Below are 53,066 nucleotides of genomic sequence, written 5' to 3'. Positions count from 1 at the left end.
CCCGCGAACGGGCCCTCGGCTGCGTCGTGCTCGGTCTCGGTGTGGGCGAAGCCCTCGTCCTCGGAGACCTTGGTCAGTCCGTCCGGCGTGCTGGCGGCGTAGAAGCTGACGACCCCGGCGAGGATGAGCGCCACGACGAGGACCGAGATCGCCACGACGCGGGTCGAGACCCGGTGGCGCGCGGCGCTCATGCCGAGGCCCCGGCCGTGCGGACCTCGAGGGTGCGGGCCGCGAGGACGCGCCGAGCACCGTAGACGAGGTCGGGCCGGGCAGCGACCACGCTGCCCACTGCCAAGAAGGTGATGATCCCTTCCCCGACGCCGATCAGGAGGTGCACGCCCACCATCGCCGCGGCGAGCTTGCCGAGCGAGAGGTCGGCTGTGCCACCGATCGCATAGAGGCCCACGAACACCAGTGCCGCGACCGGCACGCTGAGGAATGCTCCGATCCCCGCCGCCACCGGCACCATCGACACTCGTTTCGGCAACAGCGCCTGGACACCGCGGAAGGCCAGCCACCCCACCCCCACGGTGACCACCGACATCAAGATGATGTTCGTGCCGAGCGCACTGACGCCACCGTCGGCGAACAGGAGGCACTGGACGACGAGGACCACTGCCGTCGCGAGAACCCCCGTCCACGGTCCGACCAGCACGGCGGCGAGCGCACCACCCATCAGATGACCGCTCGTCCCGCCGGCCACCGGGAAGTTCAACATCTGGGTCGCGAAGATGAATGCGGCGACCAGGCCCGCAAGCGGTGCGGTGCGGTCGTCGAGCTCGCCACGTGCCTTGCGCAAGGACACCGCGACGGCTCCTGCCGCTATCACCCCGGTGGCGATCGACGTGGGCGCGTCGAGGAAACCGTCGGGCACGTGCATCGGCACACTCCTTGGCTCTGTCGCCTGGACGACTGAGTAGGCTCCGTCATTAGGCCATTGCGCAGCCTATCTTTCTGCAAGTCGTTTGCGATAGCCAACACAACGTGAACTTTCGCCCGCCAGCTCAGGAGCCACCACGATGAGCACCCCCAGCCGCCTGTCCCCCGGAGATGTTGCTCCCGACTTCGCCCTCGCGGACGACGCCGGCGAGTCGGTCTCCCTGAAGGACCTACGAGGCCGCAAGGTCATCGTCTACTTCTATCCGGCCGCGATGACCCCGGGCTGCACCAAGCAGGCGTGCGACTTCACCGATTCCTTGGCGTCGCTGCAGGCGGAGGGCTACGAGGTCCTCGGCATCTCTCCTGACAAGCCGGAGAAGCTGGCCCGCTTCCGCGAGAAGGAGGGGCTCGGCATCCGACTGCTCTCCGACCCCGACAAGGCGACCATGCAGGCCTACGGCGCCTTCGGGGAGAAGAAGCTCTATGGCAAGACCGTCGAGGGAGTGATCCGCTCGACGATCGTGGTCGACGAGGACGGCAAGGTCGACCTGGCCCAGTACAACGTCAAGGCGACCGGCCACGTCGCCAAGCTGCGCCGCGACCTCGGTCTCGACTGACCGCGTCCGGGCCCACTGCGACAGTCGCGGACCCGGCTGAGAGACTGAGCGCTCTCGCCGGAGTGGTGGAATTGGCAGACACGCAGGTTTTAGGTACCTGTGCCTTCGGGCGTGGGGGTTCAAGTCCCCCCTCCGGCACCCGCCGACAACCACGCGTCGGGCCGCACCTCGCATAATGGCCAGGTGAGTGAGCAGACCCCGTGGGGCACACCTCCGCCGTCCTCGCCCTACGGCTCCTCCCCTTCGGGCCCGCCGGGGCCACCCCAGAATCCGCCCTTCCAGGGTGGGCCGCCCGACGGTTGGTCCACCGTCCCGCCCGGAGGTCCCTCGGGCCCAGGTGGCAAACCACGCCGGACCGGACTGATCGTCGCGATCGTGGTGGCGGCGGTCGTCGTGATCGCCGCCTTCGTCGTCACCCTCGTGATCTCCGGCGACGACGACGAGCAGTCGGCCGATCCGACCTCGTCGGGTCCCGAAGAACCCGGCAGCGACGAACCCAGCAGCGGTGGATCACAGAGCGAAGAGCCGACGACGTCGGACCCCGCGACGGGCTCTCCCAGCGATGGGACCACGACCACCGACCCCCAGATCGACCCGAACGTCGAGCCCGGTGACGGCTCCACGATCACCGGCGACGGCTACACCTTCACCCTGCCCGATGCCGCCTGGACCGACGTGACCGATGAGGCCGGGAAGATCCCCGGCGGGGGCTCGATCGACACCTTCGTCGTGCTCGGCTCCTCGATCGCCGTGGCCCAGAGCAACGTGATCGTCGAGGCCATCCCCTCGCCTGCGTCGAGTCCCGAGGAGCTCGAGGCCCTGTGGAAGCGGAACGTGAGCAGCTCCGACGGCGCCACGACGGTAGACATCCCCGACATCGAGATCGACGGCGAGCGCGCGATCGGCATCGAGGTCCCCGACCGCAGCAACAACGCCGGCGTGCCTTTGACCCAGATCGTGTACCTGACCCTCCACGGAGGCACGCAGTACTCGATCGGTCTCAGCTACCCGCGTAGCGGCGACAGCATCTCCAAGGGTGACTTCGAGAAGCTGCTGGCCAGTTGGACGTGGACGGCCTAGCGCTCTTCGCCCCTGCCGGCCAGTAGCCCGGGGAGCCGCGGGGCGAGCTCGCGCAGCGCCTTGCCCCGGTGGGAGATCGCGTCCTTCTCCGCCACCGTGAGCTCTGCCGTGGTCGCGCCCGGACGTTCGTCGGCCTCGAAGAGCACGTCGTAGCCGAAGCCACCGGTGCCCCTCGGCTCGCGCGCGATCCGGCCGTCCATGCGTCCTTCGACCACCTGCTCGACACCTCCGGGCACCACGAGAGCGACCGCACAGCGAAAGTGCGCTCCGCGGCGGTCGTCGGGGACGTCCGAGAGCTGGTCGAGCAGCAGCCGGTTGTTGCGGGCGTCGTCCTTCGGTGGCCCCGACCAGCGCGCGGACAGGACCCCCGGCATCTCGTTGAGGGCGTCGACGCACAGACCACTGTCGTCGGCGAGGGTCGGCAGGCCGGTGGCCGCGGCGCCGGCTCGCGCCTTGAGCAGAGCGTTCCCGGCGAACGTCGCGGCGTCCTCCACGGGTTCGTCGTAGCCCGCGACGTCGTCGAGGCCGAGCACGGCGACCCCGGGGAGGTGCTCGGTCAGGATCCGCTCCAGCTCGGCGAGCTTCTTGGCGTTGCGTGAGGCCAGGTGGATGCGAGGCGCCTCAGCCATCCGCGAGCGCCTCGCGCTGCAAGATGGTGAGGTCGGCACAGCCCTTCTCGGCCAGGGTGAGCAGCGCGTCGAGCTCGCGTCGGTCGAAGGCCGCTCCTTCGGCCGTGCCCTGCACCTCGACGTAGGACCCGGCGCCGGTCATCACCACGTTCATGTCCGTCTCGGCTCGCACGTCCTCGACATAGGGAAGGTCCAGGCGCGGTACGCCGTCGATGATGCCGACCGAGACCGCCGCGACCGACCCGGTGAGCGCATCGAGGACCCCGAGGGACGCGCAGGCGTCGGCGAGGGCGACGTAGGCGCCCGTGATGGCGGCGGTGCGGGTGCCGCCGTCGGCCTGGAGCACGTCGCAGTCGAGCTGGATGGTGTTCTCCCCCATCGCCTTGTAGTCGATGACGGCGCGCAGGGACCGGCCGATCAGACGGCTGATCTCGTGGGTGCGCCCACCGATCCGGCCCTTGACCGACTCGCGGTCGGACCGGGTGTGGGTCGAGGCCGGCAGCATCGCGTACTCGGCGGTGACCCAGCCGAGCCCGGATCCCTTTCGCCAGCGCGGCACCCCGGTCGAGGCCGAGGCGGCGCACAGCACCCGGGTCTTGCCGAACTCGACGAGCACCGATCCAGCCGCATGGTCGAGCCAGTGGCGGGTGATCCGGATCGGTCGCAGCTCGTCGTCGGCGCGGCCGTCCTCGCGAAGGGTGTTGGTCATGTTCTCGACCCTAGTGCCGTCACGTCGAGGAGCGCACACGAAGGGGATCCCGATCGTGACGACCGGGATCCCCTTTCGTGACGGATCCAGGAGGAGCGCTACTTCGGCTCGGAGGTGAGCACTCGACGGGTGCCGATGGCGATCGGGAGCACGACCCAGATCACGACGGAGGTGACCAGCTTGGCGACGTCGGTGCCGCTGATGTCTGGGTTGGTCTCGAGGAACGGAACCGTGGAGTAGGTGATGTCGAACCACGGGATGAGGCTCTCGGCCCAGCCGAAGAAGGCCATGAGGGTGCTGTAGACCATGATCGGGAGCAGCAGTGCGGCGATGTAGTAGACCGCGATCGCGCCGGGCGTGTTGAGCAGGGCCATGCCGATCCCGAAGGCCATGAAGAAGAACAGCAGCTGGACGACCACGGACGCGAAGAGCTCGTACGCGGTCAGGTTCCATGTGGCGTCGTACCCGCCGATCTGAGCAGCCACGATGTTGCCGATGGCGCCGAGTCCGATCGCCAGGACGATCGTGGCCACGGCAAGCAGGAACACTGCGGCGGCCTTGGCGCCGATGAGCTGCATCCGGTGCGGGACGAGGGTGAAGGTGACCAGCCCGGTGCGTTGGCTCCATTCGCTGGTGACCGTCAGGATCGCGATGGCCGGAAGCAGGATCTGGAGCGGGATGCTCATGGTCTGCGACCACGCTCCGGCACTCATCGTGATGCCGTCGTTGAGCGCGACCACCAGCAGCGAGATCGCCGCAGCGAAGACGAGCAGGATCGCGGTGATGGTGAGTAGCCAGAACCCACTGCGGGTGTCGATCATCTTGCGCCACTCGACCTTGACCAGGCGGCCGAAGGGGACCGGGGCCGTCTGCGAGACGTCGATCGTGGCGCGTTCGGCGGCGTGGGTGCTCATCGGTGGGCTCCTTCCGAGGTGGCCTGCGCGGCGTGGGCCGGCACGGCGGGGGGCATCGACGCGGCGGCGCCGTCGCGCTGGGTGTCTGCGGTGAGGTCGAGGAAGAGGTCCTCGAGCCCCATGGCACCGTCGCGGAGATCGGTCAGGACGACGAGGTGCTCGAGGGCCGAGCGTCCGACGTCGGCGGTGCTCGCGTTCACGCGGAAGCAGGTGCCGTCGGGTGTGACGGTGTACCCGTCGGATTCGAGTCCCTTGACCAGTGCATCTCGGTCCAGCGCGTCGACCAGGCTGCTCACCGTCGAGTCGAGCGAGCGCAGGGTCTTCTTGTCACCCTGGGCCACGATCTTGCCGCGCCCGATGAGAACGAGGTTGTCTGCGATCAGCTCGACCTCGTTGAGCAGGTGGCTCGACAGGAGCACCGTGCCGCCACGGCGGGCGTATCCGGTGAGGAGGTCGCGCATCCAGCGGATGCCGGCGGGGTCGAGGCCGTTGGCCGGCTCGTCGAGGATCAGGACCTCGGGGTCGCCGAGCAGCGCGTGCGCGATGCCGAGCCGCTGCTTCATGCCGAGGGAGTAGTTGCGCAGCCGCCGGTTCGCCTCGGTGTCGTCGAGGGAGACCATCTCCAGCATCTCGTCGACCCGGCTGGCGGGAAGTCCCATGGTCTTCGCACCGATGGTGAGGATCTCGCGCCCCGTCCGGCCGGCGTGCTGGGCCCCGGCGTCGAGGAGGACACCGACGTGCCGTCCGGGGTTCGGGATGTCGCGGTACAGGTGCCCGCCGATGGTCGCCCGGCCGCTGGTCGGCGGCGTCAGCCCCACCATGATCCGCATCGTGGTGGTCTTGCCCGCCCCGTTCGGCCCGAGGAAGCCGGTGACCCGGCCGGGCTCGCAGGAGAAGGTGACGTCGTCGACGGCCGTGAACGGCCCGTACTTCCTCGTCAGTGCGTTCACTTCGATCATGGCTCCATCGTGCTTGCGGGATGCCGCCGTCGGCATCGGCCGGGAGCATGCGGATGGGCGACCAAAGTAGGGGGTCATCGAGGCGACCGGACGATGCCGGGGGCGCACGCCCTCCCTACGCTGGTCGGGTGTCTACCGATGACTCCCCGCGGCCGGAGGAGTACCAGCCGGCCCTGACCTGGTGGAGTCATACCTGGCGGATTCTCGTCATGGCTCTCATCGGCGCCATGGCATGGCTGACGATCTCGCAGGACCAGGTGCGCCTGATCCTCGATATCGCCTGCGGCGTCCCGGCCGTCGTCCTGGTGTTCTTCCGGCGGCGTTGGCCGATGACGGTCGCGGTGGTGACGGCACTGCTCGCCTCGGTCTCGGCGCTTGCTGCGGGGCCAGCCACGCTGGCGGCCGTCTCGCTCGCGACTCGGCGCAACTGGGGACAGATCGTCGTGATCGGTGTGCTGTCGCTGATCACGACCGAGGCGTTCGCTCGGGTGAACCCGGTCAACGACGGGGAGGAGTGGTGGGTGACGCTGATCATCAACACCGGTTTCATCTCTGCCGTGCTGGCCTGGGGCATGTACATCGGGTCGCGCCGCGAGCTGCTGTGGACGCTGCGCGCGCGGGCCGAACGCGCCGAGGCGGAGCAGGAGCTGCGGGCCGGGCAGTCCCGCCTGGAGGAGCGGGGACGCATCGCCCGCGAGATGCACGACGTGCTCGCCCATCGGATCTCCCAGATCTCCATGCGCGCCGGCGCGCTCGGCTATCGCGACGACCTGGACGCGAGCGACCTGCGTGCGGAAGTGGCGGTGATCCACCAAGCCGCCCATCAGGCACTGACCGATCTGCGCGCCGTCCTCGGGGTGCTCCGCGACGACGAGGGTGCGCCCATGCATGCTCCTCAGCCCACCTATGCCGACCTCGACGACCTGGTCTCGGAGGCGCGTGAGTCGGGCATGCGGATCGAGTTTCACGACCAGGTCACTCCGGATCACCCCGTCCCCGAGGACACGGGCCGCACGCTCTACCGGATCGTGCAGGAGGGGATCACCAATGCTCGCAAGCACGCGCCGAGCGCCGAGCTGCGGATCGACGTCGCGGGCGACCCCGACGAGGGGATCGAGGTGGTGCTGCGCAATCCGCTCGGTTTCGGCCGATCGGTGACACCTGGGGCCGGTCTCGGTCTGATCGGGCTCGCCGAACGGGCCACGTTGAGAGGCGGCACCGTCGAGCATGTCTCCGATGACGGCGAGTTCCGGCTTCGTGGATGGATACCGTGGACCGCATGACGACCGTCCTTCTCGTCGACGACGACCCACTCGTGCGCTCGGCGCTGCGCCTGATGCTCGGCGGGCAGCCCGATCTCGACGTCGTCGGGGAGGCTGTCGACGGTCACGACGGGCTGGCCCAGGCGACCAGGCTGACCCCGGACGTCGTGCTCATGGACATCCGGATGCCCAAGCTCAACGGGATCGAGGCGACCAAGGCCCTCAGAGAGCGGACCGAGCCACCCAGGGTGATCGTCCTGACCACCTTCGACGCCGACGAGTACGTGCTCGAGGCGCTTGCCGTGGGCGCGGATGGATTCCTGCTCAAGGACACCGCCCCCGAGGAGATCGTCACCGCCATCAGGAAGGTTGCCAGCGGCGATCCGATGCTCTCGCCGTCGGTGACTCGCACTTTGATCGACAAGGTGCGCCGCGAGGACGGTGACGATCGTGCGCAGGAGGCCGAGCGCCGACTCGCGTCCCTGACCGATCGCGAGCGGGAGGTCGCGATGGCGATCGGCCGGGGCCTCGCCAATGCCGAGATCGCTGAGACGTTGTTCCTCTCGGTGCCCACTGTGAAGGCCCACGTGTCGCGTGTCTTCGACAAGCTCGGCGTGAGCAACCGCGTCCAGATCGCGATCTGCGTCCATGACGCCGGTCTTGTCGACTGAGACCCCGGCGTTCGCTATCCGTCACGTAGCGGATCCGTCACGTACGCGATCGGCGACGTTCGCGATCCGCTACGACGCCGCTCCTCGTCGCGGCCCTACTTCACTTCCGCCCGAAGCAGGCGCATCGTGCCCAATCCCAGTGGGATCACCATCCACACGAGCAGGGCGACCGATAAGTGGCCCCAGTCGCTGCCGGTGTCGACCGACCAGGTGAGCACCGGGTTGGTCGCGGTCTGCAGGTTCAGGTAGCGACCGACCGGCGCGAAGTCGCTCCAGAACAGGCCTACCAGACCGAGTCCGGACGGGATCGCGTACGCGACGATCGGGAACGCGCCGATGGCGGCCGGGGTGTTGAGGATCAAGGTGGCGAGGCCGAAGCCGATCATCACCGCGATGCCCAAGAACAGCATCAGCCCGATGACGTCGCCTACGCCGAGATCCCACTCCAGTTCGCCACCCGAGGTCGCGGCGAGGATCCCGGAACAGATCGTCGCGATGAGGAGCAGGACGACGATGAACGCCGCGGTGAGTGCCAAGGCTGCGACGAGCTTGGCCGCGAGGACCCGGGTCCGTCGGGGCTCGAGGGCGAAGGTCACCATCGCCGTGCGCTGCCCCCACTCGCTGGTGACGAGCATGATCGCCAGCGTGGCGAGCAGCGGTTGCAGCACGTAGGCCATCGGGCTCGTGAAGATGGTGAAGGTGAACCCGGAGGTATCGAAGAGCCCGACGACCAGGAAGAAGCCCTCGACGATCACCAAGAACACCGCGATCGCGGCGAGCAGCCAGAATCCGGAGAGCGTGTCGACGGACTTGCGCAGCTCGAGGTAGACCCACCGATGGAACGAGACCGACGGGGTAGCCGAGGCCTGCATCTGGTGGTCGTGTCCGGGCGGTGATCCGGGTGGCCCGGAGGGCCGAGGTTGGGCCGGAGGTTGCTGGGGAGCCGGCGGCGGCCCGGGCTGGTGGCCGTAGTCGCTCATCGGGGTACTCCTGGGTGCTGCTGACCGGACGGTGGAGGGGGCGGGAAGCCGCTGGGGGGCGGGCCGGGCGGGTACGAGGGTGAGGCCGAACCTGGCGCGGAGCCGCTCATCGCCGCGCCCGGGTCGCGCTGGGTGCTGGAGGTCAGCTCCAGGAAGAGATCCTCCAAGCCTCGGTCGACCGCACGGAGGTCGGTGAGCACGATCTGGTGCTCGGCGGCCGTCCGCCCTACCTCGACAGCCTCCGCGGAGACGGTCAGTGCATCTGGCCCTTCGGTGACGGTCAGGCCGCGCTGGCGCAGGAGGTCGGCGAACTTGGCGTTCTCGAGCGATGTCACCGTGGTGGTCGCGGCGCGTCCGGCCTTGTTGGAGGCCAACAACGACTTCTTGTCGCCCTGGGCGACGATGCGGCCGTGGCCGATGAGGATCATCTCGTCGGCGATCTGCTCGACCTCGTGCAGGAGGTGACTCGAGAGCAGCACGGTGCCGCCACGATCGGCGTAACCCTTGAGCAGGCCGCGCATCCAGCGGATGCCGGCTGGATCGAGACCGTTGGCAGGCTCGTCGAGGATCAGCACCTGGGGGTCCCCGAGCAGCGCGTGGGCGATCCCGAGTCGCTGCTTCATGCCGAGGGAGTAGTTGCGCAGCCGCCGTCCGGCCTCCTCGGGCGTCAAGGAGACCAGGTGCAGCATCTCGTCGACCCGGGACCGGGGAAGGCCCATCGCCAGGGCACCGAGGGTGAGGATCTCCCGGCCGGTGCGACCACCATGTTGGGCACCTGCGTCGAGGAGCACGCCCACGTGGCGCCCTGGATTGTCGATGTCGCGGTACTCGAGGCCGCCGATGGTCGCGCGACCGTGGGTGGCCGGGGTCAGCCCCACCAGGATCCGCATCGTGGTGGTCTTGCCGGCGCCGTTGGGTCCGAGGAATCCGGTGACCCGCCCGGGCTGGCAGGTGAAGGTGACGTTGTCGACCGCGACGAAGCTGCCATAGGTGCGAGTCAGGCCCTCCACGCTGATCATGCGGACACTCTGCCCGATGCGTGTCGGGTGGGATGTCGCGACTCGCCTGACCGGGAGAGGTTCGCCCCGGTCGCTCAGACCTGGTAGGTCTCGCCCGCTCGCGCCAGGGCGATCGGTCCGGCGAAGGTGGTGCGGGCCTCGGCGCCGAGATCCTCGGCGTCGTACCACGGCGGGATGTGGGTCAGGACGAGCCGGTGAGCGCCGCCACGAGTGGCGATCTCGCCGGCGTCGACCCCGGTGAGGTGCACCCCGTCGGGGTTGGGCGCGTCGGCCCGGAAAGAGGCCTCGCACAAGAAGAGCGATGCCCCGGCCGCAACCCGGTCGACCCCTGCACACGGGGCCGTGTCGCCGCTGTAGCCGATGGTGGCGCCGTCGGCGCTGATCCGCAGCCCGAACGCCTCGACCGGATGATCGACCGCCACGGGCTCGATGGCGAACGGTCCGACAGCGAAGGACGCGTCGTACTCGCGGAACTCGAACTCCTCAGTCATGCCGGGGTCCTCGGGGAGGTCGTAGGCGCGCGCCATCCGGGCTGCGATGCCGGCCGGCCCGTAGACTGGGATCTGGGGCAGCTCGCCGTCGGGGTGGTACTTGCGCAGCACGTAGTAACCGCAGAGGTCGAGGCAGTGATCGGCATGAAGGTGGCTGATCAGGACGGCGTCGATGGATCCCGGATCGACGTACCGGTGCAGCGCCCCGAGCGCGCCGTTGCCGAGGTCGACCAGGATCCGCCACGTGCGGGATCCGCCAGACGCGGGATCGCCGTCGGGACCGTCGGCCTCGATCAGGTAGCAGCTGGCTGGGGAATCGGGACCCGGGTACGAGCCCGAGCACCCCACGACGGTGAGCCTCACGAGACCAGCCCGCCGACGAACTGACCGGCCTCGACCATCTCGGGGCCGAGGAAACGTCGTCCGATGCGCTCGAACTCCTCGGGCGAGCCGGTGGTGACGAACCGGTACACCGGGGCTCCGAACTCGCGCATCAGTCCGGTGTCGGCCAGCATCCGGTACACGTCCTTGGCACACTCCTCGGCACTGCTCACCAGCGTGACGTCGTCGCCCATGACGTAGGAGATGACGCCGGTGAGCAACGGGTAATGCGTGCACCCGAGGATCAGGGTGTCGACGCCGGCCGCGCTCAGCGGGTCGAGGTACTCGTGGGCGGCGGTGATCAGCTCGTCGCCGGCGGTGATGCCCGCCTCCACGAAGTCGACGAAGGAGGGGCATGCGCGCGTCGTGAGGCGGACCTGGGGTGCGGCGGCGAAGGCATCGTCGTAGGCCATCGACTCGGCGGTCGCGGCAGTGCAGATCACACCGATCCGGCCCGAGCGCGTGGCGGCGACGGCCCTGCGGGTGGCGGGATAGATCACCTCGACCACCGGCACGTCGTAGCGCTCACGTGCATCGCGCAGCATCGCCGCGCTCGCTGAGTTGCAGGCGATCACGAGAGCCTTCACGCCCTGGTCGACCAGGTGGTCGAGGCACTCCAGGGCGTACTCGCGGACCTCGCCGATCGGCTTGGGCCCGTAGGGCTGACGCGCGGTGTCGCCGACATAGAGCAGAGACTCGTGTGGAAGCTGGTCGATGACGGACCTGGCCACGGTGAGGCCCCCGAAACCGGAGTCGAAGATGCCGATCGGCGCCTCGGAAGACTCGGCGCCGCGGGGCCACCGAGGCGCGATCGGATCAGACACAGGCGTAACGGTACGGCGTCGTCCCCGACCCACGAAGGCATCGTGACCGGGATCTCGGTGGCGGACTCCGCTGCCCGGGTCAGTCGAACAGCCGCGGCTGCGGGGTGCCGAGGGTGGGGTCCACGTCGTCGAACAGGCTGCTCACCGACTCACCGGCGTGCACGCGGGCGACCGCCTCGGCCAGGAGCCCATCCACCGAGCGGACGACGAGCTCGGGCCAGTCGGCAGCGACCATGGGCGCCGGGACGGTGTCGGTGGAGACCACCTCGCGGATCATCGGGTGGCCGCGCAGCCGTTCGACGGCCTTGCCGACGAACAGCCCGTGGGTGCAGGCGACCGAGGCCTCGGTGCAGCCCTGGTCACGGAGCCGGTCGAGGAGCTCGACGATCGAACCGCCGGTGGCGATCTCGTCGTCGAGCACGATCGCGCGCCGACCGCTGACATCGCCCACGATCGCGTCGATGACGACCCTGTCGTCGGCCAGCCGCTTCTTGCTGCCCGCCGCGACGGGAAGCCCGAGCAGGCGAGCGAACTGGGTCGCGGTCTTGGCATTGCCGAAGTCCGGTGAGACCACGACCGCGTCGGTGAGGTCCTGGCCGATGAAGTGGTCGGCCAGGACGCCGAGAGCGGTGAGGTGGTCGACCGGGACCGAGAAGAATCCGTGTACCTGCGGAGCGTGCAGGGTCATCGTGATGACTCGGTCGACGCCGGCGGTCGCGAGCAGGTCTGCCACCAGACGCCCTCCGATGGACAGACGCGAGGCGTCCTTCTTGTCCGAGCGGGCGTAGGCGTAGTACGGGATGACCGCGGTGATCTTCGCGGCCGAGGCGCCGCGGGCGGCGTCGATCATGAGGAGCAGCTCCATGAGGTGCTCCTGGGTCGGGGGGACCAGCGGCTGGACCAGGTAGACGTCGCGCTGGCGGCAGTTGGCCTGCAACTGCGCCTGGAGGCAGTCGTTGCTGAACCTGGTCATCTCGACCGGCGAGAGCGGGACGCCGAGTCGTTCGCAGATGGCGGAGGCGAGCGCGCGATGGGCGCTGCCGCTGAAGACGACGATCTCGCGCACGCCGTCACCCTACGTGCTGGCTGGGGCGCGGCGCTCGGCGTGCAACCGAAGTGCGGACAGGACCGGGCCGGCGAGGGTCATGCGGGTGCTGGCCCACCCGGGCTCACGCCCAGAGCTGTCCTTCCAGGCGCTCCTCGGCCTCGTCGACGGTGCCCTCGTAGGCGCCGGTCGAGAGGTACTTCCATCCGCCGTCGGCGACGACGAAGGCGATGTCGGCGCTCTCCCCCGCCTTCACGGCCTTGGCCGCCTGGCCGAGCGCGGCATGCAGGATGGCGCCGGTGGAGATGCCCGCGAAGATGCCCTCGAGTTCGAGCAGCTCCCGCACTCGGCGCACGGCGTCACGCGGGCCGACCGAGAACCGCGAGTCGATGAGCTCGGCGTCGTAGAGCTCGGGCACGAAGCCCTCGTCGAGATTCCGTAGGCCGTAGACCAGCTCGCCATAGCGCGGCTCGGCCGCCACGATCCGGACCTCGGGCTTCGCCTCCCGGAAGAAGCGAGAGACCCCCATCAGGGTGCCGGTCGTGCCGAGCCCGGCGACGAAGTGCGTGATCGAGGGGAGGTCGGTCAGCAGCTCGGGACCGGTGCCCAGCTCGTGCGCGCGGGCGTTCGCGGCGTTGCCGTACTGGTAGAGCATCACCCAGTCCGGATGCTCGGCCGCGACCTGCTTGGCCACCCGCACCGCCTCGTTCGACCCGCCGGCGGCCGGTGAGGAGATGATCTCCGCACCCCACATCCGCAGGAGCTGGCGGCGCTCCTCGGAGGTGTTCTCGGGCATCACACACACGATGCGGTAGCCCTTGAGCTTGGCCGCCATCGCCAGCGAGATCCCGGTGTTGCCCGAGGTCGGCTCCAAGATCGTGCAGCCCGGGCGGAGGGTGCCGTCCTTCTCGGCCTCCTCGATCATCATCAGTGCGGCGCGGTCCTTGATGGAGCCGGTGGGGTTGCGATCCTCGAGCTTGGCCCACAACCTGACGTCGGGGCTCGGCGAGAGGCGGGGCAGCCCGACCAGCGGGGTGCCACCGACGGAGGCCAGCAGGTTGTCGTACCGCACTGGTCCAGCATGACACCCGGCCGGTGCGGACCGTCGCCGGACGCCGCGGAGCGGGATCGCATCGGGCCAGGTGCCGACTCGTAGCGGATCGCCTCGGTGGGGAACGGGCTGGCCCAGGTGTTCCACTACGTGGCCGGTCCACCGCGTAGCCGGTCCGCTACGTGCGGGATCCCCCACGTGAGCGATCCGGCACGAAGGCGCTCGCGCTCACACGTGGCCGGAGAGCTGGGCCATCCGGTTCTCGAGGGCGGCCAGATAGGCATCCCGCCGATCGGGCGAGATCGCCGTGCCGTCGAGGTGACTGCACGCCGGAAGGACGTCGATCGAGAGCTTCGCCGCACCGGCCAGCGCCCGCAGGTCGTCGAGCCGGTCACCGAACGGCGTCCCACTCCCGGGTGAGTAGGACCGCACGACGGCATCGACGTCGTCGGCGTAGAGGTCGACCTTGGTGACGACGATGACCAGCCAGGTCGGGTGCGGGCGACGGACCGCCATCGCGGCGATCCGGTGCGCGGTGACCGTCCAGTCCTCCAGCTCACGGGCGAGCTGCTCGTCACGGTCGACGACGGCGGCGCCGGTGGTGCCTGCCGGCCGGCGGCCGGTGGCATAGCCGTTGGCGACCACGTGCAGGACGCCGTCGACCGGCTCGTCGTGGAACACCTCGTCGAGCGCGCCGAGGCGGGTGGCGGCGTTCTCGCCAGGAACGACACGGAACCGGAAGCCGCGCAGTCGGCGGTCACGGCTCACACGTCGCTCCATCACCGCCGATCCCGACTCCGAGGTGCCCTCGGGCGCGGCGCGCCCGCACAGGTGGTCGACCAGCTCGGTCTTGCCGACGCCGGTCATCCCGGTGACGGCCACGGTGGGGAATCGGTGACGGAACAGCCCGCGCACGCGATCCCGACCGCGACCGACCGCATTCGGGACGCCTCGGACGAAGCCGGGGCCCGATCCGACCGGCGAGCGCGAGGAGCCGGGTGCCATCAGCGCAGGAAGAAGGTCGGGTCGAACTCGGCGAGCGGGATGATCCGCACCCGCGGGAGCTCGGCGTTGAAGGCACGGACGTCGTACTCGAGATCGAAGTGCGAGATCCCGTCGTGACCCAGCTGGGTGCTGGTGAACTCGCGGAAGCCGAGCACGCCGACGCGACGCCCGTCCCCGAGCAATGCGCCGAGCTCCTCGGCGAAGTCGGCGTCGTGGCTGCCGAGGACGACGTCGGCGTCCTCACGATCGCGCAGCGCCTCGAGGGTGCGCAGGATGCCGATGTCGACGACCTTCTCGTCGGCGCGCCCCGACAGCGGGATCGGCCGGTAGTCCATCGCCAGCAGCGCCTGGACGAACCCGGTGGGCAGGTTGCCGTTGCTGGCGTTGAGGAAGAACAGCCCGGTGACCGGCTGCTGCCACTCCTCCTCGATGAAGGAGGTGACCCGCTCCCAACGGGGGCGCTCCTCGGGCAGCGGACGCCGCCCGAGGACCGAGTTGCCGAGGGTGGCGTCGATGTTCTCCCCGTCGATGAGGACGAAGGTGCGGCGACCGGTCATGCGCAGGAGTCTGTCACCCTCCGGCAACGGCCGGGAGGACGACGACCTGGTCGCCGTCGCTGAGCTCGGCGTCGAGACCACCGATGAACCGCACGTCCTCGTCGTTGACGTAGACGTTGACGAACCGGCGCAGCTCGATCTTGTCGTCCTTGGACTCGACGAGGCGGTCCTTGATGCCGGGGTGGTTGCCCTCGAGGTCGTCGATGAGCGCGCTCAGGGTGTCCCCGGCTCCGTCGACGGCCTTCTCGCCGCCGGTGTAGGTGCGCAGGATGGTGGGGATCCGGACCTCGATGGCCATAGCGGTGATGCTCCTAGTTCTCGGGGAGTGCGGCGACAACGGCGACCTCTTCCTCGGTCACCTCGCCGTCGATGATTCTGTAAGACCTGAACTCCACCGGGCCCTCGTTATTCCCGTGCTCGCGAGTGCTCACGAGCACGTAGTGGGCCCCGGGCTCGCTGGCGAGCCCGATGTCGGTCACGCTGGGGTAGGCCTCGGTGGCGGTGTGGGAGTGGTAGACCACGACCGGCTCCTCGTCGTTGGCCCACATCTGCTTGTAGAGCGCGAGTAGTTCGGTGGAGTCGAACTCGTAGAACGTCGGGCTGCCGGCGGCGTTGATCATCTCGACCAGGCGCTCGGGCCGGTCGCTGCCCTCGGGGCCGGCGACGATGCCGCAGGCCTCGTCGGGGTGGTCACGGCGGGCATGGGCCACGATCGCGTCGTAGGTGGCCTGGTCGATCGTCAGCACCCATCCAGCCTAGGCGGCGACGGGCGCGCCGCCCGACCGAGCCCGCGTCGCGGGACAGGGCGCGGGACGAGGCGAGCCTCGGTCCGGATTCAGCGGGTCAGTGCGCGGACCAGGGTCTCCTGGAGGTAGCCGATCCACTCGTAGATGTCGTGCGCCTGGGCCCGCGGATCCTCGTCGGGGAGCGAGTACCAGTACTCCTCGTCTCCCTCCTCCACGCCGAGCCGCGTCGCGAGCGCCAACCGGATGTCGTTGAAAGCCCGTAGCCAGGTCTCCGCGGCGGCCTCGTCGAGCTCGACGTCGATCATCAAGCCGTTCTCCTCCAGCTGGGGCGGGAGTCCGGCGTCCTGGAGGTGGTCGATGATCGAGGAGGCCGCGCGCGCCTTGCCGTCACGCAGGGAGCCTTCGGTGAAGCGCCGGAACTCCGAGGCGGCCTCAGCGTCGTCGGCATAGGCGGTGGGGAACAGCCGGAGCAGAACCGGATCCTCGGGTTCGGTCGTGGGCCCGGAGAAGTCCATGAGCGCCTCGAGGGGGTCGCGGTCCTCGTCGGGTATTGCGGACTCGTTGCGCAGCAGCTCGACCACCTGCCCGGCCAGCGAGCGCAGGAGATCGGCCTCGAAGCCGCTGAAGGTCGCGATGACGCGCCGGCTGCGGCGGTGTCGGGTGAAGCCGCTCACCGGGTCACTCCGACTTCGACAGGGTGGCCCACAGGCCGTACTCGTGCATGGCCTGGACGTCGCGCTCCATCTCCTCGCGGCTGCCCGTGCTCACCACCGACTTGCCGTCCTGGTGGACCTCCATCATCAGCTTCTCGGCCTTCTTCTTGGCGTAGCCGAAGTGCTTCTGGAAGACGTAGGTGACATAGGACATCAAGTTGACCGGGTCGTTCCACACGATGGTGACCCAGGGTGAGGCCAGGACGGTGATGTCGTCGTACTCCGGAGTGGTCTCGAGCCCCGGATCGACCTCGACAGGACTGGCGGCGGACACATCCTCATGGTGGCACACTCGCGACCATGCCCGACCTCGACGTCGACCTCTCCGACTCCGTGCTCCGGCTGCGTCTGAACCGGCCCGAGGTGCTCAACGCCCTCAGCGGCGACCTGGCACGCGGCCTGGCCGAGACGCTGGAGCTAGCGAACTCGCGTGACGACGTCCGCGTCGTCGTCCTCACCGGCACCGGCCGTGCGTTCTCGTCCGGCGCCGACCTGGGGAGCGCGGGCGACGGCCGCGCCGAGGACCGCCTGGGCCCCGGCGCGATGGACGTCGCGACCCGCCTGATCCGTGCCGTGGTGGCAAGTGACAAGCCGGTCGTGGCGGCGGTCAACGGGATCGCTGCCGGCGTCTCGTGCTCTCTCGCCCTGGCCTGCGACCTCATCGTCGCGCGCGAGTCGGCGAGGTTCCTGCTGCCGTTCGCCCGGGTCGGCCTGATGATCGACGGCGGCGCCTCGGCCACCGTCGCCGCGGCGATCGGACGCCCCCGCGCGATGCGGATGGGCCTGCTGGCAGAGCCACTCTCCGCGGCCGAGGCCTTCGAGGCAGGACTCATCACACACCTGTCGACCGACGACGAGTTCGAGGCCGAGGTCGAGGCCGTGGTGGAGCAGCTGCGGGCCGGTCCGCCGCTCGCCCAGACCGCCACCAAGCGCGCGATCAATGCCGCCACGCTGGCCCATCTCGACGCAGCACTGGAGCGTGAGCATCGCTCGCAGGAGCTGTTGCTGCGCACCGAGGACGCCTCGGAGGGGATCGCCGCGTTCACCGAGGGGCGCTCACCGACCTTCCGCGGAGATTGAACTCCCAAAGAACCATTTGACAGTCAGCCCGGCTGCGCGCACGATGAACTCTCCAACAGATCTTGGAGGGTCCCGTGAACGATGACGATCGCGCCGACGTGAGCGCCCTGCGCGCGGTGGCTCACCCGGTGCGCCTGCGCATCCTCTCCCTGCTCACCGGCAGCGCGATGAGCGCCGCCGAGGTCGCGCGCGCGCTGGACCTCACCCACGCCAACGCGTCCTACCACCTGCGTCACCTCCTCGCTGCCGACGAGATCGTGGTCGAGGGCGAGGAGAAGATCCGGGGTGGCGTGGCCAAGCGCTACCGCTACCCGCACGAGCGCAACGGCCGGCACGCCGCCGGCGGCCCACCCACCGACGAAGATCAGCTTCTCTACCTGCGGGCGACCGCCCAGGAGGTGGAGCGGCGGCTGCTGCGTCGCCGCCAGGGCGCCGGCAGCGGTCGCTCCGCCGACCTCGAGGGCTGGGTCGACCCTTCGGCGTGGGCGCGCGCGCTGACACTGCTCGAGGAGGCGTCGATGGTGCTGCACGAGGCGAACCGCGCTCCGCACACCGAGGGCACGCTCCACGTCAGCCTGACCACCTGGGCCTTCGAGATGACCACCGACGACCCGGAACCGGAGGAGCGCCGATGACCTGGCGCGAGTCGCTCGCGCCGCTGCGCGAGCGCAACTTCCGCTTCTACTTCGGCGCCCGGTTCGTCAACACCCTCGGCAATGCGATGGCCTCGGTCGCGCTGGCCTTCGCCGTGCTCGAGGTCACCGACGACGATCCCGCCGCCCTCGGCTACGTCCTGGCCGCGCACACGATCCCGATGGTCGTCCTACTCCTGTGGGGCGGGGTGCTCGCCGACCGGTTCCCCCGGACCCTGGTGATGCAGGTCTCGAACCTGACCTCGGCGGCCAGCCAGGGACTCATCGCCGCGCTGGTGATCCTCGGCGCCGCCGAGCTGTGGATGCTGATCGCGCTCAGCGCGGTCCACGGCGTCGTCTCCGCGGCCGGGATGCCGGCGATGGCGGGCATCATGCCCTCACTGGTGCCCCGCTCGGAGCTGCAGCGGGCCAACGCCCTGATGTCTCTGGTGCGCTCGGGCCTGGTCATCGTCGGGCCCACGATCAGCGCCCTGCTCGTCGTCGGCGTGGGTCCGGGGTGGGCGCTGGCGGTCGACGGGCTCACCTGGCTGCTCAGCGCGTTCCTGCTCGGCTTCGTGGCCCTGCCCCCACGTGAGCGCTCCGGGACGACGAGCACCTGGACCGAGCTGCGGGAGGGCTGGACGTTCGTGCGCTCGACGCAGTGGCTGTGGGTGGTGGTGCTCGCCTTCGGCGCCCTCAACGCCATCCACGCCGGCGCCTGGTTCACCCTCGGCCCGCTGCACGCCAAGGACACGATCGGCGAGAAGGGCTGGGGCCTGGTCCTCTCCGCGGAGGCCATCGGCCTGCTGGCGATGACCGTGGTGATGCTGCGCGTCCCGCTGCAGCGTCCGCTGCTGTGGGGCATGCTCGGGATCTCGCTGCTCGGCGTTCCCATCTTCGTACTGGGTGCCCATCCGACGCTGATCGTCCTCATCGTCGCGACCTTCGTCGCCGGCGCGGGCACCGAGGTGTTCGGCATGGGCTGGAACCTCGCGATGCAGGAGAACGTGCCCGACGAGATGCTCTCGCGGGTCTCCTCCTACGACATGCTCGGCTCGTTCATCGCGATGCCGATCGGGCAGTTGGCGATCGGTCCGCTGGCGGTCGCGTTCGGCTACGCCGACGTCCTGATGGTCAGTGGCGCCCTCTACGTCGTGATCTGCCTCCTGGCGCTGCTCTCCCCCGCCGTGCGACGACTGCCGCGGGCCGGGGAAGCTAGCACCATCGCTGCGCCAGAGCCCGCAGCACCGTGACGTTGCGGTTCGTCGCGACGCCGAGATGGCGTTCGACGACCGCGTTGTTGAGCCTGGCCTCGTGGTAGTTCTCGCCGAGGAGCAGGTGCACCGCGCGACCGCGCAGCACGACCCGCTCGGCCTCGGAGCTGCGCTCCTCCAAGGCTGCGCGCGCCTCGGCATCCGGCTCGTCTCGCAGGAACGACACATAGTGGCGTCCGGCATGCCCTTCGCCGATCGCGTCGGCGTCCGCCGCGATCCCCCGGAGCTCTGCGACCGGGAACACGATCGAGGGCACCTCGAAGCCGCGATCGGCGGCATAGGCGGTCTCGAGCCGCTCCTCGATGCGTGCGAGCGAGCGCATGGTGGTGGCGAGTCTGACGTTCCCGGTGTTGATGTGCGTGGCGACGTCGGTGAAGCCCGCCCCCTCGGTGGCGGCGATGATCGCCTCCTTGGGGAACTTCCGTCTCGCACCGAGGTTGATCGCGCGCAGCAGCGCGACGTAGGTCGCCATGCGCGGAATCCTGCCAGTGGGATCGGCGACGTAGGCGATCTCGCACGGGGCGGATCCCGTGCGAGGCGGATCCCGTACGAAGCCGGATCCCACACGAGCCGGATCCCACACGACGACGAGGGTGTGACAATCCGCGTAGCGGTGTCACACCCTCGTCGAGGATCGGCCTCAGAGGTTGCCGCGCTGCTCCTGCTCGCGCTCGATCGCCTCGAAGAGGGCCTTGAAGTTGCCCTTGCCGAAGCCGAGCGAGCCGTGTCGCTCGATGAACTCGTAGAACACCGTCGGGCGGTCGCCCATCGGCTTGGCGAAGATCTGGAGGAGGTAGCCATCCTCGTCTCGGTCGACGAGGATCTTGCGCTTCTTCAGCTCCTCGATCGGCACGCGCACCTCGCCGATGCGGGCGCGCAGCTCGGGGTCGTCGTAGTAGGAGTCGGGGGTGTCGAGGAACTCGATCCCGTTCGCGCGCAGGATGTCGACGGTGCGCAGGATGTCGTTGGTGGCCAGCGCGATGTGCTGGCAGCCGGCGCCGTCGTAGAACTCGAGGTACTCGTCGATCTGCGACTTCTTCTTCGCGATGGCCGGCTCGTTGAGCGGGAACTTGACCCGGTGGTTGCCGCTGGCCACGACCTTGCTCATCAGCGCCGAGTAGTCGGTGGCGATGTCGTCGCCGATGAACTCGGCCATGTTGGTGAAGCCCATGACCCGGTTGTAGAAGTCGACCCACTCGTCCATCCGGCCGAGCTCGACGTTGCCGACGCAGTGATCGATCGCCTGGAAGAGCCGCTTGGGGTGCCCCTGTTGGCGGGTGACCGTGGTGGTGCGGGCCTCGTAGCCGGGAAGGTAGGGACCGGAGTAGCGGCTGCGGTCGATGAGCGTGTGCCGGGTCTCGCCGTAGGTCGCGATCGCGGCCATGCGGACCGTGCCGTGCTCGTCGGTGACGTCGTGCGGCTCGACGAGCACCGTGGCGCCGACCGAACGGGCGTGATCGATGCACTTGTCGACGTCGGGAACCTCCAGGGCGAGGTCGACCACGCCGTCGCCGTGCTTGCGGTGGGTGTCGTGCAGCGGACTGTCGGGCTGCACCCCGCCGGTGAATACGAAGCGGGCACTGCCGCTGCGCAGGACGTAGGACTTGGAGTCGCGCACCCCGGTCTCGGGGCCGCGGTAGGCCTCGAGGTCCATCCCCATGGCCAGCTGGTAGAAGGTGGCGGTCTGGGTGGCGTTGCCGACGACGAAGCACACCGCATCGAGCGCGGTGACCGGGAACGGGTCGCTGCTGGCGTCGTACTCGATCAGGCCGACGAGCTCCTTGAGCTGGTCGAGGGTGAGGTCTGCCTTGAGTTCGTCAGGGGTCAGCGTCATGCCATCAGCGTCCCTGCTGTCGACAACCTGTGCAACAGTGGGCCACCCAGTTGTACAACTTGCCCAAAGGAGTGGGAGCGCGTGGACGATCTGGACCGCACCCTGATCAATCTGTTCGCCGCGGAACCACGGGTCGGGGTCCTGGAGGCCTCGCGGCGACTCGGCGTCGCGCGGGGCACCGTGCAGGCCAGGCTGGACAAGCTGGTGTCGACCGGCGTCATCACCGGCTGGGGACCCGAGCTGTCGCCCGAGGCCCTCGGCTATCCGGTGACCGCCTTCCTCACCCTCGAGATCAGTCAGCTGACCGGGCATCAGGCCGTCGCCGAGCATCTGGCCACCATCCCGGAGGTGCTGGAGGCCTACACCATCACCGGCACGGGCGACCTGTGGTGCCGAGTCGTCTCCCGTTCCAACACCGACCTGCAACGAGTCATCGACCGCGTGGTCGCGGTGGGCGGCGTCCAGCGCGCCTCGACCGTGATGGCCCTGGCGACACAGGTGCCCTATCGCGTGCTGCCACTGGCGGGTCAGGTAGCGGGTCAGGCGTGACCTGGTTGGAGGACTTCTGGCATCGGGTGAGCGAGGTGCGGCCGGTCCCCGACCCGGGAGTGGTCCTCGGCACCGGCGTGATCGCCCTCCTCCTCGTGCTGGTGCCCGCGACGTGGCGGCGGGTGCGCCTGGGGATCACCGCCATCCACGAGGCCGGGCATGCCGTGGTGGCCGTCCTCGTCGGACGGCGGCTGCAGGGCGTCCGGCTGCACGCAGACACCTCGGGGGTCACCTTGAGCAAGGGCCGCCCGACCGGCCCGGGCATGGTCGCGATGCTGGCCGCCGGCTATCTCGCGCCGGCGGCGGTCGGCCTGGGCGCGGCGGCACTGCTCGCCGCCGGCCGAGGGATCGCGATGTTGTGGGCCCTGCTCGCCCTCGTGCTCGCGCTCCTCGCCTGGGTGCGCAACTGGTACGGCGCGGCCCTGCTCGTGCTCGCGGGCCTCGGCCTGGGCGCGCTCACCTGGTCGGCACCGCCCGAGGCGCAGTCGACGGTCGCCTACCTGGTCGCCTGGCTGCTGCTGATCGCCGCACCGGTGCCGCTGGTCGAGCTCCTCGCCGCCGGACGACGTCGCAGCCGCACCTCCGACCCCGACCAGCTCGCGCGCCTGACCCGCCTCCCGGGCGCGGCCTGGTGCGTCCTGCTGCTCGTGGCGAACCTCGGCGGACTGGCGCTCGGCGTCCTCACCCTCGCACCCGACGTCATAGATCGGCTCAGGTGAGGATCATGCAGGACGACGTGGCGTAGGCGACGAGGCGGCCCTCGGCATCGAAGAGCTCGGCCTGGGCGAGGGCGGTGCGACGTCCACGCTGCAGCACCGAGCCGACGCACCGCAGCCGTCCGGACTCGACGGTGACCGGGCGGAGGAACTTCACGGTGAGGTCGAGCGAGGTGTAGGACTCACCGGCCGCCAGCGTGGAGTGCACCGAGCAGGCCGCGGCGGTGTCGAGCAGGGTGGAGATGACTCCGCCGTGCACGGTGCCGATCGGGTTGTAGTGCCGGCGCTCGGGGTCGAGTCCCACCGTGATCGAACCGCGCTCGCCGGTGAAGTCGACCATCCCGATGGTCTCGGCGATCGGCGCCGGGGGCAGGGTGCCGTCGAAGATCGCGCTGAGCTGCTCGAAGCCGTCCATGGCGGAGAGGTCGGGCGTGCGGCCGGTGCGATCCTGAGTCTCGGTCATGGACTCAGCGTGCCTGGCCTGGCTGAGTCTGTCAACAAGACCTAGAGTGGTGCCATGACGTCAACCGACGCCCCTCCGGCTCTCGCGTGGTCGACGGCGAACTGCCAGATCTCCCGCGCGATGGCGGTGCTCGGCGAGAAGTCGACGTTGCTCGTGCTCCGCGAGGTGTTCAACGGGGTGCGCCGCTTCGACGACATCCAGCATCACTCCGGCATCTCGCGCCAGGTGCTCAGCAACCGATTGGCGCTCCTGGTGGAGCACGACATCCTGCACCGGGTCCCCTACCGGCCCGAGCGCGGCCGCGAGCGACACGAGTATCGGCTCACTCCCAAGGGTTTCGAGCTGTACCCCGTGCTGGTCGCCGTCGCCGAGTGGGGCGCGCGCTACTACGCGGACGCCGAGGGCCCACCGGTCGAGATCGCCCACCGCGGCTGCGAGGCGCCCGTCCACACCCGGCTCGTCTGCGCCGAGGGGCACACCCTCGCCGACCACCGTGAGGCCGCGCCGCGTCCCGGGCCGGGTGCCATCCCTGCGGAGTCGGCGACCCGATAGGCCGCCTCGGTGCGACCGGGGTGGGTCAGCTGGTCCTGCGCAGGGCCCACTCACGCACCCGGTCGATGCGGGCGCGCAGCTGGCCGGCGTTGGCGACCGCGGCCGCGGGACCGCCGCACTCCTTGCGCAGCGCGGCGTGGATGACGCCGTGGGGCTGGCCGGTGCGGTGGTGCCAGGCCCCGACGAGCCCGTTGAGCTCCCGGCGCAGGACGGCGAGCTGCTCGTGGGTGCTCACCTCGGCGAGGCTGTCGCCGGCGCTCGCCGCACCCTCGGCGGCAGCGCGACGTGCGTCGGCCTCCCGAGCCTTCTGCGACCGGGCCCCGGCGGCCTGGCGCTGCTGGAGCAGGTCGCGCATCTGCTGGGGCTCGAGCAGGCCGGGGATGCCGAGGAAGTCCATCTCCTCCTCCGAGCCGTACATGTCGCCGTCGTAGAGGGCGTGGTCGAAGCGGGCCTCGGAGCCGAGGGCCTCGAAGGGCAGCGCGTCCTGCTCGTCGGAGGCCGACTCCCCCGCCTCGGCCTGGGCGAGCAGGTCGTTCTCGGCGGCGAAGATGTCGTCCTCGTCGGTGACCCGCCTGCCCAGCACGTGATCGCGCTCGACCTCCATCTCGGCGGCGTGGCCGAGGAGGACGGGTACCGACGGGAGGAAGATCGAGGCGGTCTCGCCACGTGAGCGTGCGCGGACGAAGCGGCCGATCGCCTGGGCGAAGAACAACGGCGTCGAGGTGGTGGTGGCGAACACGCCGACCGCCAGGCGCGGCACGTCGACGCCCTCGGAGACCATCCGGACCGCGACCATCCAGCGCGAGTCGCTGTCGGTGAACGCGGTGATCTTCTTCGAGGCCGCCTTCTCATCCGACAGGACGACGGTGGGCGCCTCGCCGGTGATCGCGCGCAGGGTCTTGGCGTAGGAGCGGGCGGCGTCCTGGTCGGTGGCGATCACGAGTCCGCCGGCGTCGGGGACGTGCCGGCGCACCTCGGTCAGGCGCTTGTCGGCGGCCTCGAGCACGGTCGGGATCCACGAGCCGGCCGGATCGAGCGCGGTCCTCAGCGCCTGGTTGGTCATGTCCTTGGTGAGCGGTTCGCCCAGACGCGCGGCGACCTCGTCGCCGGCGCGGGTGCGCCATGACATCTCACCGGAGTAGGCCAGGAAGAGCACCGGACGGACGACGTGATCGGCCAGGGCGTGCCCGTAGCCGTAGGTGTAGTCGGCCACCGAGCGCGGGATCCCGTCGTCGCCGGGCGCGTAGGTCACGAACGGGATCGGGTTCACGTCCGAGCGGAACGGCGTCCCGGTGAGCGCCAGGCGGCGGGTGGCCGGCTCGAAGGCCTCCCGGATGCCCTCGCCCCACGAGAGCGCGTCGCCGGCGTGGTGCACCTCGTCGAGGATCACCAGGGTCTTGAACCGCTCGGTGCGGATCCGCAGCGCCAGCGGGTTCACCGCGACCCCGGCGTAGGTGACCGCGATGCCGAGGTAGTCGCTGGAGATCTTGCCCTTGCCCGCCGAGTACGTCGGGTCGAGCGGGATGCCGGCCTTCGCGGCCGCCTCGGCCCACTGGAGCTTGAGGTGCTCGGTGGGGGCGACGACGGTGACCCGGTCGACCACGCGGCGTCCGATCAGCTCGGCGGCCACCGAGAGCGCGAACGTGGTCTTGCCGGCGCCGGGCGTCGCGACGGCCAGGAAGTCACGCGGGCTGCGGGCGAAGTAGTCCGACATCGCCGCGCTCTGCCAGGCGCGCAACGACGTCGCGGTGCCCCACGCCGCACGCTCCGGCCACGCCGGGGTGAGTGCCGAGGTGAGGTGCGCGTCGTCGTGAGGTCGGGGCGCGCCCGTCACTCGCCGGAGCCCGAGTCGTCGCGGAGGCTCTCCCAGACTTCCTTGCACTCCGGGCAGACCGGGAACTTCTCCGGCGCCCGGCTGGGCACCCACACCTTGCCGCACAGGGCCACCACGGGCGTGCCCATCACCATCGCCTCGGTGAGCTTGTCCTTCTCCACATAGTGCGAGAACCGCTCGTGATCGCCCTCGTCGGTGGGGACCGTGCGCTCCTCCTCGCGCACCTTGGTGTCGGTCGAGGTGCCGAAGCCGAATGAGGAGGTCACGGCTCCCAGGGTAGTCGCGGGCTGCGTCGCCCACGAACTCCCCGGGTGTGGTCCATCGCTCAGTTCAGCCCCGGGTCCAGCGGGCGCGTGGAGTACAGCGCGAGATCGCCCGGCTGACGACGCAGGACGTCGCGCCACAGCGTCGAGGTGTCGCTGCGGAACACGTCGGGCGCGATGCCCGGGACGACGTACCAGCTGCCCTCCTCGATCTCCCGGTCGAGCTGGCCGGCCCCCCAGCCGGCGTAGCCGGCGAAGATGCGCAGCCCGTCGATCTCGTCGCCCACCAGCTCGACGGGGGTGTCGAGGTCGAGCAGCGCGAGGCGGTCGACCACCGCGCGCATGCCGAGGACGCCGTCGTCGTCGCTGCGACGCAGGGCCACCGCGAGCGCGCCGTCGGTCTCCACGGGACCGCCCTGGAAGAGCACCTCGGGCTCGTCGACGACCTCGCCCCACCCGCCGAGCACCTCGGAGACCGCCAGCCCGGTGGGCCGGTTCAAGATGACGCCCACCGAGCCGCCGTCGTCGTCGACGTCGAGGAGGAGCACCACCGTCTCGGCGAAGTTCGGGTCGCCGATGGCAGGGGTCGCCACGAGCAGCATCCCCGCCCGCAGATCGCTCACCGCCCCATCATGACCCGTGCGGGCCCCGAGGCCAACGACCCCGCTGGTCGGGCCGACGCCGAGCCGGCGCGGCTGTGCGCAGACTCGCCTGCCCAGATGCCGCCTACCGCCTAGGCTGTCGCGGTGCCGACGCCGAGCGATTCGCTGCCCGATCCCGCGGCGGCGACGCGGGAGGCGCTGCTCGAGGCCGCCGAGACGACGTTCGCGAGGGCGGGATACGCCGAGGCCCGGTTGGAGCTGATCGTGGCCGCGGCCGGGGTGAGCAAGGGTGCGCTGTATCACCACTACTCCGGCAAGCAGGCCCTCTTCGAGGCCGTCGTCGAGCGCCTCGGCACCGGGGCGGCCGACCGGGTCCGCGGTCGGTGCGCCGGCATCGCCGATCCGTGGGACCGGACGACGACGGGCGTCGGGCTGCTGCTCGTCGTCGCCGGGGAGCCGAGCTTCGCCCGCATCGTCGTCCAGGACGCGCCGGCGGTGCTCGGCGCCGAGCGGTACCGGGCGCACGAGCGCCGCACGACCTACGCCTGCCTGCTGGAGCTGCTGACCGAGGTGCTCCCCGCCGCCGCGGCAGCACCTGCCACCGCGTTCGCCCTCGAAGCGGCGCTGCGGGCCGGCGCGGCCGATCACGAGACCGCCCTCACCCTGATCGTGGGCGGTCTCAGGGCGCTCGCCGCTACTTGAACGTGACGTCGCCGCCGTCCTGCGGCACCAGCTCGATCCACGTGTGACCGGCGGGCACCGTGAGGTCGCCCTCCTTGGTCGAGAGCGTGATGGTGGACTCCAGGGCGTCCTTGGTCCAGGTGCCGCGCACCAGGCGGCCGCCGTGGAAGAGCATCGCCTCGCCGCTGCCCTCGAACTTGGTCTCTGGCACCGGGTTCCCGGCGGGGTCGACGTAGCCGGCGTCGCCGACCTTGACGCGCAGCACCAGGATCGTGTCGGCCGGGAACTGGTCCCCCTCGGCGGCGAAGGAGTTGTCGTTGACGTAGGTGCCGTCCCGGTAGGTCCACTCGGTGGTGTGACCGGCCGAGAACGCCGCGGTGATCGAGGTCGCCTTCTGACCCTTGGGGAGGTCGTCGGCGCTGCCGAAGGGCAGGTAGTCCTCGGGGCGCACGGCCTTCTCCTTGGCCGCCTTCGCGACGTCTTGGAGGTTGGCGAACAGGTTGTAGGGCGCGCTGCGGGAGTCCTCGCGGAAGAAGCCCTCCGAGCCCTCGGTGACCCAGGAGATGTCGGCCTTCTTCAGGCGCGCGATCGTCGGCGCGGCGGCGCCGCTGGTGACGACGGTCGCGTCGGCCGGCGTCACGATGCCGATGTCGGAGGCCCGCATCGAGCGCACCGGACCGACGTCGCCGGGGATCTTGGAGTAGTAGAACGCCGCCAGTCGGGTGGCTCCGCCCTCGACGAGCTCCTCGACGACCAGGTCGGCGGACCCGAGACCCTGCTGGGGCGCGCTATTGGCGGTGTTGTCCATCTTCAGGACGTACACCGGGTGGTCCTTGGCCGCCTCGCCGTCCTTGACCGGAAGACCGGTCAGCGGCCACGTCTGCGGCTCGGCGGCCTCCGAGGTCGGCGCGTCGGAGGCGGGCGCGGAGGAGTCGTCTTCCTTCTTGTCGCCTCCGCAGGCCCCGAGCATCAGGCAGACGGACAACGTCGTGAGGGTGGCGAGAGCGGTGCGGGTGCGGCGCACGGTGGATCCCTTCAAGCAGTGGTGGTGCAAGTGTTCTTCGGAGGGCCTGATCGTGTACTGAAACAGTCGACTATCGGCTCCAGTGTGCGCGCCGACGACGCCCGGCGCGCGCAGGCGGCCGGGCGTGTCGACGTCGCCGAGGCCCCGATGGGCGTCGGCCGGGCTCAGACGAGGGTGGCGCCGCCGTCGACGTAGAGCGTCTGGCCGGTGATGTAGGAGGCCTCGTCGCTGCACAGGAACGCGACGGTCGCGGCGATGTCCTCGGGGAAGCCGACCCGCTTGACCGGGTTGGCCTCGCCGCTGAGCCGGCGGAACTCCTCGACGTCGAGCTTGAGGCGGGCCGCGGTGGCGTCGGTCATGTCGGTGGCGATGAAGCCGGGCGCGATCGCGTTGGCGTTGACGCCGAACGGGCCGAGCTCGATGCCGAGCGTGCGGGTGAAGCCCTGCACGCCCATCTTGGCCGCGGAGTAGTTGGCCTGGCCGCGGTTCCCGAGCGCGGAGACGCTGGAGAGGTTGAGGATCTTGCCGTACTTCTGGTCCACGAAGTGCTTCTGGGCGGCCTTGGTCATCAAGAAGGCGCCCTTGAGGTGGACGCCCATCACCAGGTCCCAGTCGTCCTCGGTCATCTTGAACAGCAGGTTGTCGCGGGTGATGCCTGCGTTGTTCACCAGCACGTGGATGCCGCCGAGCTCCTCGACGACCCGCGCGATCGCGGCGTCGACGTCGGCGGCGTTGCTCACGTCGGCGCCGATGCCGATGGCCTTGGCGCCCTCCACGAGCGGGAGACGACCGGCAGCCTCGGCTGCGGCGGACTCATCGAGGTCGACGACGGCGACCGAGGCGCCCTCCTCGGCAAGGCGGGTAGCGATGGCGAACCCGATGCCGCGCGCTGCTCCGGTGATGATGGCGACACGCCCGTCGTAACGACCCATTCCTGGTGACTCCTCTGCTGGGGGACTGACCGGTCCACCGTAAGGGCAACCGTCAGCGCCCCCCGAGCGGGGTCTGAAGCATGAACGCGAGGGCGGTGAGCACCAGGATGCCCGCGGTCGCGACCAGGGTGTTCCGGAGGTCGGTCATGCCTGAGTAGACGCGGTGGGCGCCGGCAAGGTTGCCTCACGGCCCAGACGAGCGCTCGGCCGGGCTACAGGACCTCGCGCAACCGCGCGGCGTACTCGGCCGCCTCGCCCTCGGTGTAGGTGGTGCGCGGCCAGAAGAATCCGCGCAGCCCGTCTCCCTTGGTGCGCGGGACGACGTGCAGGTGCAGGTGCGGCACCGACTGGCTCACCGTGTTGTTCATCGCCACGAAGCTCCCCTGCGCGCCCAGCCCCTCCTTCACCGCGACCGCGAGTCGCTGGGCCGCCTCGAGGAAGCCATCGCGCTGGTCGGCCGGGAGGTCGGGCAGGGTCTCCACGTGCGAGCGAGGGATCAGCAGGGTGTGGCCCTTGAAGACCGGTCGCCGGTCGAGGAAGGCCAGCACGTCCGGCTCGTCGAGGACGAGGTCGGCCGGCGTCTCCCCCGCCGCGATGGCACAGAAGGCACAGCTCATCCGCGGGCGCTCCCGTAGCCGAGCACGGCAGCCAACCCGAGCGCGCTGCGCGGCTCGTAGGCCGCGCGCCACAGGCCGCCGTGGACGGCGGCGTCGTCCTCGTCCTGCCAGGGGTGGGCGTGCCGAGCGGGCGGCTGGGCGAGGTCGCGCACCAGCAGCGCGGCCATGAGCGTGTTGGCGGTGGCCGGCTCGAACACCTCGACGCCGAAGCGGTGCGCGCCGGCGAACGCGGCGGCCAGGGCGCGGTTCTTCACCACCGAGCGGGTCCGGGTGGAGGGGGCCACGTGGAAGGACACCAGCTCGCCGTCGGCCCGCGAGACGCTGGCGCGCCACCGTTGGATCCGCTTGGCCAGCGCGTAGTTCGGGCCTTGGACCGGCACCAGGCTGTCGCCGATCCCCGGGTCGGCGCCGGGCGGATAGGCGCGGTGGAGCAGGCGGCCGCGCGAGGCCCAGCGCAGGGGTCGGCCCAGCGTCTTGGCCAGCGCGGAACGCTGCGCATAGGCCGCGTTGGAGGCCTCGACCGCGGCGCGCGGCACCGCGAAGACGTCGGTGGGAGTGGCCAGGAAGGCCCGCCCGGTGCCGGGCCGCGCCGCGATCAGCCGGGTGCCGAGGACGTCGGCGGCCACGCTCACCCGGACGTGGGTCGCGCCGTCGGCGTAGAGGTAGTTGCCCACGACCAGGCGTCCGTCGAGCCCTTCGGCCCAGGCTGCGACGTCGGGCACCTCGGCCAGCAGGTCGGCCCCGGCGGCGCCGTCCGCGCCGACGGGCACCAGCAGCCGACCGGCGGATTCCGCGGCGGTGCGTCGGACCCGCTCCCACACGGCCTCGCGGGGCAGGTCGACGGCGGCGACGGTGGCGCCCCAGCGCAGCAGCGGGGCCAACGGCCCCATCTCGGCGCCGGCGCCCAGGACGACGACCGTGTGGCCCTCGGCGGCCAGCCACTCGGGATGGGCCACGACCTCGCCGACCGCCTCGGCCGCCGACGGCTCGAGGATGCCGCGCTCGGCCCAGGCCGCCAACTGGGCGACCAGCTCCGCGCCCCGCAGCACCCGGCCGCGATAGGGCACCGACAGCTCGGCGGTGGGGTCCGCCGCGCCGTGCACGATCTCGGTCCGCAGGGTGCGCGACGGCGTGGCGGTCGCGAGCGAGGCGAGCGGCGCGTCCGCCGAGTCGTCGGCGTCCGGGTCGGCGACGACCATCCGCGAGCCGACGGACTCCAGCCCGTCGCGTGCGATCCGCACCCAGGCCTCCGGCGAGATCAGCCCGGCCTCCACGAGCCGCCGGAAGTGCGCGAGATAGCCGCTGCGCCAGTTGGTCTCCTGCTCGACGCCGAGCGCACCGGCCGGGTCGACGCCACGCAGCGCGTCGGCGACGACCTCGCGACCGAGCTCGGTGGTGCTGCGGCGCCCGTCGGGGTCCGCCGGGAACGAGATGCCATGGGTCACCGGGTCATCATGGCCGACTCCGAGATCGCCCGCGAAGCGACGACGGCGCCGCCCCGGTCGGGGCGACGCCGTCGTCGCGTGCGGCCCGTTGACGGGCCGTCGGAGGATCAGTCCAGGTCGAACCGGTCCAGCTCCATGACCTTGGTCCAGGCCTTGGCGAAGTCGCGGACGAACTTCTCCTCCGCGGAGTCGCTGCCGTAGACCTCGGCGACCGCGCGCAGCTCGGCGTTGGAGCCGAACACGAGGTCGGCGCGGGTGCCGCGCCAGCGGACGTCGCCGCCATCGTGACCGCGGGCCTCGAAGAGCGAGGAGTCGTCGTTGGTGGCGCTCCAGGCGTTGTCGGAGTCGAGCACGTTGACGAAGTAGTCGTTGCTCAACGTGCCGGGACGATCGGTGAGGACGCCGAGGTCGGAGCCGTCGTAGTTGGCGCCGAGCACCCGCAGCCCGCCGACCAGCACGGTCATCTCCGGGGCGGAGAGGTTGAGCTGGTTGGCGCGGTCGACCAGGAGGTACTCGCCGGGCACCGGGACGCCCTTGGCGACGTAGTTGCGGAAGCCGTCCCAGCCGGGCTCGAGCGCCTCGAAGGACTCGATGTCGGTGTTCTCCTGGTCGGCGTCGACGCGACCGGGGGTGAAGCCGACCTCGACCGGGTGGCCGCCCTCCTTGGCGGCCGCCTCGACGGCGGCGGTGCCGGCGAGCACGATGAGGTCCGCGAGGGAGACCTGACGGCCACCCTCGGCCTTGCCGTTGAAGTCGGCGCGGATCTCCTCGAGCTTGCCGAGTACGCGGCGCAGCTGGTCGGGGTTGTTGACCGCCCAGCCGACCTGCGGCTGCAGCCGGATCCGGGCGCCGTTCGCGCCGCCGCGCTTGTCGCTGGCCCGGAAGGACGCCGCGGAGGCCCACGCGGTCGAGACGAGCTCGGCGGTGGTCAGGCCGGAGTCGAGCACGGCCTGCTTGAGGGCGGCGATGTCGGCGGCGTCGATCTGCTCGTAGTCGGCCGCGGGGAGCGGGTCCTGCCACAGCAGGTCCTCGGCGGGCACCTCGGGGCCGACGTAGCGCGACTTGGGGCCGAGGTCACGGTGGGTGAGCTTGAACCAGGCGCGGGCGAAGGCGTCGGCGAACGCCTCGGGGTCGGCCAGGAAGCGCCGCGAGATCTGCTCGTAGACGGGGTCGAAGCGCAGCGCGAGGTCGGAGGTGAGCATCCGCGGCTCGCGCTTCCCGTCGCCGAACGCGTCGGGGACCATGTCGGCACCCGCGCCCTTGGTGGGTCGCCACTGCTGGGCGCCGGCCGGCGAGTGCGTGAGCTCCCACTCGTAGGCGAACAGGATGTGGAAGAACTCGTTGTCCCAGCGGGTGGGGTGGTAGGTCCAGGTGACCTCCAGCCCGCTGGTGATCGCGTCGGGGCCCACGCCGGTGCCGTAGCTGTTGCGCCAGCCCAGGCCCATCTGCTCCATCGGGGCGGCCTCGGGCTCGCCACCGAGGTTGTCGGCGGGGGCGGCACCGTGGGTCTTGCCGAAGGTGTGGCCGCCGGCGATGAGGGCGACGGTCTCCTCGTCGTTCATCGCCATCCGGGCGAAGGTCTCGCGGATGTCGCGGGCCGAGGCGACCGGGTCGGGCTTGCCCTCGGGGCCCTCGGGGTTGACGTAGATCAGGCCCATCTGGACGGCGGCGAGCGGGTTGTCGAGCTGACGGTCACCGTGGTAGCGCTCCTCGCCACCGCGGTCGCCGCCGAGCCACTCGGTCTCGGGACCCCAGTAGATGTCGTCGTCGGCCTCCCACGCGTCGACCCGGCCACCGGAGAACCCGAACGTCTTGAAGCCCATCGTCTCCAGCGCGACGTTGCCGGCCAGGACGATCAGGTCGGCCCACGACAGGGACGAGCCGTACTTCTTCTTCACCGGCCACAGCAGGCGGCGGGCCTTGTCGAGGCTGACGTTGTCGGGCCAGCTGTTGAGCGGGGCGAAGCGCTGCTGACCGCTGCCGGCGCCGCCGCGGCCGTCCTGGATCCGGTAGGTGCCGGCGCTGTGCCAGGCCATGCGGATCATGAACGGGCCGTAGTTGCCGAAGTCGGCCGGCCACCAGTCCTGGGAGTCGGTGAGCACGGTGGCGATGTCGGCCTTCACCGCCGGCAGGTCGAGGGTCTCGAACGCCGCCGCGTAGTCGAAGTCCTCGCCGAGCGGGTTCGCCACGGCCGGGTTCTTCGCCAGCACCTTCAGGTCGAGCCGCTGCGGCCACCAGTCGTGGGGGCCGCCGGTCTCGGCCGGGGTGGCCTCACCGTGGATCACCGGGCACGCGGCGTCCACCGCTGCCTGGCTGTCGTTCACCTCGCCGACGACGGCGTCGGCCTGGTTCTTCTCGGACATAGTTCCCTCTCTCGACTTGCTCGGTGTGCTGGATCGATGACTGGGCGTGCTCAGGGGGTGGGAGCGCTCGTTGCGGCGCAGGTGGGGCAACGGCCCCAGTAGATGACCTCGGCCTCCTCGATCGCGAAGCCGTGATCGTGGGCGGCGGTGAGGCAGGGCGCGTCGCCGACGGCGCAGTCGACGTCGGCGATCGCGCCGCAGGATCGGCAGACGAGGTGGTGGTGGTTGTCGTCGATGCGCGCCTCGTAGCGCGCCACCGACCCGTTCGGCTGGATCCGGCGCAGCACCCCCGCCCCGGTGAGCGCGTGCAGCGAGTCGTAGACCGCCTGGTGGGAGACCTCGGGCAGCGCCACCCGGACGGCCCGGATCAGGGTGTCGGTGTCGGCGTGCGGGTGGTCGTGCACGGCGGCGAGGAGCGCGACCCGGGGGCGGGTGACGCGCAGCGAGGCGCCGCGCAGCACCTGCGCGAGGTCCTCGGCGTCCGCGATCTGCTCCATGAGGCCACCATGTCGGCGATTCTTGAATTAATCAAGTTTGGTGAGCCATGCCTGAGACGGCCCCGACCGGCTCCGGAACCGGGCGCCTACCCTGGTCGCGATCGGGACGTCGTCCCGACCGGCGCTCAACGACGCTCGCCGCCCCCCGCCGAAAGCCGGTCCACACCGGCCGACAGGAGACAGTGCCATGCCCGGGCTCGACGAGAAGCTCCACGACATCTACGACGAGGTGCTGCGCCGCAACGCGGGCGAGACCGAGTTCCACCAGGCCGTCCACGAGGTGCTCGACAGCCTCGGACCGGTCGTGGCCAAGCACCCGCACTACGCCGACGCCGCGGTGATCCGCCGACTGTGCGAGCCGGAGCGGCAGATCATCTTCCGGGTGCCGTGGGCCGACGACCAGGGCAACGTGCAGATCAACCGGGGCTTCCGGGTCGAGTTCAACTCCGCGCTGGGCCCCTACAAGGGCGGCCTGCGCTTCCACCCCTCGGTCTACCTCGGCATCGTGAAGTTCCTCGGCTTCGAGCAGATCTTCAAGAACTCCCTCACCGGCCTGCCGATCGGCGGCGGCAAGGGCGGCAGCGACTTCGACCCCAAGGGCCGCTCGGACGCCGAGGTGATGCGCTTCTGCCAGGCCTTCATGACCGAGCTCTACCGCCACATCGGCGAGTACACCGACGTGCCGGCCGGCGACATCGGCGTGGGCGGGCGCGAGGTCGGCTACCTGTTCGGGCAGTACAAGCGGATCACCAACCGTTACGAGTCCGGCGTGCTCACCGGCAAGGGAGTCACCTGGGGCGGCTCGCAGGTGCGCACCGAGGCCACCGGCTACGGCACGGTCTACTTCACCCACGAGATGCTCAAGGCCCGCGGCGAGTCCTACGACGGCAAGAAGGTCGTCGTCTCCGGCTCGGGCAATGTCGCGATCTACGCCATCGAGAAGGTGCACCAGCTCGGCGGCACCGTGGTGGCCTGCTCGGACTCTTCGGGCTACATCGTCGACGAGGCGGGCATCGACCTCGATCTGGTCAAGGACATCAAGGAGAACCGGCGCGGCCGGGTCGCCGAGTACGTCGAGGCCCGCGGCGGGGGCGCGCGCTTCTCGGCGTCCGGCTCGATCTGGGAGGTCCCCTGCGACATCGCGCTGCCCTGCGCCACCCAGAACGAGCTCAACGGCACCGACGCCAAGGCGCTCATCGCCTCGGGCTGCACGATCGTCGCCGAGGGCGCCAACATGCCGTGCACCCCGGACGCCGTCCGCCTGTTCGTCGAGGCCGGGGTCGGCTTCGCTCCCGGCAAGGCCGCCAACGCCGGCGGCGTGGCCACCAGCGCCCTGGAGATGCAGCAGAACGCCTCGCGCGACTCGTGGAGCTTCGAGCACACCGAGGCACGCCTGGCCGAGATCATGCGCGGCATCCACACCCGCTGCCTGGAGACCGCCGACGAGTACGGCTCCCCCGGCAACTACATCGCCGGCGCCAACATCGGCGGGTTCATCCAGGTCGCCGACGCCATGCTCGCCCTCGGCCTGATCTGACGGCGCGGGGAGTCCCACTTAGGGAGTCGCGGCGGCCACGACGAGCCGGGCGGCCGCCTTGGCGCGCACGGCCGCGTCCGGGTCGGCGGCCAGTGCGCCGGCCGACAGACCGCCGTCGAGCAGCAGGGTGAGCGAGCGGGCCACGGCGTCGGCGTCTTCGAGTCCGGCGTCGGCCGCCAGGTCGCGGACCCACCGCAGGACGGCCTCCTTGTGAGCCACCGTGCGCTGGTGCACCGGCGTGCCCGGCACGGACTCGGCGGCGGCGTTGATGAACGCGCATCCGCGATAGCCGTCGCGCCGGCAGGCCAGGGCGAGGGCGTCGAAGAGGCCGACGAGCTGGTCGGCCGGGTTGGGCCCGGCGTCCCGGGCGGCGTCGTGCAGCTGCCCGGTCCAGATCTCGTCGACCCGATCCAGGTAGGCCACGACCAGGTCGTCCTTGGCCGGGAAGTGGCGGTAGAACGTCGCCTTCGCGACGCCCGACTCGGCGATGATCCGGTCGACCCCGACCGCGCGCAGGCCGTGGGCGTAGAAGAGCGGGAACGCGGCGTCGAGGATGCGCTGCCGGGCCGCGGACGAGGTCACCCCTTGAGGATAGACAGGTCTGTCTGCTAGCGTCTCGTGACCTACGAGACAGACCTGTCTCTCTTGCCTCTCGGAGGAGATCCCATGCACCTCGCTGTCCTCGGCACCGGCATGGTCGGCCAGGCGATCGCGGCCCGCCTGGCCGGGCTCGGGCACTGCGTGGTCGTCGGCACGCGCGACCCGGAGGCCACCATGGCCCGCACCGATCCAGAGGGCTCCGCCCCCTTCGCCGACTGGATGCGCGCCGTCCCCGACGTCGGGCTGGCCACGTTCGCCGACGCGGCCGCCGGGGCCGAGCTCGTCGTCAACGCGACCAGCGGCGCGACCGCCCTCGACGTCCTGGCGCTGGCCGGCGCGGAGAACCTGGCCGGCAAGACGCTGCTCGACCTCACCAATCCGCTGGACTTCTCCGCGGGCTTCCCACCGACGCTGCTGGTGGACAGCACCGACTCCCTGGCCGAGCAGATCCAGCGCCGGTTTCCCGAGACCTCGGTAGTCAAGGCGCTCAACACGCTCACCGCCGAGCTGATGGCCGACCCCGGCCTGCTGGGCGCGGGAGGCACCGTCTTCGTGTCGGGGGACGACGCAGCGGCCAAGGCGGAGGTCGTCGCGCTGCTGGAGAGCTTCGGCCACGACGACGTCCTCGACCTCGGCCCGCTGGAGACAGCCCGCGGCACCGAGCACCTCCTCCCCCTCTGGCTGCGCCTGATGGGGGCTCTGGGCACCGCGCGCTTCAACGTCAAGGTCGTGCGCTGACGCGACGGCCCGCGCTCACCGGGGGCTGACGGCGTCCGGGTTCTCCAGTCGGTCGCCACCCAGGCCGGGGGCACCGGGCAGCACGGTCGGGGGCTCGACGGTCCGGGTCTCGGTGTGACCGTCGGCGTAGGTGGCGGTGAGGGTGATCGGGTCGGCGCCGGACGTCGTGGCGTCGGGCCACCATGCGGCGTAGGCGTCGTCGGAGACCGTGGCCTGCAGGGTGCGGCCGGCGGACTCCACGCTCACCGACCGGACGCCGTCGGGCAGGTCGCCGGTGACCCACCCCATGCCGCCCTCCGCCGTCGAGCCGGACCCGAACGACGACGGCGCGAGCGGCCCCGCGGCGGGGACGTCGGGGCTCATCGCGACCATCGGGTCGTCGGCGCCGAGGAGGCAGGTGCCGGTGTAGGACCCGATCCGCAGCACCACCAGGGTCCAGTCGCCGCGGCGTTCGGCGACGCTGATCTCGCCCGCGCGGATCTGCCCGGCGCTCGGTCCCCAGGCCTCCGCGTCGTGGCTGCGCAGGTCGACCTGGAGCGAGCGGCATTCGCCGGCCGCCTCGTCGGCGGCGGTCGCCGACAGGGGCGTAGCGGTCGAGGTCCACGAGGCGTAGGCGGGACCTCCCCCGAGGAGTGCGCTGACGCCGGCCGCGACGCCCGCGGTGGCGGTCGCGGCGACCCCGAGGGCGACCAGGCGACGCCGCGGGCCCGGGCGCTCGGGCCGGGCGACAGGGGCCGGCGGCGTGTCGAGGATGCGCTCGAGGGTGGCCTGCGCCGTCGGGCCGGCCGAACGGTAGGGGTCCGGCCGCGAAGCGGGGTCGAGGCCGCGCACGCCCAGGTCGAGTGGGTCGCGGTGTCCGGGGTGATCGTGGCGAGTCATCGCAGTGCTCCTTGCTGAGGTGGGATGGAGGCGCCTGGGTCACCGAGGGCCAGGTGCAGGCGCAGGGCACGGCGGGCCCGCGAGAGCCGGTGTCGGTACGCGACGGCCGAGATCCGCAGGACCGCGGCGGCCTGGTCGCTGGTCAGGTCGTCCCAGAGCGCGAGCGCGAGGGCCTCCTGGTCGACCGGGCGGAGCCGGTTCCAGGCCTCGACCAGGTGGAGTCGCTCGACGACCGCGCCGGCCTCGTCGGCGACGTCGTCCGGGTTCGCCACCCGGACCGCCAGGGCCTGACGACGGGCGGCACCGCGGCGTGCGTTGAGCATCGTGTTGCGGGCGATGCCGAACAGCCAGGCGCGCGCCTCATCGTCGTCGTCGGGCAGTTCCCCGACCCGCCGCCAGGCGACCAGGAAGGCGTCGGCGACGACGTCCTCGGCCTGCTCGGGCGACGACCGCCGCTGCACGAAGCGCACGAGATCGTCGTAGCTGCGCTCGAAGCAGCGGCGGAACCTGAGCTCGACCGTGTCCATACCCCCTCATGTCCGCCGACCCACCCGCTGTGCCGGGCGGCGCCGCTCATCCTGGACGGCGCTCAGCCGGAGAGGTCGGGGAAGTCGCTGTCGCGATACTCGGTGGCCGGCCGGTGCTCGCTCACGTCGACCTCGCGGTGGCGCAGCTCGACGCGGCGGATCTTCCCCGAGATCGTCTTGGGCAGCTCGAAGAACTCCAGGCGCCGCACCCGCAGGTACGGCGCGAGGTGCTCGCGGGCGTAGGCCAGGATCGACCGCGCGGTCTCCGGCGTCGGCTCGTGGCCGGGCGCGAGCGCGATGTAGGCCTTCGGGACGGCGAGCCGGACGGCGTCCGGTGCCGGGACGACGGCCGCCTCGGCGACCGCCGGGTGCTCGATGAGCACCGACTCCAGCTCGAAGGGGCTGATCTTGTAGTCGGAGGCCTTGAACACGTCGTCGGTGCGGCCGACGTAGGTGATGTAGCCGTCCTCGTCGCGGGCGGCGACGTCGCCGGTGTGGTAGAAACCGCCGGCCATCGCGTCGGCGTTGCGCTCGGGGTCGCCCTGGTAGCCGGTCATCAGGGTGAGCGGGCTCGCTGCGAGGTCGAGGCAGATCTCGCCCTCGCCCACGCCGTCGACGACCTCGCCGGTTGCCGGATCGACCAGCACCACCGGGACGCCGGGCAGCGCGCGCCCCATCGAGCCGGCGCGCACCGGCTGACCGGGGGTGTTGGCGATGCTCGCGGTGGTCTCGGTCTGCCCGAAACCGTCGCGGATCGTGAGCCCCCACGCCTTCTCGACCTGGCTGATGACCTCGGGGTTGAGCGGCTCCCCGGCGCCGATCGCCTCGCGCAGCACCCCAGGGCCGCCGGACAGGTCGGCGTTGATGAGCATCCGCCACACCGTCGGCGGCGCGCAGAACGTCGTCACCCCCTCGTCGCGGATCTGGCCGAGCAGCGCGACGGCGTCGAAGCGGGCGTAGTTGTAGACGAACACCGTCGCCTCGGCCAGCCACGGGGCGAAGAAGTTGGACCAGGCGTGCTTGGCCCAGCCCGGGCTGGAGATGTTGAGGTGGACGTCGCCGGGCCGCAGCCCGAGCCAGTACATCGTCGACAGATGTCCCACCGGGTAGGAGCGGTGGGTGTGCTCGACCAGCTTGGGCCGGCTGGTCGTGCCGGAGGTGAAGTAGAGCAGCAGCCGGTCGGTGGTGGCATTGCCCGGGTGCTCGATCGGCTCGTGGTCGGCGATCTCGTACGCCGCCGCGTACGGCCGCCATCCCCCGCCGGCCGCCTCGGCGTCCCCGACGACGAACCGGCGGTACTCGCCCGGCACCTCGTCGAACTTCGCGGTGTCGGCGGCGTTGCAGATCACGGCCTTGGCCTCGCCCCGCTCGAGCCGGTCGACGAGCTCGGCCGGTCCGACCGCGGTGGTCGTGGGCATCACCACGGCGCCGAGCTTCATCACCGCGAGCATGCTCTCCCACAGCTCGACCTGGTTCCCGAGCATCACCACGACGCTGTCGCCACGACCGATCCCGGCGTCGCGCAGCATCGCCGCGACCTGGTCCGAGCGGGTCGCGAGCTCGTCGAAGCTGTACGCCGCACGCGATCCGTCCTCCTCCACGATCACCAGTGCGGGCGCGTCGTTGCCGCGGGCGACGGCGTCGAACCAGTCGTGGGCGAAGTTGAAGCTGTCGCCGACGTCGGGCCACTCGAAGCCCTCGATCGCACCCGCATAGTCGGTGCGGAGGTCGATCAGCTGGTCACGGGAGGCGCGGAGCGCGGAGGTCGCAGTCACCCGCTCATCCTGCGACGAACCGCCCCGGACCGCCACCACCACCCGCCTCCTGGACCGCCGTTCACGCTGACCCGTCCGCTATAGCTGACGGCTCACCGTCCAATTTCCGCTGACCCGTCCGCTATAGCTGACGGGTCAGCGTCGAGGAGGGCTGGTTGAATCCGGGAATGGCGAGTGCATCGGTGATCGACTTCGGTCCGCTGGAGGGGGCGCTTCCGGAGGGGGCGTTGATCCTCGAGCCGGACCGGATGGCGGGCTATCGGTTCGACCGGGCCAACGACCCGGACGCCGGGACGCCGCGCGCCGTCGTGCGGGCCACCAGCACCCCCGACGTCCAGGCCGCAGTCCGGTTCGCCGGCGAGCACGGCCTGGCGATCGTCACCCGCGGCGCCGGCACCGGACTCTCCGGCGGGGCGACCGCCGTCGACGGCTGCCTGGTGATCTCGACCGAGCGGATGCGCGGCATCGAGGTCGACCCGCACACGCGCACCGCGGTCGTCGAGCCCGGGCTCCTCAACGCCGAGGTGAAGGCAGCCGTCGCCGAGCACGGCCTGTGGTACCCGCCCGATCCGTCGTCGTACGAGATCTGCTCGATCGGCGGGAACGTCGCCACCAACGCCGGCGGCCTGTGCTGTGCGAAGTACGGCGTCACCACCGACTACGTGCTCGGCCTCACCGTCGTGCTCGCCGACGGCACCGCGGTCGAGCTCGGCGGTCCCCGCCTCAAGGACGTCGCCGGGCTCTCGCTCACCAAGCTGTTCGTCGGCAGCGAGGGCACCCTCGGCATCGTCACGCGCATCGTGCTCCGCCTGCTGCCGGCACCGCACCCGCCCGCGACCCTCGTCGCGAGCTTCGCCTCGCTCGACGACGCCTGCCGCACGGTCCTCGATATCACCCGGCGGCTGCGGCCGGCGATGCTGGAGCTCATGGACGGCGTCACGATCGCCGCCGTCGAGGACCTCACCCACATGGGCCTGGACCGCTCCGCCGCGGCGATCCTGGTGATGCAGTCCGACGAGAGCGGCGATGCCGCGGCCCGCGAGATCGAGACGATGTCGGGCGCGTGCGAGGCCAATGGCGCCACCGAGTGCTACTTCACCACCGACCCCGAGGAGGGCGAGGCGTTCGTCGCCGCCCGCCGGATGGCGATCCCCGCGCTCGAGGGCCACGGCTCGCTCCTGCTGGAGGACGTCGGCGTCCCGCTCACCCGGCTCGGCGACCTCGTGCTCGGCATCGCCGAGATCGCCGCGGCTCGCGACGTGCGGATCGCGGTGATCGCGCACGCCGCCGACGGCAACACCCACCCGCTACTCGTCCTCGACCCGACCGACACCGACCAGCACCGACGCGCCCACACGGCGTACGGCGAGATCATGGAGCTCGCGGTCTCGCTCGGCGGCACGATCACCGGCGAGCACGGCGTCGGCCGGCTGAAGCAGCCCTGGCTCGGCCACTGCGTCGGCGACGACGTCCTCGCTCTCAACCGCCGGATCAAGGACGCCCTCGACCCGCGCGGCCTGCTCAACCCGGGCACGATGTTCGAGATCTGATCGCGGCCGAGGCACCGCGTGGCGATGCGGACCGGGGACCAGACCGGGCTTCCAGAGGTCGGCGCCCCGGCCGCTATGTTGAACGACATGGAGGACGCGACGAACGCCCCGTCCGATGCAGTCGACCAGGACCAGGAGACCGGAGAGCTCGTGGAGACCGAACCGGTCGAGCACGAGCCGAGCGAGATCACCTACTCCGAGCAGTTCTTCCCGGCCCGGCCGCGCGCCCTGCGCCCACGCGCGAGGCTGCGGCCGCAGGGCAGCCCGATGCTGGGCGAGGACCGCACCGGCGAACCGGTAGGCACCAACCCGGCCTACGTGATGTGGCTGGAACGGTCCTCGATGCTGCACGACGCCACGGTGATCGCCGGACAGTTCTCCGGCCGCGGCAGCATGTGGCAGAACCCGTACGCACAGCCCGATCCGCAGGCCGCCATCGAGACGGCGTCGGTGTGGTTCACCGCCTACCCCCTGTCGTTCCTCACCAAGCCCGGCGAGACCTTCCTCGGCACCTTGGGCGATCCCGCGCTGTGGGAGGCGTTCGAGCAGATCGGCATCAACGCCGTCCACACCGGCCCGGTCAAGCGGGCCGGTGGGCTCGACGGCTGGCAGCCGACGCCGAGCGTCGACGGCCACTTCGACCGGGTGAGCACCGAGATCGACGTCGCCTTCGGCAACGAGGACGACTTCCGCGCGATGTGCGAGGTGGCCGGCGAGCACGGCGGCACGATCATCGACGACATCGTGCCCGGGCACACCGGAAAGGGAGCCGACTTCCGGCTGGCCGAGATGGGGTACCGGGACTACCCGGGCGTCTACCACATGGTCGAGATCGAGCCCGACGACTGGCACCTGCTCCCCGACATCCGGCCCGGCCGGGACTCGGCGAACCTGAACTTCGAGCAGGAGGACCGGCTCGCGAAGGCCGGCTACATCGTGGGCGAGCTCCAGCGCGTCATCTTCCACGACCCCGGCATCAAGGACACCAACTGGAGCGCGACCGCCCCCGTCGTCGGCCCCGACGGGCAGACCCGGCGCTGGGTCTACCTGCACTACTTCAAGGAGGGACAGCCCTCGATCAACTGGCTCGACCCCACCTTCGCCGGCATGCGCCTGGTGATCGGCGACGCGCTCCACTCACTCGGCGACCTCGGCACCGGCGCGCTCCGCCTGGACGCCAACGGCTTCCTCGGCGTGGAGAAGAGCGCCGAGGGCTCGCCGGCCTGGTCGGAGGGTCACCCGCTCTCGGAGGCGGCCAACCACCTGATCGCGAGCATGGTGCGCAAGGTCGGTGGCTTCACCTTCCAGGAGCTCAACCTCACCATCGACGACATCCGGCAGACCTCGCGCGCAGGGGCCGACCTGTCCTACGACTTCATCAACCGACCGGCCTACCAGCACGCGCTCGCCGTCGGCGACACCGAGTTCCTGCGGCTCACCCTGAACGCCTCCCTCGACTTCGAGGTGGCGCCGCGCAGCCTCGTGCACGCCCTGCAGAACCACGACGAGCTCACCTACGAGCTCGTCCACTTCGCGACCCTGCACAAGGACGACGAGTTCACCTTCCGCGGGGAGACGATCCACGGCGGCGACCTCGCCGTGCTGATCCGCGCCGAGCTCATCGACCGGCTCACCGGCCCGCACGCGCCGTACAACGCGATCTTCACCACCAACGGCATCGCCTCGACGACGGCGAGCGTCATCGCCGGGGCCCTGGGCCTCGAGTCGCTGGACTCCCTCACCGACGACGACATCGAGCAGATCAAGCGTGCGCACCTGCTGCTGTCGATGTTCAACGCCTGGCAGCCGGGCGTCTTCGCACTGTCGGGGTGGGACCTGTGCGGCATGCTGCCGCTCCCCCGCGAGGGCATCGAGCACCTGCTCGCCACCGGCGACACCCGGTGGCTGCACCGCGGGGCCTACGACCTCATGGGCTATCGCAGCAACGACCCCGGAGCCTCCTTCACCGGCATGCCCCGCGGCCGCAGCCTGTACGGCGACCTGCCGACCCAGCTCGCCGACGACGACTCGTTCGTGTCAGGCCTGCGCACGATCCTCAAGCTCCGCCGGGAGTCCGGCCTCGACGTCGCCACGCAGCTCGAGGTGCCGGCGGTCTCTAACCGGAGCATGCTGGTGATGGTGCACGAGCTCCCCGACGGCCGCACCCAGGCGACCGTCCTGAACTTCTCGGCCGAGGAGATCTCGGGCACGGTGAACTCGAGCCACTTCGAGCCCGGCTCGACGGTGCGCGACATGGTCGACGGCGTCGAGGTGGGTGAGATCGACGAGCTCAACAACTTCAGCATCACCCTCGCGCCGCACGCGGGGCACTCCCTGGTGGTGGAGGCCCCGGCGCCGCCGGAGGATGCCGAGGACGAGTTCGATGTCACCGACTGACTCCTCTCGCTGACCTCGGCGCGCGGGTAGTCGTCCTCGCGGGTGGTCAGGCGCCAGTCAGGTTCGCGCGCCCACGATCGAGGCATGCTCCTCGATCGGCTGCGCGATCCGCGGGTCGGACTGCTGCTCCTCCTGACGGCGGCGGCGACGGTCTTCGTGTGGGACCTCGACGTCTCGGGATACGCGAACACCTACTACTCCGCGGCTGCGCAGGCAGGTGCCGAGTCATGGAAGGCGATGCTGTTCGGCTCGCTCGACCCGGCGAACGCCATCACCGTCGACAAGCCGCCGTTGGCGCTGTGGCCGATGGCCCTGTTCGTCCGCGCCTTCGGCATGTCGTCGTGGAGCGTCCTGCTCCCGCAGGCGATCGAGGGCGTCGCCTCGGTGGGCCTGCTCTACGGGTGCGTTCGTCGCAGCACCGGGAGGGCGGGCCCAGCACTGCTGGCGGGGGCGGTCTTCGCACTCACACCGGTCTCGGTGCTGGTGTTCCGCTACAACAATCCCGACGCGATGCTCACCGCCCTGCTCCTCGGTGCGGCGTATGCGACCCTGCGCGCGCTGGACAGCGAGCGAGCGTGGCGGTGGGTGCTGCTGGCCGGAGTCCTGTGTGGGCTCGGTTTCCTGACCAAGATGCTCGAGGCGTTCATCGTTCTCCCCGCCCTCGCGCTTACCTACCTGGTCTACGGACAGCGGCGGACGCGCCTGGCCCGGCTGAAGGACCTCGCCGTCGGGGCGGTCGGACTGCTGGGCGCAGCCGGCTGGTGGGTCGCGCTCGTGGAGCTCTGGCCGGCGGGCAGCCGTCCGTTCATCGGCGGATCGCCGACCAACTCGGTCCTGCAACTCACCTTCGGCTACAACGGCTTCGACCGGATCACCGGGAGCACGAGCAGCACCTCGGGACTCGGCGTCCTAGGCGCCACGAACGTTGCTCGCATCGGCCGGACCGACTTGGCCGGCGAGATCCTGTGGCTCCTTCCGGCGGCGCTGGTCGCCTTCGGGCTGGCGCGGGTGGCGAGCAGGCAGCACGACGAGCGCTGGCGAATCCGGGCGGGCCTGGCGATGTGGTCGAGCTGGCTCCTGCTCGGCGGGGCGACGTTCGCAGCCATGGCCGGGATCTTCCACTCCTACTACACCGTGATCCTGGCTCCGGCGATCTCCGCACTACTCGCTACCGGGGCCTGGCTGGCGTGGGAGCGGCGTACAGACGCGAGGGTGCGCCGGCTCCTGAGCTGGTCGGCGCTGCTGACGGCTGTGGTCGCCGGCGCCACACTCCGCACTCTGGGGGCCTACCTGTCCTGGACGGCACTCCCGGTGCTCGCGGCGGGAGTGGCGGCGTCGCTGCTGATGCATCCTCGATCGGGCCCGCGACGGATCACCGCCTTGGTGGCGGCGACCGCCCTGGCCGCGGTCCTTGCCGCGCCGGCCTTGTTCAGCGCCGAGACCGTGCGCCTGGCTCACGTCGGGTCGGGTCCGATGGCCGGTCCGGGACGCGGTGCCGCGACGACGTCGCTACTCGCCGGGACCAGTGGCGCACCCGACAATCTGACGGGTGGACTGATCGGGCTGGCCGGCTTCTACTCCCCGCTCACCCCGCGGACCGCAGCCGCGGTGGCCGCCGACGCCGAGTCCTACACCTGGGCGGCCGCAGCGATGGGCGCCCGGTCCGCCGCCGCCTACGAGCTGTCGGTCGATGAGCCGATCCTGGCGATCGGCGGCTACAAGGGCACTGACCCACTCCCGACACTGGCGCAGTTCCGAGCCATGGTGCAAGCACATCAGATCCACTGGCTCATCCCCGGCGGCACCACGGGGCCGTCGGGACAGGCGATCCAGACCTGGGTCACAGACCACTTCGCCGCCCAGCAGATCGACGGACGGACGCTCTACGACCTCTCGGCCGGAGCTGGCACCTGACACTCCGGGTTTTTTCTTGACCTATGGGTACAGAATACCTATGGTGAACTCCATGGGACGCCCACCGACCTTCGAGCGCGACGAGGTCATCGACAAGGCGATGGACCTGTTCTGGCGCCAGGGCTACCGCGCCACCACGCCGAACGACCTGGTCGACACCCTGGGCATCGGCAAGGGAAGCCTGTACCACGCCTTCGGCAGCAAACGGGAGCTCTTCAGCCTCGCCCTGGATCGCTATCGCGACCAGCAGGCTGTCCTCATCGACCGAGCGCTCGCCGAGCCTGGCCCGATCAAGGACCGGATCATCGCCGCGATGCGGCTGATCATCGAGCTCAACACGACCGACGCCGACCGACGCGGCTGCCTGGCGGTCAACACCGCCGCCGAGCTCGCCACCGTCGACGAGGACGCCGGCGAGCGGGTCAGCGCGATGTTCGAGCGCACCACGGGCGCCTTCACCGACGCGATCCGCGCCGGACAGGCCTCCGGCGAACTGCGCACCGACCTCGACGCCGACGCCGTCGCGCTCCATCTGCTCACCACCCTGGTGGGCCTCCAGGTGCTCACCCGCACCACCCTCGACCCCGAGCGTCTCGCGCGCTCGGTGGAGGTGGCGGTCGCCGCCTTGTGAGGTCCGGGTCGCCCGACTCGGTGCCTGTTGCTAACCAGATTTTGTACTCACAGTTACAGAAAGGCATAACCATGGACCTCGGACTCACCGGCAAGGTCGCGATCGTCACCGGAGCCAGCCGCGGGATCGGGCTGGCCACCGCTCGCGCACTCAGTGCCGAAGGCGCCCACGTCGTCGGCGCCGCTCGCAAGCCCTCGGCCGAGCTCGAGGCGACCGGAGCGCTCCCGGTCGCCGTCGACCTCACCGACCGCGGCAGCGCCGACGTCGTCCTGGAGGCTGCGCTGGAGGCGCACGGGCGCCTCGACCTGCTCGTCAATAACGTCGGCGGCGACGCCGGCCTGGGCCCGGTCGGCTTCGCCGAGCTGAGCGACGACGACTGGCTCGACGTCTTCTCCACCAACCTGTTCGCCACCGTCCGCGTCACCCGCGCGGCGCTACCCCACCTGCTCGAGTCGCGCGGCGTCGTCGCCAACGTCTCCTCGATCGGCGCCCGGCAACCCGACTTCCCACCCGTCGCCTACAACGCCGCCAAGGCCGCCCTCACCGCGGTCGGCCGTGGGCTTGCCACCGAGGTGAGCCCGCTCGGCGTCCGGGTGTTGACCGTCTCCCCCGGCCCGACCCGTACCGACATGTGGGCCGGCCCCGACGGCATCGGCGCCCGCTTCGCCGCCGCATCCGGCCTGACCCTCGACCAGGTGCTCGACGGCGCACCCGAGCACGTCGGCATGCTCACCGGCGCCATGATCGACCCCGCCGAGGTCGCCGACCTCCTGTGCTACCTGCTCTCCCCGCGCGCGGCGAGCATCACCGGCTCCGACCATCTCATCGACGGCGGTGCCGTGCGGGCGGTGTGAGCCTGCGCCGACCAGGGCGCAACTGCGTCCGAGTCCACTCCGCGTACGATCCCAGGGTCCCTGGGATGTGATCCGGATCGAGGGCGTCGATGCGAGCGACTTACGAGCAGAACCCCGCGGACAACACCGAGGCCCTGCACCTGGTCGACGCGACGGGCAACACCTTGTCGATCATCCGCGCCCTGCACCAGGAGTCGGCGGATGACCCAGACGCACGCCGCTACGCGTTAGCGCAGGACACCGGTGCCACCGTCTACGGCGGGATCGACCTGTGGCTGGTCGACGATGATGATCACGGCTGGATCTACCTGAGCCCTGAGGCCGAAGTGGTCCTGGACGCCGACGGCGATGCCTACGAGGTCGAACTCCCCGCCGACGAGTTCGACCTGGTCGATCGGACCCTGAGGCGGTTCCTCGCACTCGACGGAGGCGAGGTCGTCGATGAACGACGGAGTCGCTGATCGGCTCGTCTCAGTTCAGGTCGAGTGCCGTCAGCAGGATCTGGAGGCCGAAGCCGAGCCCCGCGAGGAACAGCCCGACCACGAGTCGAAGCGCCGCCCCGGTGCCCGGACGGACGGCCGCCGGCCGGATCCGGGACTCCGCGGGTGCCGTGGGGTTGACGAGCACACGAACGCGCGCGCCGGCCCGGAGTCGGTGGCCGGCCGGGTTCTGGGCGGTGAGCGCGCGCCCGTCGTCGAGCAGGAGGTCGACCGGACCGCCGCGAGTCGGTCTCGCCTGTACTCGTGCTCGATGCAGCCGCCAGCCGCGGGTGCGCCCCGCCTCGCGGAACTCGGGGATGCTCCAGAGCACGAAGACGATGCCGAGTGCCATCAGCCCGAACGGCATCGCGCGGAGGATGGTCTCGACGCTGCCGTCGATCTGGTCGGTCCGCTCGTTCGCGGCGTCGAAGGCGGACGCCGAGACGGATGCGAGACCGAGATGCACGTACCGAGGGTAGGCGAGCCCGCACTGAACCCACGCGTCCACGACGCGGGCACCGGATGGGGGTGATGATGGATGGTGGAGCTGGCGGGAATCGAACCCGCGTCCTCGAGCGTCGAACCAGGTCTTCTCCGGGTGCAGTCTGTGCTGTCGCTTTTCTCGGCCCCGGCGCTCGCACAAACACGTCGCCGACGGGCTCAGTCAGGTTTGAGTCCCGTTCACCCCTCCTGACAAGAGGTGAACAGCAAGTCTCCTAGATGACGCCCACGTCCGGGCCGGAGACGGATACCCGGGTGGACGCTTCGATCACCGCTCAGGCGGCGAGAGCGAAGGAACTGCGCTTAGAGTCGGCAGTTATTGGTTTCCAGCGATCGTTTACGAGATGACGCTGGCTCCTCGACCCGCTTCCCCTGGAACTAACGTCCCAAGTCGAAACCGATCAGCCCCTCTTGAGTTGTGCATGTACTGCGCTGTCCAGTCTACCCATGCGCCCACGCCCGCAGCATCTCGGTTCCTGGCCCCTCGAGCTCGTCCAAGCGAACCGGACGGCGGGTGAGGGCCAGGGCGATCGCCTCGGCGGGCCCCTCGACGCGCGGACCGGTGCCGTGGGACCACTCGACGTCGGTGGCGACATAGGTGAGGTCGGGTGCGCCCTTGGGCAGGAACGCCCCGTGCGCCTTCGGCGAGGTGAGCAGGTCGAGGATCTCCGGCCAGGGGTCGAGAGGGCGATCGGTGGGGATGCCGAGCGGGTGCAGGCAGTCGAGACGGTGGATGAACAGGTCCGTGAGCGGTGCGTGCCAGTCATGCCCGGGCGGGGTGAACCGGCTCGTGGCGCGGTCGCGCAGCACCGCCGTGATCTCCGCGGTGGGTCGCGCGGCGCGCGGTTTCGCGAGCAGCACGTTGGCGCGGTCGAACTTGAAGCGCGCCCGGAACATCGCCTTGGCGACCTCGGGGATCGAGGCTGTCGGGCCGACCATGATGTGCGCCGCGACGTCTCTGACCGTCCACTCGCCACATAGCGACGGCGTCGCCCACTGCTCGGGCGTGAGCGTGTCGAGGACGTCGGCAAAGGCTCGACGCTCCTCGGCGATCGTCTGCCAGGCTCGGGTCTCGTCCATGGCGGGGACCCTAGACCACGGCTCCCCCACCGAGGTCGCGGACAGCGCGCGGTTCTGCCACGGACAGGATCCGCAACGAAGTGGGTCCGCTACGTGGCGGACCGGCCACGTGCGGGATCCGCTACGTGGCGGACCGGCCACGTGCAGGATCCGCTACGTGGCGGAACCGCTACGTACGGGATTCGCTACGTGGCGGATCAGCTACATAAGGGATCCCAGAGCGGGCCCACCCCTGGCGTTGGGGCCGAACCAGCCACTAGAACGGACCGGTGACCGATTCCCGCGCCTCCGTCGGCGATGTGCACGCGGCCGCGGAGTCGATGCCGCACGTGAAGGTGGTGGTCGGAGGCCGCGGCAATCGGGTCTATCAGGTGGGTGGCAAGTCGTTCGTGTTCTTCCGCACGCCACGTCCGGACGCTGTCGATCCCGAGACCGGCGAGCGCTACGACGACGTGATCGTGCTGTGGGTCGACGGCGAGGGCGAGAAGGCGGCGCTACTGCAGGACCCCGACGGCCCGTGGTTCACCACTCCACACTTCGACGGGCATCCGTCGGTGCTGGTGCGGGCCGCGGAGCTGGGCCGGCTGAGCCGGGACGAGGTCGTCGAGGCGGTGCAGGACGCCTGGCTGGCCCAGGCCTCCCCCACTCGTCGCCGGCGCTGGCTCGCCGAGCGGGGCCTCGAGGAATGAGTCCGGTCAGGACGTGACCCAGGACCGAACCGCAGCCGCGCCCGGCCCCTCGAGCCGATCGGCGAGCGCAGCGCGACCGGCCAGGACCGAGCCCAGCACGTCCGCGGTCCCGCGGACCTCGGGTCCCGCGCCCCGGCGCCACTCGACGTCGGTGGCGACGTAGGCGGCGGCCGGGAAGCCGCGCTTCACCACGCCGAGCATGGGCGTGCGACCGAGGAGGAAGTCGAGCACCGGTACCCACGAGGTCGCAGGCCGGTCGAGCGGAAGCGCCAATGGCACCGCGACGTCTACCCGGTGCACCATCACGTCGGTGAGCGGCGCCCGCGGGCCCATGCCCGGTGGCGAGAACCGGCTGTCGGGATGGGCCCGGATCCACGCGACCAGCTCGGGCGGCGAGGTACGCGCGTACCGAGCGGCCAGTACCTCGGTCACCCGACTCGGCACGCCCCGGCCATGCCAGGCCGCGCGCAACCGCTCGCTCGTCGAGCTCGCCTGCGCGCTGACCAGGTGGGCGACGACGCCGTGGACCGTCCAGGCCGGGCACAGGCTCTGCTCCTGCCAGTCCTCGGCTGCGAGCCCGTCGAGCAGGTCGGCGAACGCGACCCGCTCGGCGGCGATCAACGGCCACAGGTCCATGGTCACGAGCCTGGACCGAGGCGACGGCGCCGTCATCACCAGTTCGGTCGAACCTCAGCCGAGAAGGGCGTGCCCGTTCTCCCAGCAGACCGCGCGCAGCCAGTCATCGCCGAGACCGAGGTCGGCCAGCCCGGTGAGCTGCTCCACGTAGGGGTAGGGGATGGTCGGGAAGTCCGAGCCGAGCAGCACCTTCGGCTGGAGGTCGCGCAGTCGCGGCACCAGGTCGGCGGGATAGGCGACGTCGAAGAACTCGGTGAACATCATCGTGGTGTCGAGATGGACCCGCTCGTAGCGCTCGGCGAGGGTCAGGAACTCCGCGCACTCGGGGGCGCCCATGTGAGCGATCACCAGCGTGAGCCGCGGATGGCGCCGCAGGAGGCGCTCGGTGGAGTCCGGCCCGGTGAACTCGTTGCCGACCGGGCCGGACCCGGCGTGCACGACCACCGGCGTGCCGGAGTCCTCGAGCAGCCCCCACACGTCGTCGAGCAGCGGGTCGTCGAGGTGGAACTCCCCCACCTGAAGATGGATCTTGAAGATCTCGACGCCGGCGCCGAGCTCGGCGGCGACGTAGCGGGCGGCGTCGGGTTCGGGGAAGAAGGTCGCCGAGGCGAGCACCTCGGGCACTGCCCCGGCGAACTCGCGCGACCAGTCGTTGAGGTACTGAGCGACCTGAGGCTTGTGCGCGTAGGGCAGCGTGGAGAATCGCCGCACGCCGAACGAGCGCAGGATCTCCACCCGCTCCTCGTGCGACTGCCGGTAGCGGATCGGCCACTCCCGGCCGATCTTCGGGCCGGCCTGGTCGAAGACCGCCCACACCGCCCGCTGGATGCCCGGAGGCAGGAAGTGCACGTGGACGTCGAACAGCCCGGGCAGCCCGAGCGTCGTCCAGAACTCGCGGACGGGGGCGGCGTCGGAGTGCGCGGCCGGCTCGTCAGTCACGCATGCCCTTGAGCCGGCGTCCGACCTCCTGCTGGATCTCGCGATCGGCGTCGCGCTTGGCCAGCGACTGGCGCTTGTCCCACGACTTCTTGCCGCGGCCCAGCCCGATCTCGATCTTGGCGCGGCCGTTGAGGAAGTACAGCGACAGGGGGACGACGGTGAGGCCCTTCTCGCTCACCCGGCGCTCGATCTTGTCGATCTCGTCGCGGTTGAGCAGGAGCTTGCGCTTGCGCCGCGCGGAGTGGTTGGTCCAGGTGCCCTGGGAGTACTCGGGGATGTGGACTCCGTGCAGCCAGGCCTCGCCGCGGTCGATGTCGACGAACCCGTCGACCAGCGAGGCTCGGCCCTGGCGCAGGGACTTCACCTCGGTGCCCTGGAGGACCAGGCCGGCCTCGTAGACGTCGTCGATGGCGTAGTCGTGTCGCGCCTTCTTGTTCTGCGCGATCAGCTTGCGCCCCTGCTCCCTGGCCATGGCTCCCATTCTCGCAAGCGACGGCGGGTGGCCGCCAACCGGATTGCCACTCGAAGGCGGGTGCCTACAGGTACGGCATCGGGTCGACGGCGACGCCGTTGGCCATCACGGTGAAGTGCAGGTGGCAGCCGGTGGACCAGCCGGTGGTGCCCATCGTGCCGACGGCCTGCCCGCGCGCGACGCGGTCGCCCTCGGAGGCTCGGTAGCTGGCCATGTGGTTGTAGATGAGCACCAGGTTCTTGCCGTTGACGTTGCCGATCGACAGATAGAGCCGGTTGCCGTAGACCGAGTCGTAGTGGGTGTCGATGACCCGGCCGCCCGCGGCGGCGACCAACGGGGTGCCGCAGCCGCCCGGGGCGCCGAAGTCGGTGCCGTTGTGGAGGCTGTAGTAGCCGTAGATCGGGTGGGTGCGGTACCCGAAGGGCGAGGTGATGTAGCCGCCGCTGACCGGGTACTGGAGGTAGCCGTCGGAGTTGCCGGTGAACCCGGCGCGGTCCCGCTGACGCCGCGCGAGCGCGGCCAGCTGGTCGGCGATCTTCGCCTCCCGCTTGCGCAGCGCCTGCAAGGTGGCGCGGTCGCGGGCCCGGGCCGCGAGGGCCGCCTGGCGGGCGGTGCGGGCGTCGCCGACGTAGCCCTGGACCTTGAGCTTGGCGGCGTTGGTCTCCTCCACCAGCGTCTGCATCGCGACGAGGTGGTCGGCGGCCTCCTGCCGCTTGGCCTCCACCTCGGCGGTGGTGCGCTCGACCTCGGCGGCCTCGGCCTCCAGCTGCCCCTGGATCTCCTCGAGCCGGTCGAAGGCACCCGACTGGGCGCCGGTGACCACCTGGTCGGCGAGACGACGGTCGTTGATGTCGGTGAGCGAGGTGCTGTCGAGCAGGCTGCCGATCGCGCGCAGTCGCGGGTCGCCGTTGGTGTAGATGTCGATCACGCTCTCGCGGACGACGCCGCGCTGGCGCTCGGCAGCCGCGACTCCCGAGG

At 70.7% G+C, this 53,066-nt stretch carries 60 protein-coding genes, 1 tRNA gene and 1 other RNA gene (2 of these 62 cut by a window edge); 21 read left to right on the top strand and 41 right to left on the bottom strand.

The window, feature by feature from the left end:
- Together WMR31_RS19190 and WMR31_RS19185 are read right to left on the bottom strand one after the other, a co-directional pair.
- Window positions 1-191, bottom strand: the 5' portion of a protein-coding gene (locus tag WMR31_RS19190; protein ID WP_340540501.1) for a PDGLE domain-containing protein. The gene continues 184 nt to the left of window position 1, outside the view; only the first 191 of its 375 coding nucleotides appear in the window; its start codon is at window positions 189-191; the stop codon falls past the left edge of the window.
- Window positions 188-880 (bottom strand): energy-coupling factor ABC transporter permease, encoded by a 693-nt coding sequence (locus tag WMR31_RS19185; protein WP_340540500.1) that lies wholly within the window; start codon window positions 878-880, stop codon window positions 188-190. Before WMR31_RS19185 ends, WMR31_RS19190 begins: the two co-directional genes overlap by 4 nt.
- 139 nt (window positions 881-1,019) lie before the next feature.
- Here WMR31_RS19185 and bcp point away from each other — a divergent pair, with 139 nt between their 5' ends.
- From bcp to WMR31_RS19170, 3 genes are all read left to right on the top strand, one after another.
- Window positions 1,020-1,496: a thioredoxin-dependent thiol peroxidase gene (bcp, locus tag WMR31_RS19180; RefSeq protein WP_340540499.1), complete on the top strand. Its 477-nt coding sequence runs from the start codon at window positions 1,020-1,022 to the stop codon at window positions 1,494-1,496.
- Between the two features lie 56 nt (window positions 1,497-1,552).
- Window positions 1,553-1,634 (top strand) — tRNA-Leu (locus WMR31_RS19175).
- Window positions 1,635-1,679: 45 nt separating this feature from the next.
- The gene (locus tag WMR31_RS19170; RefSeq protein ID WP_340540498.1) at window positions 1,680-2,576 is read left to right on the top strand and encodes a hypothetical protein; all 897 of its coding nucleotides are present in this window, start codon (window positions 1,680-1,682) and stop codon (window positions 2,574-2,576) included.
- Here the strand turns inward: WMR31_RS19170 and rdgB are convergent.
- From rdgB to WMR31_RS19150, 4 genes are all read right to left on the bottom strand, one after another.
- Complete coding sequence (rdgB, locus tag WMR31_RS19165; RefSeq protein WP_340540497.1) at window positions 2,573-3,205, bottom strand: RdgB/HAM1 family non-canonical purine NTP pyrophosphatase; 633 nt, start codon at window positions 3,203-3,205, stop codon at window positions 2,573-2,575. The genes WMR31_RS19170 and rdgB overlap by 4 nt on opposite strands.
- Window positions 3,198-3,914, bottom strand: coding sequence for a ribonuclease PH (rph, locus tag WMR31_RS19160; protein ID WP_340540496.1), 717 nt, complete (start codon window positions 3,912-3,914; stop codon window positions 3,198-3,200). The genes rdgB and rph overlap by 8 nt, the downstream gene beginning before the upstream one ends.
- Before the next feature lie 98 nt (window positions 3,915-4,012).
- Entirely contained in the window at window positions 4,013-4,828 is an 816-nt protein-coding gene (locus tag WMR31_RS19155; protein WP_340540495.1) for an ABC-2 transporter permease, read from the bottom strand.
- Entirely contained in the window at window positions 4,825-5,787 is a 963-nt protein-coding gene (locus WMR31_RS19150; RefSeq protein WP_340540494.1) for an ABC transporter ATP-binding protein, read from the bottom strand. The genes WMR31_RS19155 and WMR31_RS19150 overlap by 4 nt, the downstream gene beginning before the upstream one ends.
- Window positions 5,788-5,915: 128 nt before the next feature.
- On the opposite strand from WMR31_RS19150, the gene WMR31_RS19145 reads away from it, so the two are divergent.
- Both WMR31_RS19145 and WMR31_RS19140 read left to right on the top strand, forming a co-directional pair.
- A complete protein-coding gene (locus WMR31_RS19145) occupies window positions 5,916-7,070 on the top strand; it encodes a sensor histidine kinase (protein WP_340540493.1) in 1,155 nt (384 codons plus the stop codon).
- A complete protein-coding gene (locus tag WMR31_RS19140) occupies window positions 7,067-7,720 on the top strand; it encodes a response regulator (RefSeq protein WP_340540492.1) in 654 nt (217 codons plus the stop codon). The genes WMR31_RS19145 and WMR31_RS19140 overlap by 4 nt, the downstream gene beginning before the upstream one ends.
- A 95-nt stretch (window positions 7,721-7,815) precedes the next feature.
- On the opposite strand, the gene WMR31_RS19135 is transcribed toward WMR31_RS19140, so the two are convergent.
- From WMR31_RS19135 to clpS, 12 genes are all read right to left on the bottom strand, one after another.
- Window positions 7,816-8,700, bottom strand: a complete 885-nt coding sequence (locus tag WMR31_RS19135) for a hypothetical protein (protein WP_340540491.1) — start codon at window positions 8,698-8,700, stop codon at window positions 7,816-7,818.
- Window positions 8,697-9,719, bottom strand: a complete 1,023-nt coding sequence (locus WMR31_RS19130; protein WP_340540490.1) for an ABC transporter ATP-binding protein — start codon at window positions 9,717-9,719, stop codon at window positions 8,697-8,699. Before WMR31_RS19130 ends, WMR31_RS19135 begins: the two co-directional genes overlap by 4 nt.
- A 74-nt stretch (window positions 9,720-9,793) precedes the next feature.
- The gene (locus WMR31_RS19125) at window positions 9,794-10,573 is read right to left on the bottom strand and encodes an MBL fold metallo-hydrolase (protein WP_340540489.1); all 780 of its coding nucleotides are present in this window, start codon (window positions 10,571-10,573) and stop codon (window positions 9,794-9,796) included.
- Entirely contained in the window at window positions 10,570-11,415 is an 846-nt protein-coding gene (gene murI / locus WMR31_RS19120) for a glutamate racemase (protein WP_340540488.1), read from the bottom strand. Before murI ends, WMR31_RS19125 begins: the two co-directional genes overlap by 4 nt.
- Window positions 11,416-11,494: 79 nt before the next feature.
- On the bottom strand, window positions 11,495-12,481 hold the full coding sequence (locus tag WMR31_RS19115) for a ribose-phosphate diphosphokinase (RefSeq protein WP_340540487.1): 987 nt from the start codon (window positions 12,479-12,481) through the stop codon (window positions 11,495-11,497).
- 103 nt (window positions 12,482-12,584) lie between these two features.
- On the bottom strand, window positions 12,585-13,532 hold the full coding sequence (locus tag WMR31_RS19110; protein ID WP_340540486.1) for a PLP-dependent cysteine synthase family protein: 948 nt from the start codon (window positions 13,530-13,532) through the stop codon (window positions 12,585-12,587).
- 207 nt (window positions 13,533-13,739) lie between these two features.
- Entirely contained in the window at window positions 13,740-14,516 is a 777-nt protein-coding gene (locus WMR31_RS19105; protein ID WP_340540485.1) for a GTPase domain-containing protein, read from the bottom strand.
- Entirely contained in the window at window positions 14,516-15,073 is a 558-nt protein-coding gene (locus WMR31_RS19100) for an NYN domain-containing protein (RefSeq protein WP_340540484.1), read from the bottom strand. The genes WMR31_RS19105 and WMR31_RS19100 overlap by 1 nt, the downstream gene beginning before the upstream one ends.
- Window positions 15,074-15,086: 13 nt before the next feature.
- Complete coding sequence (locus tag WMR31_RS19095; RefSeq protein ID WP_340540483.1) at window positions 15,087-15,371, bottom strand: MoaD/ThiS family protein; 285 nt, start codon at window positions 15,369-15,371, stop codon at window positions 15,087-15,089.
- A 13-nt stretch (window positions 15,372-15,384) separates the two neighbouring features.
- Entirely contained in the window at window positions 15,385-15,819 is a 435-nt protein-coding gene (locus WMR31_RS19090) for a M67 family metallopeptidase (RefSeq protein WP_340540482.1), read from the bottom strand.
- Window positions 15,820-15,908: 89 nt separating this feature from the next.
- Window positions 15,909-16,493, bottom strand: coding sequence for a DUF2017 domain-containing protein (locus tag WMR31_RS19085; RefSeq protein ID WP_340540481.1), 585 nt, complete (start codon window positions 16,491-16,493; stop codon window positions 15,909-15,911).
- A gap of 4 nt (window positions 16,494-16,497) precedes the next feature.
- Entirely contained in the window at window positions 16,498-16,806 is a 309-nt protein-coding gene (gene clpS, locus WMR31_RS19080) for an ATP-dependent Clp protease adapter ClpS (RefSeq protein WP_340540480.1), read from the bottom strand.
- A gap of 26 nt (window positions 16,807-16,832) precedes the next feature.
- On the opposite strand from clpS, the gene WMR31_RS19075 reads away from it, so the two are divergent.
- The 3 genes from WMR31_RS19075 to WMR31_RS19065 all read left to right on the top strand — a co-directional run bounded on the left by WMR31_RS19075 (window position 16,833) and on the right by WMR31_RS19065 (window position 19,497).
- Window positions 16,833-17,612 carry an enoyl-CoA hydratase gene (locus WMR31_RS19075; RefSeq protein WP_340540479.1) on the top strand — a complete coding sequence of 260 codons (780 nt, stop codon included), beginning with the start codon at window positions 16,833-16,835 and terminating at the stop codon, window positions 17,610-17,612.
- 74 nt (window positions 17,613-17,686) lie between these two features.
- On the top strand, window positions 17,687-18,247 hold the full coding sequence (locus tag WMR31_RS19070; RefSeq protein ID WP_340540478.1) for an ArsR/SmtB family transcription factor: 561 nt from the start codon (window positions 17,687-17,689) through the stop codon (window positions 18,245-18,247).
- Window positions 18,244-19,497: an MFS transporter gene (locus WMR31_RS19065; protein ID WP_340540477.1), complete on the top strand. Its 1,254-nt coding sequence runs from the start codon at window positions 18,244-18,246 to the stop codon at window positions 19,495-19,497. The genes WMR31_RS19070 and WMR31_RS19065 overlap by 4 nt, the downstream gene beginning before the upstream one ends.
- On the opposite strand, the gene WMR31_RS19060 is transcribed toward WMR31_RS19065, so the two are convergent.
- A complete protein-coding gene (locus WMR31_RS19060) occupies window positions 19,460-19,990 on the bottom strand; it encodes a DUF1697 domain-containing protein (RefSeq protein ID WP_340540476.1) in 531 nt (176 codons plus the stop codon). The two genes, WMR31_RS19065 and WMR31_RS19060, sit on opposite strands and share 38 nt — an antisense overlap.
- A 168-nt stretch (window positions 19,991-20,158) precedes the next feature.
- Window positions 20,159-21,352 carry a 4-hydroxyphenylpyruvate dioxygenase gene (hppD, locus tag WMR31_RS19055; protein ID WP_340540475.1) on the bottom strand — a complete coding sequence of 398 codons (1,194 nt, stop codon included), beginning with the start codon at window positions 21,350-21,352 and terminating at the stop codon, window positions 20,159-20,161.
- Between the two features lie 81 nt (window positions 21,353-21,433).
- Between hppD and WMR31_RS19050 the strand changes: the two genes are divergently transcribed.
- Both WMR31_RS19050 and WMR31_RS19045 read left to right on the top strand, forming a co-directional pair.
- Window positions 21,434-21,901, top strand: coding sequence for an Lrp/AsnC family transcriptional regulator (locus WMR31_RS19050; protein WP_340540474.1), 468 nt, complete (start codon window positions 21,434-21,436; stop codon window positions 21,899-21,901).
- A complete protein-coding gene (locus tag WMR31_RS19045; RefSeq protein ID WP_340540473.1) occupies window positions 21,898-22,620 on the top strand; it encodes a M50 family metallopeptidase in 723 nt (240 codons plus the stop codon). The genes WMR31_RS19050 and WMR31_RS19045 overlap by 4 nt, the downstream gene beginning before the upstream one ends.
- Here the strand turns inward: WMR31_RS19045 and WMR31_RS19040 are convergent.
- Window positions 22,613-23,080: a PaaI family thioesterase gene (locus WMR31_RS19040; RefSeq protein WP_340540472.1), complete on the bottom strand. Its 468-nt coding sequence runs from the start codon at window positions 23,078-23,080 to the stop codon at window positions 22,613-22,615. The genes WMR31_RS19045 and WMR31_RS19040 overlap by 8 nt on opposite strands.
- Before the next feature lie 54 nt (window positions 23,081-23,134).
- On the opposite strand from WMR31_RS19040, the gene WMR31_RS19035 reads away from it, so the two are divergent.
- Complete coding sequence (locus tag WMR31_RS19035) at window positions 23,135-23,632, top strand: winged helix-turn-helix transcriptional regulator (protein WP_340540471.1); 498 nt, start codon at window positions 23,135-23,137, stop codon at window positions 23,630-23,632.
- Between the two features lie 25 nt (window positions 23,633-23,657).
- On the opposite strand, the gene WMR31_RS19030 is transcribed toward WMR31_RS19035, so the two are convergent.
- The 3 genes from WMR31_RS19030 to WMR31_RS19020 form a co-directional block, all read right to left on the bottom strand.
- Window positions 23,658-25,466, bottom strand: coding sequence for a DEAD/DEAH box helicase (locus WMR31_RS19030; protein ID WP_445321654.1), 1,809 nt, complete (start codon window positions 25,464-25,466; stop codon window positions 23,658-23,660).
- Window positions 25,463-25,690 (bottom strand): DUF3039 domain-containing protein, encoded by a 228-nt coding sequence (locus WMR31_RS19025; protein ID WP_445321655.1) that lies wholly within the window; start codon window positions 25,688-25,690, stop codon window positions 25,463-25,465. The genes WMR31_RS19030 and WMR31_RS19025 overlap by 4 nt, the downstream gene beginning before the upstream one ends.
- Window positions 25,691-25,791: 101 nt before the next feature.
- A complete protein-coding gene (locus WMR31_RS19020; RefSeq protein ID WP_340540469.1) occupies window positions 25,792-26,352 on the bottom strand; it encodes a YqgE/AlgH family protein in 561 nt (186 codons plus the stop codon).
- Window positions 26,353-26,475: 123 nt separating this feature from the next.
- On the opposite strand from WMR31_RS19020, the gene WMR31_RS19015 reads away from it, so the two are divergent.
- Complete coding sequence (locus WMR31_RS19015) at window positions 26,476-27,033, top strand: TetR family transcriptional regulator (protein WP_340540468.1); 558 nt, start codon at window positions 26,476-26,478, stop codon at window positions 27,031-27,033.
- Here the strand turns inward: WMR31_RS19015 and WMR31_RS19010 are convergent.
- The 6 genes from WMR31_RS19010 to WMR31_RS18985 all read right to left on the bottom strand — a co-directional run bounded on the left by WMR31_RS19010 (window position 27,026) and on the right by WMR31_RS18985 (window position 33,890).
- Window positions 27,026-28,036 carry a DUF3048 domain-containing protein gene (locus tag WMR31_RS19010; RefSeq protein ID WP_340540467.1) on the bottom strand — a complete coding sequence of 337 codons (1,011 nt, stop codon included), beginning with the start codon at window positions 28,034-28,036 and terminating at the stop codon, window positions 27,026-27,028. The two genes, WMR31_RS19015 and WMR31_RS19010, sit on opposite strands and share 8 nt — an antisense overlap.
- Window positions 28,037-28,200: 164 nt before the next feature.
- A complete protein-coding gene (locus WMR31_RS19005; protein ID WP_340540466.1) occupies window positions 28,201-28,968 on the bottom strand; it encodes an SDR family NAD(P)-dependent oxidoreductase in 768 nt (255 codons plus the stop codon).
- Window positions 28,969-29,180: 212 nt separating this feature from the next.
- The gene (locus WMR31_RS19000) at window positions 29,181-29,585 is read right to left on the bottom strand and encodes an HIT family protein (protein ID WP_340540465.1); all 405 of its coding nucleotides are present in this window, start codon (window positions 29,583-29,585) and stop codon (window positions 29,181-29,183) included.
- Window positions 29,582-31,030 (bottom strand): hypothetical protein, encoded by a 1,449-nt coding sequence (locus WMR31_RS18995; protein ID WP_340540464.1) that lies wholly within the window; start codon window positions 31,028-31,030, stop codon window positions 29,582-29,584. Before WMR31_RS18995 ends, WMR31_RS19000 begins: the two co-directional genes overlap by 4 nt.
- A 107-nt stretch (window positions 31,031-31,137) precedes the next feature.
- Complete coding sequence (gene katG / locus WMR31_RS18990; RefSeq protein ID WP_340540463.1) at window positions 31,138-33,393, bottom strand: catalase/peroxidase HPI; 2,256 nt, start codon at window positions 33,391-33,393, stop codon at window positions 31,138-31,140.
- Window positions 33,394-33,443: 50 nt separating this feature from the next.
- A complete protein-coding gene (locus WMR31_RS18985) occupies window positions 33,444-33,890 on the bottom strand; it encodes a Fur family transcriptional regulator (protein ID WP_340540462.1) in 447 nt (148 codons plus the stop codon).
- 187 nt (window positions 33,891-34,077) lie between these two features.
- Here WMR31_RS18985 and gdhA point away from each other — a divergent pair, with 187 nt between their 5' ends.
- On the top strand, window positions 34,078-35,427 hold the full coding sequence (gene gdhA, locus WMR31_RS18980; RefSeq protein WP_340540461.1) for an NADP-specific glutamate dehydrogenase: 1,350 nt from the start codon (window positions 34,078-34,080) through the stop codon (window positions 35,425-35,427).
- A gap of 18 nt (window positions 35,428-35,445) precedes the next feature.
- Here the strand turns inward: gdhA and WMR31_RS18975 are convergent, their stop codons facing one another.
- Window positions 35,446-36,009 carry a TetR/AcrR family transcriptional regulator gene (locus WMR31_RS18975; RefSeq protein WP_340540460.1) on the bottom strand — a complete coding sequence of 188 codons (564 nt, stop codon included), beginning with the start codon at window positions 36,007-36,009 and terminating at the stop codon, window positions 35,446-35,448.
- Between the two features lie 84 nt (window positions 36,010-36,093).
- Here WMR31_RS18975 and WMR31_RS18970 point away from each other — a divergent pair, with 84 nt between their 5' ends.
- Complete coding sequence (locus WMR31_RS18970; RefSeq protein WP_340540459.1) at window positions 36,094-36,765, top strand: NADPH-dependent F420 reductase; 672 nt, start codon at window positions 36,094-36,096, stop codon at window positions 36,763-36,765.
- A 15-nt stretch (window positions 36,766-36,780) separates the two neighbouring features.
- On the opposite strand, the gene WMR31_RS18965 is transcribed toward WMR31_RS18970, so the two are convergent.
- The 3 genes from WMR31_RS18965 to WMR31_RS18955 all read right to left on the bottom strand — a co-directional run bounded on the left by WMR31_RS18965 (window position 36,781) and on the right by WMR31_RS18955 (window position 39,946).
- Complete coding sequence (locus WMR31_RS18965; protein WP_340540458.1) at window positions 36,781-37,644, bottom strand: hypothetical protein; 864 nt, start codon at window positions 37,642-37,644, stop codon at window positions 36,781-36,783.
- Window positions 37,641-38,171, bottom strand: coding sequence for an RNA polymerase sigma factor (locus tag WMR31_RS18960; RefSeq protein ID WP_340540457.1), 531 nt, complete (start codon window positions 38,169-38,171; stop codon window positions 37,641-37,643). The genes WMR31_RS18965 and WMR31_RS18960 overlap by 4 nt, the downstream gene beginning before the upstream one ends.
- 62 nt (window positions 38,172-38,233) lie before the next feature.
- The gene (locus WMR31_RS18955; protein WP_340540456.1) at window positions 38,234-39,946 is read right to left on the bottom strand and encodes an AMP-binding protein; all 1,713 of its coding nucleotides are present in this window, start codon (window positions 39,944-39,946) and stop codon (window positions 38,234-38,236) included.
- Window positions 39,947-40,113: 167 nt separating this feature from the next.
- Here WMR31_RS18955 and WMR31_RS18950 point away from each other — a divergent pair, with 167 nt between their 5' ends.
- The 6 genes from WMR31_RS18950 to WMR31_RS18925 all read left to right on the top strand — a co-directional run bounded on the left by WMR31_RS18950 (window position 40,114) and on the right by WMR31_RS18925 (window position 47,753).
- A complete protein-coding gene (locus WMR31_RS18950; RefSeq protein WP_340540455.1) occupies window positions 40,114-41,496 on the top strand; it encodes an FAD-binding oxidoreductase in 1,383 nt (460 codons plus the stop codon).
- A gap of 87 nt (window positions 41,497-41,583) precedes the next feature.
- Window positions 41,584-43,893 carry a maltose alpha-D-glucosyltransferase gene (treS, locus tag WMR31_RS18945; RefSeq protein ID WP_340540454.1) on the top strand — a complete coding sequence of 770 codons (2,310 nt, stop codon included), beginning with the start codon at window positions 41,584-41,586 and terminating at the stop codon, window positions 43,891-43,893.
- Between the two features lie 84 nt (window positions 43,894-43,977).
- Window positions 43,978-45,807: an ArnT family glycosyltransferase gene (locus tag WMR31_RS18940; protein WP_340540453.1), complete on the top strand. Its 1,830-nt coding sequence runs from the start codon at window positions 43,978-43,980 to the stop codon at window positions 45,805-45,807.
- Between the two features lie 52 nt (window positions 45,808-45,859).
- Window positions 45,860-46,438, top strand: coding sequence for a TetR/AcrR family transcriptional regulator (locus WMR31_RS18935; RefSeq protein WP_340540452.1), 579 nt, complete (start codon window positions 45,860-45,862; stop codon window positions 46,436-46,438).
- Between the two features lie 71 nt (window positions 46,439-46,509).
- Entirely contained in the window at window positions 46,510-47,292 is a 783-nt protein-coding gene (locus WMR31_RS18930) for an SDR family NAD(P)-dependent oxidoreductase (RefSeq protein ID WP_340540451.1), read from the top strand.
- 89 nt (window positions 47,293-47,381) lie between these two features.
- Window positions 47,382-47,753 carry a hypothetical protein gene (locus tag WMR31_RS18925; RefSeq protein WP_340540450.1) on the top strand — a complete coding sequence of 124 codons (372 nt, stop codon included), beginning with the start codon at window positions 47,382-47,384 and terminating at the stop codon, window positions 47,751-47,753.
- Between the two features lie 10 nt (window positions 47,754-47,763).
- Here the strand turns inward: WMR31_RS18925 and WMR31_RS18920 are convergent, their stop codons facing one another.
- The 3 genes from WMR31_RS18920 to WMR31_RS18910 form a co-directional block, all read right to left on the bottom strand.
- The gene (locus WMR31_RS18920; protein ID WP_340540449.1) at window positions 47,764-48,237 is read right to left on the bottom strand and encodes a DUF3592 domain-containing protein; all 474 of its coding nucleotides are present in this window, start codon (window positions 48,235-48,237) and stop codon (window positions 47,764-47,766) included.
- A gap of 73 nt (window positions 48,238-48,310) precedes the next feature.
- Window positions 48,311-48,681, bottom strand: a transfer-messenger RNA (tmRNA) gene (gene ssrA, locus WMR31_RS18915).
- A gap of 32 nt (window positions 48,682-48,713) precedes the next feature.
- Complete coding sequence (locus tag WMR31_RS18910; protein WP_340540448.1) at window positions 48,714-49,352, bottom strand: maleylpyruvate isomerase family mycothiol-dependent enzyme; 639 nt, start codon at window positions 49,350-49,352, stop codon at window positions 48,714-48,716.
- A 269-nt stretch (window positions 49,353-49,621) separates the two neighbouring features.
- Between WMR31_RS18910 and WMR31_RS18905 the strand changes: the two genes are divergently transcribed.
- Entirely contained in the window at window positions 49,622-50,041 is a 420-nt protein-coding gene (locus WMR31_RS18905; protein WP_340540447.1) for an MmcQ/YjbR family DNA-binding protein, read from the top strand.
- Between the two features lie 6 nt (window positions 50,042-50,047).
- On the opposite strand, the gene WMR31_RS18900 is transcribed toward WMR31_RS18905, so the two are convergent.
- The 4 genes from WMR31_RS18900 to WMR31_RS18885 all read right to left on the bottom strand — a co-directional run.
- Window positions 50,048-50,677, bottom strand: a complete 630-nt coding sequence (locus WMR31_RS18900) for a maleylpyruvate isomerase family mycothiol-dependent enzyme (protein ID WP_340540446.1) — start codon at window positions 50,675-50,677, stop codon at window positions 50,048-50,050.
- Between the two features lie 54 nt (window positions 50,678-50,731).
- Window positions 50,732-51,616, bottom strand: coding sequence for an amidohydrolase family protein (locus WMR31_RS18895; protein ID WP_340540445.1), 885 nt, complete (start codon window positions 51,614-51,616; stop codon window positions 50,732-50,734).
- On the bottom strand, window positions 51,609-52,088 hold the full coding sequence (gene smpB / locus WMR31_RS18890; RefSeq protein WP_340540444.1) for an SsrA-binding protein SmpB: 480 nt from the start codon (window positions 52,086-52,088) through the stop codon (window positions 51,609-51,611). The genes WMR31_RS18895 and smpB overlap by 8 nt, the downstream gene beginning before the upstream one ends.
- A 64-nt stretch (window positions 52,089-52,152) precedes the next feature.
- A protein-coding gene (locus tag WMR31_RS18885) for a M23 family metallopeptidase (protein WP_340540443.1) crosses the window boundary here: on the bottom strand, window positions 52,153-53,066 show its 3' portion. 358 nt of this gene lie beyond the right edge of the window; only the last 914 of its 1,272 coding nucleotides appear in the window; its start codon lies beyond the right edge, outside the window — the gene reads right to left on this strand; its stop codon occupies window positions 52,153-52,155.

Source organism: Nocardioides epinepheli, assembly GCF_037936805.1.
Taxonomy (GTDB): domain Bacteria; phylum Actinomycetota; class Actinomycetes; order Propionibacteriales; family Nocardioidaceae; genus Nocardioides.
This window is presented reverse-complemented; position numbering and strand designations above follow the sequence as displayed.

What these genes read in the sequence shown, in the direction of transcription:
- WMR31_RS19185 (WP_340540500.1), bottom strand. Translation starts at nt 880, where the DNA reads ATGCACGTGCCCGACGGTTTCCTCGACGCGCCCACGTCGATCGCCACC.
- bcp (WP_340540499.1), top strand. Translation starts at nt 1,020, where the DNA reads ATGAGCACCCCCAGCCGCCTGTCCCCCGGAGATGTTGCTCCCGACTTC.
- rdgB (WP_340540497.1), bottom strand. Translation starts at nt 3,205, where the DNA reads ATGGCTGAGGCGCCTCGCATCCACCTGGCCTCACGCAACGCCAAGAAG.
- rph (WP_340540496.1), bottom strand. Translation starts at nt 3,914, where the DNA reads ATGACCAACACCCTTCGCGAGGACGGCCGCGCCGACGACGAGCTGCGA.
- WMR31_RS19155 (WP_340540495.1), bottom strand. Translation starts at nt 4,828, where the DNA reads ATGAGCACCCACGCCGCCGAACGCGCCACGATCGACGTCTCGCAGACG.
- WMR31_RS19150 (WP_340540494.1), bottom strand. Translation starts at nt 5,787, where the DNA reads ATGATCGAAGTGAACGCACTGACGAGGAAGTACGGGCCGTTCACGGCC.
- WMR31_RS19140 (WP_340540492.1), top strand. Translation starts at nt 7,067, where the DNA reads ATGACGACCGTCCTTCTCGTCGACGACGACCCACTCGTGCGCTCGGCG.
- WMR31_RS19135 (WP_340540491.1), bottom strand. Translation starts at nt 8,700, where the DNA reads ATGAGCGACTACGGCCACCAGCCCGGGCCGCCGCCGGCTCCCCAGCAA.
- WMR31_RS19130 (WP_340540490.1), bottom strand. Translation starts at nt 9,719, where the DNA reads ATGATCAGCGTGGAGGGCCTGACTCGCACCTATGGCAGCTTCGTCGCG.
- WMR31_RS19105 (WP_340540485.1), bottom strand. Translation starts at nt 14,516, where the DNA reads ATGGCACCCGGCTCCTCGCGCTCGCCGGTCGGATCGGGCCCCGGCTTC.
- WMR31_RS19100 (WP_340540484.1), bottom strand. Translation starts at nt 15,073, where the DNA reads ATGACCGGTCGCCGCACCTTCGTCCTCATCGACGGGGAGAACATCGAC.
- WMR31_RS19095 (WP_340540483.1), bottom strand. Translation starts at nt 15,371, where the DNA reads ATGGCCATCGAGGTCCGGATCCCCACCATCCTGCGCACCTACACCGGC.
- WMR31_RS19075 (WP_340540479.1), top strand. Translation starts at nt 16,833, where the DNA reads ATGCCCGACCTCGACGTCGACCTCTCCGACTCCGTGCTCCGGCTGCGT.
- WMR31_RS19065 (WP_340540477.1), top strand. Translation starts at nt 18,244, where the DNA reads ATGACCTGGCGCGAGTCGCTCGCGCCGCTGCGCGAGCGCAACTTCCGC.
- WMR31_RS19060 (WP_340540476.1), bottom strand. Translation starts at nt 19,990, where the DNA reads ATGGCGACCTACGTCGCGCTGCTGCGCGCGATCAACCTCGGTGCGAGA.
- hppD (WP_340540475.1), bottom strand. Translation starts at nt 21,352, where the DNA reads ATGACGCTGACCCCTGACGAACTCAAGGCAGACCTCACCCTCGACCAG.
- WMR31_RS19040 (WP_340540472.1), bottom strand. Translation starts at nt 23,080, where the DNA reads ATGACCGAGACTCAGGATCGCACCGGCCGCACGCCCGACCTCTCCGCC.
- WMR31_RS19035 (WP_340540471.1), top strand. Translation starts at nt 23,135, where the DNA reads ATGACGTCAACCGACGCCCCTCCGGCTCTCGCGTGGTCGACGGCGAAC.
- WMR31_RS19005 (WP_340540466.1), bottom strand. Translation starts at nt 28,968, where the DNA reads ATGGGTCGTTACGACGGGCGTGTCGCCATCATCACCGGAGCAGCGCGC.
- WMR31_RS19000 (WP_340540465.1), bottom strand. Translation starts at nt 29,585, where the DNA reads ATGAGCTGTGCCTTCTGTGCCATCGCGGCGGGGGAGACGCCGGCCGAC.
- katG (WP_340540463.1), bottom strand. Translation starts at nt 33,393, where the DNA reads ATGTCCGAGAAGAACCAGGCCGACGCCGTCGTCGGCGAGGTGAACGAC.
- WMR31_RS18985 (WP_340540462.1), bottom strand. Translation starts at nt 33,890, where the DNA reads ATGGAGCAGATCGCGGACGCCGAGGACCTCGCGCAGGTGCTGCGCGGC.
- gdhA (WP_340540461.1), top strand. Translation starts at nt 34,078, where the DNA reads ATGCCCGGGCTCGACGAGAAGCTCCACGACATCTACGACGAGGTGCTG.
- WMR31_RS18970 (WP_340540459.1), top strand. Translation starts at nt 36,094, where the DNA reads ATGCACCTCGCTGTCCTCGGCACCGGCATGGTCGGCCAGGCGATCGCG.
- WMR31_RS18965 (WP_340540458.1), bottom strand. Translation starts at nt 37,644, where the DNA reads ATGACTCGCCACGATCACCCCGGACACCGCGACCCACTCGACCTGGGC.
- WMR31_RS18960 (WP_340540457.1), bottom strand. Translation starts at nt 38,171, where the DNA reads ATGGACACGGTCGAGCTCAGGTTCCGCCGCTGCTTCGAGCGCAGCTAC.
- WMR31_RS18950 (WP_340540455.1), top strand. Translation starts at nt 40,114, where the DNA reads ATGGCGAGTGCATCGGTGATCGACTTCGGTCCGCTGGAGGGGGCGCTT.
- treS (WP_340540454.1), top strand. Translation starts at nt 41,584, where the DNA reads ATGGAGGACGCGACGAACGCCCCGTCCGATGCAGTCGACCAGGACCAG.
- WMR31_RS18940 (WP_340540453.1), top strand. Translation starts at nt 43,978, where the DNA reads ATGCTCCTCGATCGGCTGCGCGATCCGCGGGTCGGACTGCTGCTCCTC.
- WMR31_RS18935 (WP_340540452.1), top strand. Translation starts at nt 45,860, where the DNA reads ATGGGACGCCCACCGACCTTCGAGCGCGACGAGGTCATCGACAAGGCG.
- WMR31_RS18930 (WP_340540451.1), top strand. Translation starts at nt 46,510, where the DNA reads ATGGACCTCGGACTCACCGGCAAGGTCGCGATCGTCACCGGAGCCAGC.
- WMR31_RS18925 (WP_340540450.1), top strand. Translation starts at nt 47,382, where the DNA reads ATGCGAGCGACTTACGAGCAGAACCCCGCGGACAACACCGAGGCCCTG.
- WMR31_RS18910 (WP_340540448.1), bottom strand. Translation starts at nt 49,352, where the DNA reads ATGGACGAGACCCGAGCCTGGCAGACGATCGCCGAGGAGCGTCGAGCC.
- WMR31_RS18900 (WP_340540446.1), bottom strand. Translation starts at nt 50,677, where the DNA reads ATGGACCTGTGGCCGTTGATCGCCGCCGAGCGGGTCGCGTTCGCCGAC.
- smpB (WP_340540444.1), bottom strand. Translation starts at nt 52,088, where the DNA reads ATGGCCAGGGAGCAGGGGCGCAAGCTGATCGCGCAGAACAAGAAGGCG.